54 protein-coding genes and 1 other RNA gene (2 of these 55 cut by a window edge) are annotated in these 53,945 nt (G+C 70.4%); 38 read left to right on the forward strand and 17 right to left on the reverse strand.

Annotated features, from left to right (window positions below):
• The 5 genes in view from cobN to cobJ are tightly spaced (each overlapping or abutting the next) and all read left to right on the forward strand, a layout consistent with a single transcriptional unit that may run on beyond the window.
• Nucleotides 1–2,938, forward strand: the 3' portion of a protein-coding gene (gene cobN / locus MCBMB27_RS12170; RefSeq protein ID WP_075380516.1) for a cobaltochelatase subunit CobN. The gene continues 455 nt to the left of window position 1, outside the view; the window shows 2,938 of its 3,393 coding nt (coding positions 456–3,393); its start codon lies off the left edge, out of view; it ends in the stop codon at nucleotides 2,936–2,938.
• Nucleotides 2,935–4,275: a precorrin-3B synthase gene (gene cobG / locus MCBMB27_RS12175; protein WP_075380517.1), complete on the forward strand. Its 1,341-nt coding sequence runs from the start codon at nucleotides 2,935–2,937 to the stop codon at nucleotides 4,273–4,275. Before cobN ends, cobG begins: the two co-directional genes overlap by 4 nt.
• Nucleotides 4,272–4,964 carry a precorrin-8X methylmutase gene (locus MCBMB27_RS12180; RefSeq protein WP_257787421.1) on the forward strand — a complete coding sequence of 231 codons (693 nt, stop codon included), beginning with the start codon at nucleotides 4,272–4,274 and terminating at the stop codon, nucleotides 4,962–4,964. Before cobG ends, MCBMB27_RS12180 begins: the two co-directional genes overlap by 4 nt.
• Nucleotides 4,964–5,743 (forward strand): precorrin-2 C(20)-methyltransferase, encoded by a 780-nt coding sequence (locus tag MCBMB27_RS12185; RefSeq protein WP_075380518.1) that lies wholly within the window; start codon nucleotides 4,964–4,966, stop codon nucleotides 5,741–5,743. Before MCBMB27_RS12180 ends, MCBMB27_RS12185 begins: the two co-directional genes overlap by 1 nt.
• The gene (cobJ, locus tag MCBMB27_RS12190) at nucleotides 5,740–6,501 is read left to right on the forward strand and encodes a precorrin-3B C(17)-methyltransferase (RefSeq protein WP_043345289.1); all 762 of its coding nucleotides are present in this window, start codon (nucleotides 5,740–5,742) and stop codon (nucleotides 6,499–6,501) included. The genes MCBMB27_RS12185 and cobJ overlap by 4 nt, the downstream gene beginning before the upstream one ends.
• On the opposite strand, the gene MCBMB27_RS12195 is transcribed toward cobJ, so the two are convergent.
• A complete protein-coding gene (locus MCBMB27_RS12195) occupies nucleotides 6,468–7,265 on the reverse strand; it encodes a cobalt-precorrin-6A reductase (protein WP_075380519.1) in 798 nt (265 codons plus the stop codon). The two genes, cobJ and MCBMB27_RS12195, sit on opposite strands and share 34 nt — an antisense overlap.
• On the opposite strand from MCBMB27_RS12195, the gene MCBMB27_RS12200 reads away from it, so the two are divergent.
• The 4 genes from MCBMB27_RS12200 to MCBMB27_RS12215 are packed head-to-tail and all read left to right on the forward strand — an operon-like array spanning nucleotide 7,264 to nucleotide 10,989.
• Complete coding sequence (locus MCBMB27_RS12200) at nucleotides 7,264–8,499, forward strand: bifunctional cobalt-precorrin-7 (C(5))-methyltransferase/cobalt-precorrin-6B (C(15))-methyltransferase (protein ID WP_043758387.1); 1,236 nt, start codon at nucleotides 7,264–7,266, stop codon at nucleotides 8,497–8,499. The two genes, MCBMB27_RS12195 and MCBMB27_RS12200, sit on opposite strands and share 2 nt — an antisense overlap.
• Nucleotides 8,478–8,900: a cobalamin biosynthesis protein gene (locus MCBMB27_RS12205; RefSeq protein WP_043345283.1), complete on the forward strand. Its 423-nt coding sequence runs from the start codon at nucleotides 8,478–8,480 to the stop codon at nucleotides 8,898–8,900. Before MCBMB27_RS12200 ends, MCBMB27_RS12205 begins: the two co-directional genes overlap by 22 nt.
• Nucleotides 8,897–9,673 (forward strand): precorrin-4 C(11)-methyltransferase, encoded by a 777-nt coding sequence (cobM, locus tag MCBMB27_RS12210; RefSeq protein ID WP_043758388.1) that lies wholly within the window; start codon nucleotides 8,897–8,899, stop codon nucleotides 9,671–9,673. The genes MCBMB27_RS12205 and cobM overlap by 4 nt, the downstream gene beginning before the upstream one ends.
• Entirely contained in the window at nucleotides 9,670–10,989 is a 1,320-nt protein-coding gene (locus tag MCBMB27_RS12215; RefSeq protein WP_043758391.1) for a cobyrinate a,c-diamide synthase, read from the forward strand. Before cobM ends, MCBMB27_RS12215 begins: the two co-directional genes overlap by 4 nt.
• A 59-nt stretch (nucleotides 10,990–11,048) precedes the next feature.
• Here MCBMB27_RS12215 and MCBMB27_RS12220 read toward each other — a convergent pair whose 3' ends face one another.
• Nucleotides 11,049–11,483: a helix-turn-helix domain-containing protein gene (locus MCBMB27_RS12220; protein WP_078947404.1), complete on the reverse strand. Its 435-nt coding sequence runs from the start codon at nucleotides 11,481–11,483 to the stop codon at nucleotides 11,049–11,051.
• Nucleotides 11,484–11,839: 356 nt separating this feature from the next.
• Here MCBMB27_RS12220 and hmuQ point away from each other — a divergent pair, with 356 nt between their 5' ends.
• Nucleotides 11,840–12,178: a heme-degrading protein HmuQ gene (gene hmuQ, locus MCBMB27_RS12225; protein ID WP_043758394.1), complete on the forward strand. Its 339-nt coding sequence runs from the start codon at nucleotides 11,840–11,842 to the stop codon at nucleotides 12,176–12,178.
• A 334-nt stretch (nucleotides 12,179–12,512) separates the two neighbouring features.
• On the forward strand, nucleotides 12,513–14,018 hold the full coding sequence (locus tag MCBMB27_RS12230; RefSeq protein ID WP_043378576.1) for an undecaprenyl-phosphate glucose phosphotransferase: 1,506 nt from the start codon (nucleotides 12,513–12,515) through the stop codon (nucleotides 14,016–14,018).
• A 112-nt stretch (nucleotides 14,019–14,130) separates the two neighbouring features.
• Here the strand turns inward: MCBMB27_RS12230 and MCBMB27_RS12235 are convergent, their stop codons facing one another.
• The gene (locus MCBMB27_RS12235; RefSeq protein WP_043347562.1) at nucleotides 14,131–14,616 is read right to left on the reverse strand and encodes a Fur family transcriptional regulator; all 486 of its coding nucleotides are present in this window, start codon (nucleotides 14,614–14,616) and stop codon (nucleotides 14,131–14,133) included.
• A gap of 124 nt (nucleotides 14,617–14,740) precedes the next feature.
• On the opposite strand from MCBMB27_RS12235, the gene MCBMB27_RS30825 reads away from it, so the two are divergent.
• The 3 genes from MCBMB27_RS30825 to MCBMB27_RS12245 are packed head-to-tail and all read left to right on the forward strand — an operon-like array spanning nucleotide 14,741 to nucleotide 16,544.
• A complete protein-coding gene (locus MCBMB27_RS30825; RefSeq protein ID WP_257787422.1) occupies nucleotides 14,741–14,875 on the forward strand; it encodes a hypothetical protein in 135 nt (44 codons plus the stop codon).
• Nucleotides 14,872–15,672, forward strand: a complete 801-nt coding sequence (locus tag MCBMB27_RS12240; RefSeq protein WP_043378579.1) for a metal ABC transporter ATP-binding protein — start codon at nucleotides 14,872–14,874, stop codon at nucleotides 15,670–15,672. The genes MCBMB27_RS30825 and MCBMB27_RS12240 overlap by 4 nt, the downstream gene beginning before the upstream one ends.
• Before the next feature lie 47 nt (nucleotides 15,673–15,719).
• Entirely contained in the window at nucleotides 15,720–16,544 is an 825-nt protein-coding gene (locus MCBMB27_RS12245; RefSeq protein ID WP_051044682.1) for a metal ABC transporter permease, read from the forward strand.
• Here the strand turns inward: MCBMB27_RS12245 and MCBMB27_RS12250 are convergent, their stop codons facing one another.
• Genes MCBMB27_RS12250 through MCBMB27_RS12260 form a run of 3 tightly spaced genes read right to left on the reverse strand, consistent with a single transcriptional unit; the run spans nucleotide 16,545 to nucleotide 19,272 of the window.
• Nucleotides 16,545–17,408 (reverse strand): SDR family oxidoreductase, encoded by an 864-nt coding sequence (locus MCBMB27_RS12250; protein WP_075380520.1) that lies wholly within the window; start codon nucleotides 17,406–17,408, stop codon nucleotides 16,545–16,547. It abuts the gene before it with no gap.
• On the reverse strand, nucleotides 17,405–18,583 hold the full coding sequence (gene queG, locus MCBMB27_RS12255; protein WP_075381948.1) for a tRNA epoxyqueuosine(34) reductase QueG: 1,179 nt from the start codon (nucleotides 18,581–18,583) through the stop codon (nucleotides 17,405–17,407). The genes MCBMB27_RS12250 and queG overlap by 4 nt, the downstream gene beginning before the upstream one ends.
• Nucleotides 18,580–19,272: a glutathione S-transferase family protein gene (locus tag MCBMB27_RS12260; protein WP_043347569.1), complete on the reverse strand. Its 693-nt coding sequence runs from the start codon at nucleotides 19,270–19,272 to the stop codon at nucleotides 18,580–18,582. Before MCBMB27_RS12260 ends, queG begins: the two co-directional genes overlap by 4 nt.
• Before the next feature lie 253 nt (nucleotides 19,273–19,525).
• Here MCBMB27_RS12260 and MCBMB27_RS12265 point away from each other — a divergent pair, with 253 nt between their 5' ends.
• The 5 genes from MCBMB27_RS12265 to MCBMB27_RS12285 all read left to right on the forward strand — a co-directional run bounded on the left by MCBMB27_RS12265 (nucleotide 19,526) and on the right by MCBMB27_RS12285 (nucleotide 24,289).
• Nucleotides 19,526–20,329 (forward strand): undecaprenyl-diphosphate phosphatase, encoded by an 804-nt coding sequence (locus MCBMB27_RS12265; protein ID WP_043347572.1) that lies wholly within the window; start codon nucleotides 19,526–19,528, stop codon nucleotides 20,327–20,329.
• 303 nt (nucleotides 20,330–20,632) lie between these two features.
• A complete protein-coding gene (locus MCBMB27_RS12270) occupies nucleotides 20,633–22,522 on the forward strand; it encodes a methylmalonyl-CoA mutase subunit beta (protein ID WP_075380521.1) in 1,890 nt (629 codons plus the stop codon).
• A gap of 40 nt (nucleotides 22,523–22,562) precedes the next feature.
• Nucleotides 22,563–22,937 carry a hypothetical protein gene (locus MCBMB27_RS12275; protein ID WP_043347575.1) on the forward strand — a complete coding sequence of 125 codons (375 nt, stop codon included), beginning with the start codon at nucleotides 22,563–22,565 and terminating at the stop codon, nucleotides 22,935–22,937.
• Between the two features lie 135 nt (nucleotides 22,938–23,072).
• The gene (locus tag MCBMB27_RS12280; protein WP_075380522.1) at nucleotides 23,073–23,522 is read left to right on the forward strand and encodes a hypothetical protein; all 450 of its coding nucleotides are present in this window, start codon (nucleotides 23,073–23,075) and stop codon (nucleotides 23,520–23,522) included.
• A 47-nt stretch (nucleotides 23,523–23,569) separates the two neighbouring features.
• Complete coding sequence (locus tag MCBMB27_RS12285) at nucleotides 23,570–24,289, forward strand: glutathione S-transferase (RefSeq protein ID WP_075380523.1); 720 nt, start codon at nucleotides 23,570–23,572, stop codon at nucleotides 24,287–24,289.
• Between the two features lie 10 nt (nucleotides 24,290–24,299).
• Here MCBMB27_RS12285 and MCBMB27_RS12290 read toward each other — a convergent pair whose 3' ends face one another.
• Together MCBMB27_RS12290 and MCBMB27_RS12295 are read right to left on the reverse strand one after the other, a co-directional pair.
• Nucleotides 24,300–26,057, reverse strand: coding sequence for a bifunctional protein-serine/threonine kinase/phosphatase (locus MCBMB27_RS12290; RefSeq protein ID WP_075380524.1), 1,758 nt, complete (start codon nucleotides 26,055–26,057; stop codon nucleotides 24,300–24,302).
• The gene (locus MCBMB27_RS12295) at nucleotides 26,054–27,592 is read right to left on the reverse strand and encodes a YifB family Mg chelatase-like AAA ATPase (protein WP_075380525.1); all 1,539 of its coding nucleotides are present in this window, start codon (nucleotides 27,590–27,592) and stop codon (nucleotides 26,054–26,056) included. Before MCBMB27_RS12295 ends, MCBMB27_RS12290 begins: the two co-directional genes overlap by 4 nt.
• 146 nt (nucleotides 27,593–27,738) lie before the next feature.
• On the opposite strand from MCBMB27_RS12295, the gene MCBMB27_RS12300 reads away from it, so the two are divergent.
• From MCBMB27_RS12300 to MCBMB27_RS12315, 4 genes are all read left to right on the forward strand, one after another.
• On the forward strand, nucleotides 27,739–27,999 hold the full coding sequence (locus tag MCBMB27_RS12300) for a PepSY domain-containing protein (protein WP_043347585.1): 261 nt from the start codon (nucleotides 27,739–27,741) through the stop codon (nucleotides 27,997–27,999).
• Nucleotides 28,000–28,040: 41 nt separating this feature from the next.
• Nucleotides 28,041–28,139, forward strand: an RNA gene (gene ffs / locus MCBMB27_RS12305) — signal recognition particle sRNA small type.
• 35 nt (nucleotides 28,140–28,174) lie between these two features.
• Complete coding sequence (locus MCBMB27_RS12310; RefSeq protein WP_075380526.1) at nucleotides 28,175–30,040, forward strand: DNA polymerase III subunit gamma/tau; 1,866 nt, start codon at nucleotides 28,175–28,177, stop codon at nucleotides 30,038–30,040.
• A gap of 73 nt (nucleotides 30,041–30,113) precedes the next feature.
• On the forward strand, nucleotides 30,114–30,437 hold the full coding sequence (locus MCBMB27_RS12315) for a YbaB/EbfC family nucleoid-associated protein (RefSeq protein WP_043347589.1): 324 nt from the start codon (nucleotides 30,114–30,116) through the stop codon (nucleotides 30,435–30,437).
• A gap of 214 nt (nucleotides 30,438–30,651) precedes the next feature.
• Here the strand turns inward: MCBMB27_RS12315 and MCBMB27_RS12320 are convergent, their stop codons facing one another.
• Nucleotides 30,652–32,271 carry a phosphoenolpyruvate carboxykinase gene (locus tag MCBMB27_RS12320; RefSeq protein ID WP_043378606.1) on the reverse strand — a complete coding sequence of 540 codons (1,620 nt, stop codon included), beginning with the start codon at nucleotides 32,269–32,271 and terminating at the stop codon, nucleotides 30,652–30,654.
• Nucleotides 32,272–32,674: 403 nt separating this feature from the next.
• Between MCBMB27_RS12320 and recR the strand changes: the two genes are divergently transcribed.
• The 4 genes from recR (at nucleotide 32,675) to truA (ending at nucleotide 35,598) form a co-directional block, all read left to right on the forward strand.
• A complete protein-coding gene (recR, locus tag MCBMB27_RS12325; protein ID WP_053611458.1) occupies nucleotides 32,675–33,280 on the forward strand; it encodes a recombination mediator RecR in 606 nt (201 codons plus the stop codon).
• Nucleotides 33,281–33,384: 104 nt separating this feature from the next.
• A complete protein-coding gene (gene def, locus MCBMB27_RS12330) occupies nucleotides 33,385–33,900 on the forward strand; it encodes a peptide deformylase (protein ID WP_043378612.1) in 516 nt (171 codons plus the stop codon).
• Between the two features lie 7 nt (nucleotides 33,901–33,907).
• Nucleotides 33,908–34,837, forward strand: a complete 930-nt coding sequence (gene fmt, locus MCBMB27_RS12335) for a methionyl-tRNA formyltransferase (RefSeq protein ID WP_075380527.1) — start codon at nucleotides 33,908–33,910, stop codon at nucleotides 34,835–34,837.
• Nucleotides 34,837–35,598 (forward strand): tRNA pseudouridine(38-40) synthase TruA, encoded by a 762-nt coding sequence (truA, locus tag MCBMB27_RS12340; protein WP_075380528.1) that lies wholly within the window; start codon nucleotides 34,837–34,839, stop codon nucleotides 35,596–35,598. The genes fmt and truA overlap by 1 nt, the downstream gene beginning before the upstream one ends.
• Here the strand turns inward: truA and dapE are convergent.
• From dapE to MCBMB27_RS12355, 3 genes are all read right to left on the reverse strand, one after another.
• Entirely contained in the window at nucleotides 35,580–36,758 is a 1,179-nt protein-coding gene (dapE, locus tag MCBMB27_RS12345; RefSeq protein WP_043378621.1) for a succinyl-diaminopimelate desuccinylase, read from the reverse strand. The two genes, truA and dapE, sit on opposite strands and share 19 nt — an antisense overlap.
• A gap of 82 nt (nucleotides 36,759–36,840) precedes the next feature.
• The gene (locus MCBMB27_RS12350) at nucleotides 36,841–39,186 is read right to left on the reverse strand and encodes an amylo-alpha-1,6-glucosidase (RefSeq protein WP_043378625.1); all 2,346 of its coding nucleotides are present in this window, start codon (nucleotides 39,184–39,186) and stop codon (nucleotides 36,841–36,843) included.
• 148 nt (nucleotides 39,187–39,334) lie between these two features.
• Nucleotides 39,335–40,465: a glycosyltransferase family 4 protein gene (locus MCBMB27_RS12355; RefSeq protein WP_043378628.1), complete on the reverse strand. Its 1,131-nt coding sequence runs from the start codon at nucleotides 40,463–40,465 to the stop codon at nucleotides 39,335–39,337.
• 647 nt (nucleotides 40,466–41,112) lie between these two features.
• On the opposite strand from MCBMB27_RS12355, the gene rpmI reads away from it, so the two are divergent.
• The 5 genes from rpmI to MCBMB27_RS12380 all read left to right on the forward strand — a co-directional run bounded on the left by rpmI (nucleotide 41,113) and on the right by MCBMB27_RS12380 (nucleotide 46,394).
• Nucleotides 41,113–41,316: a 50S ribosomal protein L35 gene (gene rpmI, locus MCBMB27_RS12360; RefSeq protein ID WP_007561407.1), complete on the forward strand. Its 204-nt coding sequence runs from the start codon at nucleotides 41,113–41,115 to the stop codon at nucleotides 41,314–41,316.
• A gap of 51 nt (nucleotides 41,317–41,367) precedes the next feature.
• Nucleotides 41,368–41,745, forward strand: coding sequence for a 50S ribosomal protein L20 (gene rplT / locus MCBMB27_RS12365; RefSeq protein ID WP_043355811.1), 378 nt, complete (start codon nucleotides 41,368–41,370; stop codon nucleotides 41,743–41,745).
• 156 nt (nucleotides 41,746–41,901) lie between these two features.
• Complete coding sequence (gene pheS / locus MCBMB27_RS12370; protein WP_075380529.1) at nucleotides 41,902–42,984, forward strand: phenylalanine--tRNA ligase subunit alpha; 1,083 nt, start codon at nucleotides 41,902–41,904, stop codon at nucleotides 42,982–42,984.
• Nucleotides 42,985–43,082: 98 nt separating this feature from the next.
• On the forward strand, nucleotides 43,083–45,503 hold the full coding sequence (gene pheT, locus MCBMB27_RS12375; protein WP_075380530.1) for a phenylalanine--tRNA ligase subunit beta: 2,421 nt from the start codon (nucleotides 43,083–43,085) through the stop codon (nucleotides 45,501–45,503).
• A 9-nt stretch (nucleotides 45,504–45,512) separates the two neighbouring features.
• On the forward strand, nucleotides 45,513–46,394 hold the full coding sequence (locus MCBMB27_RS12380) for a DUF1186 domain-containing protein (protein WP_075380531.1): 882 nt from the start codon (nucleotides 45,513–45,515) through the stop codon (nucleotides 46,392–46,394).
• On the opposite strand, the gene MCBMB27_RS12385 is transcribed toward MCBMB27_RS12380, so the two are convergent.
• From MCBMB27_RS12385 to MCBMB27_RS12395, 3 genes are all read right to left on the reverse strand, one after another.
• Nucleotides 46,383–47,168, reverse strand: a complete 786-nt coding sequence (locus MCBMB27_RS12385) for a HesA/MoeB/ThiF family protein (protein ID WP_075380532.1) — start codon at nucleotides 47,166–47,168, stop codon at nucleotides 46,383–46,385. The genes MCBMB27_RS12380 and MCBMB27_RS12385 overlap by 12 nt on opposite strands.
• A 103-nt stretch (nucleotides 47,169–47,271) precedes the next feature.
• Nucleotides 47,272–47,793: a translation initiation factor IF-3 gene (gene infC / locus MCBMB27_RS12390; protein WP_020092802.1), complete on the reverse strand. Its 522-nt coding sequence runs from the start codon at nucleotides 47,791–47,793 to the stop codon at nucleotides 47,272–47,274.
• A gap of 208 nt (nucleotides 47,794–48,001) precedes the next feature.
• Entirely contained in the window at nucleotides 48,002–49,288 is a 1,287-nt protein-coding gene (locus MCBMB27_RS12395) for a glycosyltransferase family 4 protein (RefSeq protein WP_236952958.1), read from the reverse strand.
• A gap of 107 nt (nucleotides 49,289–49,395) precedes the next feature.
• Between MCBMB27_RS12395 and MCBMB27_RS12400 the strand changes: the two genes are divergently transcribed.
• Nucleotides 49,396–50,163 carry an alpha/beta hydrolase gene (locus MCBMB27_RS12400; RefSeq protein ID WP_075380533.1) on the forward strand — a complete coding sequence of 256 codons (768 nt, stop codon included), beginning with the start codon at nucleotides 49,396–49,398 and terminating at the stop codon, nucleotides 50,161–50,163.
• Between the two features lie 21 nt (nucleotides 50,164–50,184).
• Here the strand turns inward: MCBMB27_RS12400 and MCBMB27_RS12405 are convergent, their stop codons facing one another.
• Both MCBMB27_RS12405 and MCBMB27_RS12410 read right to left on the reverse strand, forming a co-directional pair.
• Entirely contained in the window at nucleotides 50,185–50,469 is a 285-nt protein-coding gene (locus MCBMB27_RS12405) for a BQ00720 family protein (RefSeq protein WP_043354930.1), read from the reverse strand.
• A gap of 98 nt (nucleotides 50,470–50,567) precedes the next feature.
• Complete coding sequence (locus MCBMB27_RS12410; RefSeq protein WP_012320108.1) at nucleotides 50,568–50,996, reverse strand: Hsp20 family protein; 429 nt, start codon at nucleotides 50,994–50,996, stop codon at nucleotides 50,568–50,570.
• A gap of 407 nt (nucleotides 50,997–51,403) precedes the next feature.
• On the opposite strand from MCBMB27_RS12410, the gene MCBMB27_RS12415 reads away from it, so the two are divergent.
• The 5 genes from MCBMB27_RS12415 to MCBMB27_RS12435 form a co-directional block, all read left to right on the forward strand.
• Nucleotides 51,404–51,895, forward strand: coding sequence for a hypothetical protein (locus MCBMB27_RS12415; protein ID WP_170861845.1), 492 nt, complete (start codon nucleotides 51,404–51,406; stop codon nucleotides 51,893–51,895).
• Between the two features lie 74 nt (nucleotides 51,896–51,969).
• Nucleotides 51,970–52,443 (forward strand): hypothetical protein, encoded by a 474-nt coding sequence (locus MCBMB27_RS12420; protein ID WP_043354914.1) that lies wholly within the window; start codon nucleotides 51,970–51,972, stop codon nucleotides 52,441–52,443.
• Nucleotides 52,444–52,575: 132 nt separating this feature from the next.
• The gene (locus MCBMB27_RS12425; RefSeq protein ID WP_043354911.1) at nucleotides 52,576–53,265 is read left to right on the forward strand and encodes a MotA/TolQ/ExbB proton channel family protein; all 690 of its coding nucleotides are present in this window, start codon (nucleotides 52,576–52,578) and stop codon (nucleotides 53,263–53,265) included.
• A 53-nt stretch (nucleotides 53,266–53,318) separates the two neighbouring features.
• On the forward strand, nucleotides 53,319–53,801 hold the full coding sequence (locus tag MCBMB27_RS12430) for an ExbD/TolR family protein (protein ID WP_043354910.1): 483 nt from the start codon (nucleotides 53,319–53,321) through the stop codon (nucleotides 53,799–53,801).
• A 4-nt stretch (nucleotides 53,802–53,805) separates the two neighbouring features.
• Nucleotides 53,806–53,945 carry the start of an energy transducer TonB family protein gene (locus MCBMB27_RS12435; RefSeq protein ID WP_043354908.1) on the forward strand. 856 nt of this gene lie beyond the right edge of the window, so the window shows 140 of its 996 coding nt (coding positions 1–140); it begins with the start codon at nucleotides 53,806–53,808; its stop codon lies off the right edge, out of view.

Raw genomic sequence — 53,945 nt, forward strand, 5'->3', positions numbered from 1 at the left:
GCGATCCCTGGCCATCCGGCTAGGCGCCGAGGGGGCGGTCGAGCCTCCGCAGCCCCTGCCCCGCGGCTTTCCCTGGTGTCCGGGTTGCGGCGCTCTCCCCCTCGAAACAGCCATTGCCGCGGCTGAAACGGCGACCCCGCTCGACGGCGCGCCGTCGCCCGCCCATCCGCTGGCCCTGCTGCTGATCTATCGCTCCGCCGTGCTCGGCGGCGACACCGAGCCGTTCGTCGCACTCTCAGCCGCCCTGCGCGCCCGCGGGATCGGGGCGCTGCCGATGGTCGTGTCGAGCCTGAAGGAGCCCGAGGCCGCCGCGGCGGTCGCCGATGCGGTGCGGGCGCGCAGACCCGACCTCGTCATCGCAGCCACGGCGTTCTCCGCGCGTGAGGACGGCACCGACTTCGTTCTCGACGGCGCCGGCTGCCCGGTCATTCAGGCCTTCACGGTAGGGTCACCGCGCGCGGCCTGGGAGGCGTCGGCCCGCGGCCTCGGCGCGTCCGATCTCGCCATGCAGATCGCGCTGCCGGAATTCGACGGCCGGCTCTCGGGCTTTCCGATCTCCTTCAAGGAGGAAAGCCCGGAGGTCGCCGGCTTCACCCAGCGGCGGGCGGTGCCCTACCCCGCAGGCATTGCCGCCCTGGCAGACCGGGCCGCGGGATGGCTGCGGCTGGCCGCCCTGCCCCGGCCGGCGCGCCGCGTGGCCCTGGTCCTGTCCGACTATCCGGCCCGGGGCGGCCGGGCCGGTTTCGCCGTCGGTCTCGACACGCCCGAGAGCGCCCGCGCCATCGCCGCCGACCTCGCCGCCGCGGGCTACGCGACGGGGGCGCTTCCGGAAGCCGGCACGCTGATGGCGGATCTCACGGAGGGTCCGGCCGCGTTCCGCGTGCCCCTCCCCGCCTACCAGGCCTGGTGGAACACCCTTCCCGAAGAGACCCGCGCCTCGATCACCGCCGTCTGGGGCGAGGCCGAATCGGATCCGGCCTGCGTCGACGGCGCCTTCCGGTTCCGGATGCTGACGGGCACGACCGCATCCGATCGGAGCGCCGCTCCGGATCGAACCGGGGACGGGGCGATCCGTGACCGCGGTCGGCTCGCCGTCTTCCTTCAACCGGACCGCGGGCGCGATCCCGATCGCAAGGCCGGCTACCACGATCTCGACCGGGCTCCGACCCATGCCTATCTGGCGTTCCATCTCGGCCTGCAGCAGCACTTCGACGTTCTGGTGCAGCTCGGTACGCACGGGACAACCGAGTGGCTGCCCGGCAAAGCCGTGGCCCTGTCCCCCACCTGCTTGCCGACGCTGTGCGTCGGCGGCCTGCCGGTGGTCTATCCCTTCATCGTCGATGATCCGGGCGAGGCCGCGCCGGTCAAGCGGCGCCTCGGCGGCGTCGCGCTCGGTCACCTGACGCCGGACGTCGCCGTCCACGCGCTGAAGCCGGAGGCCGCACGCCTGCGCGAGTTGGTGGAGGAATACGCCGCCGCGAGCGTGCTCGATCCCCGCCGCGCCGAACTGGTGGCCCGCGCCATCCTCGAGGAGGCCGAGGCCGCCGGATTGCTCGACGGCGCCGGCATCGGCGCGGACACGCCGATGGACGAGGCGCTGACCCGGCTGGACGCGCATCTCTGCGACCTCGGCGAGACCGTCTTCCGCGACGGTCTCCACGTTTTCGCCCGAGCCCCGGGCGAGGCCGCGGAGGCGGTGCTGGCAAGCGCCGCCGCCGAGCGGACCGGGCTGCTCGCGGCCCTCGACGCCCGATTCGTCCGACCGGGGCCCTCCGGCTCGCCGTCCCGCGGGCGCAGCGACGTGCTCCCCACCGGACGCAACCTCGCGACCCTGGACCCACGGGCCATCCCGAGCCGCGCCGCCGCGCTCCTCGGTGAGAGGGCCGCCGCCGCCGTGGTGACCCGCTACCTTCAGGACGAGGGTGCCTATCCGGCCCGGATCGTCATGGATCTCTGGGCCTCGCCGACCTTGCGCACCGGAGGCGAGGATGTGGCGCATGCCCTCGCCCTCATGGGCGTGCGGCCGGTCTGGGACCATGCCAGCACTCGCGTCACCGGTTTCGAGATCCTTCCGCTGGCGATGCTCGACCGGCCCCGGATCGACGTCACCGTGCGGGTCTCCGGGGCGTTCCGCGACACGTTCCCGGAGACCCTGGCGCTGCTCGACCGGGCGACCCGCGCCGTGGCCGACAGGGACGAGGCCGACGACGAGAACCCGCTGGCGGCGGCCCGCCGACGGGGCGAGACGGCCGTTCGGGTCTACGGCGCCGCGCCGGGCCGCTACGGCGCCGGTACCGCCGCAACGGCCCTCGACGGCACGTGGGATGGCCGCGCCGATCTCGGTCGCGCCTATCTTGCGGCCAGTACGCACGCCTATGGCGACCGCGAGGCGCCGGATGCGGACTTCTCCGCCCGGGTGGCGGGAGCCGACGCCTATCTCCACGCCTTCGACGTGGCCGAGCGCGATCTGTTCGACGGGGATGCCGCTGTGGACGCGATGGGCGGCTTCGCGGCCGCCGCTGCCCTGGAGGGGGCGAGCCCCGCGCTCTACAGCCTCGATGTCTCGCAGCCGGAGCGACCGAAAGCCCGAACCGCCCGGGAGGACGCGGCCCGCCTGATCCGAGGCCGCCTCGCCGATCCCCGCTGGATCGCCGCACAGCTCCGTCACGGCTATCGCGGCGCGCAGGAGCTGGCTCAGGGGCTCGACGCGGTTTTCGTCCTCGCCGCCGCCAGCGATGCGGTGTCCGATGCCGGCTTCGAGACGCTGTACGCCGCCTGGATCGCCGATACCGAGGTGTTCGAGCGCCTGCGGGCCGCCAACCCCGCGGCCACCCGGGCGATCCTGGAACGGTTCGACGCCGCCCGGGACCGGGGACTCTGGCACAGCCGGCGCAACGCTCTTCCGGCCGACGCCTTGCTGCACGAGGCCGCCGAATGAGCGTCGCTCCGCGCCCGCATGGACGTGCGCTGCCCGAGGCGGCCAGCCGTCGGGGCTGGTGCCCCGGCCTGACCCGGCCGATGCCCACGGGCGACGGCTTGCTGGCGCGGGTACACCCGCCCCTGGGCGTCCTGACCCTCGGTCAGGCCCGCGCCGTGGCGGAGGGCGCGCGGCGCTTCGGGAACGGGCACCTGGATCTCACCGCGCGGGCGAATCTCCAGATCCGGGGCGTCACCGAGGCGACGCAGGCTTCCCTTGCCGCGTGGCTCTCGGCCCAGGGCCTCGGCGACGTGCGGGCCGATGGCGGGCCTCAGCGCTTGACGCTCACGAGCCCGCTGGCGGGCCGCGATCCGGAGGAGGCCATCGACGTGCCGGGACTGGCCCGTGCCATCGAAGCGGCGGGGCTGACGATTCCCGGCTTGCCGGCCAAGACCCTGGTCGTGATCGAGGGACGCGTCGATCGGGCGACCGCGGAGGCCGATTGCGCCGTGATCGCTAACGCACCCGGCCGCGTTGCGATCACGATCGCTTGCGGCGAGGGGCGGCAGGATCTTCTGACCTGCGGGGAACGGGAAGCGCCCGACGTGGTGGCCGCCGTGCTCACCGCCTTCGCGCGGACCGGCCGGCGCCGGATGCGCGATCTGTCGGAAGACGAAAGGGCGACGCTGACGGAGGCGCTGCGGACCGGAGAGCGACCACGCGTCGCAGCGCGGGGAGGCGAAAGCGTATGGCCCGGCCAAGCCCGGCAGCCACGAGGCGGACAGGACCTTCAGATCCTCGCCATCGATGCGCCCTTCGGTCGCTGTACGGCCGACGCCCTCGACCGGCTCGCGGATGCCGCGGTCACGCTCGGCGCGGACGAGCTTCGACTGTCGCCGACCCGCGGCTTCATGCTCCTGGCCCCCCCGGACGTCCCGGCAGCGGCGGTGCGAGAGGCCCTGTCGGTGGACTTCATCGTTGCCGCCGACGACCCGCGGCGGGCGATCGATGCCTGCACGGGTGCCCCGGGCTGCGCCTCCGGGTCGACCCGGACCCTCACCGATGCGGCGCGCCTCGCGGCGGCGTTCGCTCCCCTGGCGGCCTTGGGCCGCGCCGCGCATGTCTCGGGATGCGCCAAGGGATGCGCCCGACCGGGCCCGGCCGACCTGACCCTCGTCGGTCGCGATGGTCTGTACGGCGTGGTGATCGGCGGTGCCCCCGCCGATGAGCCGGCGATGCATCTCCCTATCGAGGCCGTGCTGGAGCGGTTAGGAAGAGCCAAGATCGTCGGGCTGTCCGCCGCCTTCGCGCCGGAGACGACCTGGACGGACAGCGGGAGGACCAGGAGACCGGCATGAGCGCGAGCCAGAACGCCCTGCGCCAGACAGGATCGGAGCCGGCCGCGGCCCACGAATCCCCGTCCCGCTATGAGTATATCCGCGACGGCGGCGCGATCTACGCGCGCTCCTTCGCGATGATCCGCGCCGAGGCGGATCTCGGACGCTGGTCGGGCGCCGCCGAGCGCGTCGTCGTGCGCATGATCCACGCCTGCGGGATGACCGACCTGCCGACCGACGTGGAGATGTCGCCGGGCTTCGCCGAAGCGGGCGTCGCGGCCCTGAAGGCCGGCGCGCCGATCCTGTGCGATGTCCGCATGGTCGCCGACGGCGTCACCCGGGCACGGCTGCCCGCGGATAACGACGTGGTCTGCACGCTCGGCGATCCGCGCGTGCCGGAGCTCGCCAGGAGCCTCGGCACAACGCGGTCCGCAGCCGCCATGGAGCTGTGGCGCGAACGCCTGCCGGGCAGCGTCGTGGCGGTGGGCAACGCGCCGACCGCCCTGTTCCGCCTTCTGGAGCTGCTCGACGCCGGCGTCGCGCCTCCGGCCGCGGTGATCGGCATCCCGGTGGGTTTCGTCGGCGCGGCCGAATCGAAGGAGGCGCTGGCCCGGGACGGCCGCGTGCCGTTCGTGGTCGTGCACGGGCGGCGCGGCGGCAGCGCCATGACGGCCGCCGCTATCAACGCGCTCGCCAGCGAGGTCGAGTGATGGACGGTTTCGAACGCCTCGACGGCCCGACCGAGGAGCTGTCCGCGGCGGCGATGACGGGAACGCTCTACGGGGTCGGCATGGGCCCGGGCGATCCGGATCTGCTGACCGTGAAGGCGCAGCGCATCCTGATGCGCGCGCCGGTGCTGGTGCATTTCTGCAAGCGCGGCCGGCGGGGCAACGCCCGCACCATCGCGGACGCGATCCTGCGCGATCCGGCCCGCGAGATGGCACTGGCCTATCCCTACACCACCGAGATTCACCCCGAGCATCCGGAATACGTCACCGCGCTGGCGGGCTTCTACGACGAGGCGGCCGGTAAACTCGCCGACCACCTCGGCGCCGGGCGCGACGTCGCGATCCTGTCGGAGGGCGACCCGTTCTTCTACGGCTCGTTCATGCACCTGTGGCGGCGCCTAAGGGACCGCTTCCCCGTGGAGGTGATTCCGGGCGTCACCGGGATGTCGGGTTGCTGGACTCGGGCCGGCACGCCGATCACCTGGGGCGACGACGTCCTCACCGTCCTGCCGGCGACCCTCTCGCTCGAGGCCCTGGCGGAGCGCCTGCGCGGCACCGACGCCGCCGTCGTGATGAAGCTTGGGCGCCATCTGCCGAAGGTGCGCGCCGCTCTGTCGGCCGCCGGGCTGCTCGCCCGTGCGGTCTATGTGGAGCGCGGCACCATGGCGGGCGAGCGGGTGGTGATGCTGGCCGACAAGGCCGACGACGACGCACCCTACTTCTCCATGGTCCTTCTGCCCGGAGAGGGACGGCGGCCGTGAGCGGAAGCCTTGCCGTCGTCGGCCTCGGCCCGGGCGACGCCGCGTTGCTGACCGAGTCCGCCCGCCGGGCGCTGGATGCGGCGGAGGATGTCGTCGGCTACTTCCCCTATGTCGCCCGTGTGCCCGAGCGACCCGGCCTGGTCCGGCATGCCAGCGACAATCGGGTGGAGGTCGACCGGGCGCGCCACGCGCTGCAGCTCGCCGCCTCCGGACGACGGGTCGCGGTCGTCTCCGGCGGCGATCCGGGGGTCTTCGCCATGGCGGCGGCGGTGTTCGAGGCGGTGGAGCAGGGCGAGCCTGACTGGCGCGACCTCGCGATCACCGTGGAGCCGGGCGTCACCGCCATGCTGGCCGCCGCTGCCCGGCTCGGCGCGCCCCTCGGCGGCGATTTCTGCGCGCTGTCGCTCTCGGACAACCTGAAGCCCTGGCCGGTGGTGACCGCGCGGCTGGAGGCGGTGCTGCGCGCCGACTTCGTGATCGCGCTCTACAATCCGATCTCCGCCGCCAGGCCCTGGCAGCTCGGGGCGGCTCTGGAGATCGCGTCCGGGATCCGCGCGCCCCACACGCCGGTGATGTTCGCCCGCGCCATCAGCCGGCCGGACGAGGCGATCCGGGTCGCGACCCTCGCCGAGGCGCGCGACGTGCCGGCCGACATGGCCACGATGGTCATCCTGGGCGCCTCGACGACGCGGCTGATCCCGCGCGCCGGCCGGACGCCCTTCGTCTACACGGCCCGCAAGGTTGAGGAACCGGCGTGATCGCCCGCCTCCAGCCAGCTGAGGGCGCCCGCAGCGTCCGGGACGCTCGGCACGTCGGGCTTGCCCGGCCGGCGCACCATGACGACGGGGATTCCGAGGGTGCGCGCCGCCGCGATCTTGCCGTAGGTCGCCGCCCCGCCGGCATTCTTGCTGACGAGAATCTCGATGCCGTTCGTGCGCATGAGCGCAGCCTCCGACGCGACATCGAAGGGCCCGCGGGCTTCCAGGGCGGTGAGGTGCGGCACCGGCAGGATCCCGCCCAACGGCTCGACCGTCCGCGCCAGATAGGTGTGTTGGGGGGCCGCCGCGAAGACCCCGGCCTCCTGCCGGCCGATCGTCAGGAACACGCGCCGCGGCGCGGATCCGAGGGCGGCGACCGCCTCATCCATCCGGTCGACCTCGATCCAGAGATCGCCGGGCTCGCGCGTCCAGGCGGATCTGCGGATCGCGAGGATCGGCACCGCCGTCAGGGCGGCTGCGCACGCCGCATGGTGCGACATCGTCGCGGCGAAGGGATGGGTCGCGTCGATCAGGCAATCGATCGCGTCGGCTTTCAGGTAGTCGGCGAGGCCCTCGATCCCGCCGAATCCGCCGATCCGGGTCGGCACGGGCTCGGGCTTCGGCGCGGCCGTCCGGCCGGCCAGCGAGAGCGTCACGGACAGATCCGCCCGACCAGCGAGCGACCGGACCAGGGTGCTCGCCTCGCCGGTCCCGCCGAGGATCAGAATCCGCATCGTGCCGCTCGTCAGGAACGCCGTGTCCATGGACGCCTTGTCCATGAGCCCTGAGGCGCTGTCGAGCTTACCCTGGCTGTCGATCGTCGGCATCGGCGAGGACGGGCGGGCCGGATTGACGCCGGCCGCCGCCGCCGCGCTCGATGCCGCCCGCGTGGTCTATGGCGGCCGACGCCATCTCGCCCTCGCGGGTCCGCTCGTCGCGGAGACGCGGCCCTGGCCGAGCCCGATCCACGAGGCCTATCCGGAGATTCTCGCGCGGCGGGGGCAGCCGACCTGCCTCCTCGCCACCGGCGACCCCTTCCACTATGGCATCGGCGCCGAGATCGCCCGGATGGTGCCGGCGGCCGAGATCCGCGCCTTCCCGCAGCCCTCGGCCTTCAGCCTCGCCTGTGCGCGGCTCGGCTGGCCGCTGGCCGAATGCGCGCTGGTCACGCTCCATGGCCGCGCGCTGACCCGGATCGTGCCGTATCTCCAGCCGGGGGCGCGGGTGCTCGTCCTGTCCTGGGACGGCACGACCCCCGGCGCGCTCGCCGCATTGCTTTGCGCGCGGGGCTTCGGCGCGTCGACGCTGACGGTGCTGGAAGCGATGGGCGGCCCGAATGAACGGGTCGGTACGACCCGCGCGGACGCGTTCGACCGCGCCGACATCGACGCGCTGAACACGGTGGCGATCGCGGTGGCGGGGCCCGGTCACGCCCTTCCCCTCGCCCCGGGCCTCGACGACGGCCTGTTCGAGAATGACGGCCAGCTCACCAAGGCCGAGATCCGGGCTCTGACCCTATCGGCGCTCCGTCCGCATCCGGGCCTGCATCTCTGGGATGTCGGCGCCGGCGCAGGCTCGATCGCGATCGAATGGATGCTCCGTCACTGGAGCCTGCGCGCCACGGCGATCGAGGGACGCCCGGACCGGGCCGAGCGCATCCGTCGCAACGCCGTCGCACTGGGGACGCCGGACCTCTCCGTCGTCGTCGGCACCGCCCCCGGGGCACTCGAGGGCCTGCCGACGCCGGATGCGGTCTTCATCGGTGGCGGCGTCTCCGAGCCCGGGGTCCTGCCAGCGGTGCTTGCGGCCCTCCGGAGCGGTGGTCGCTGCGTGGCCAATGCCGTCACCCTCGAAGGCGAGGCCGCGCTGCTTGCGGCCTTCGCGGCGCAGGGCGGAAGCCTGCGTCGCTACGGTGTCGAGCGGGCGAGCCCGGTCGGCGGGATGCATGGCTGGCGCACCGCCATGCCGGTGACCCAATGGGCCTGGACCAAGCCGTGACCGGATTGCTGGTCGCCGGGATCGGCTTCCGTCGGGGGACCGACGCCGACGAAATCGCGGCGCTGATCGAGCGCGCGCTCGCGGCGCTCGGCGCCGACCGGTCGAGCCTGACGGCCGTCGCCACGGCGGCCGACCGGGCCGCAGAGCCGGCGATCCGCGCGGCGACGGCACGGTTCGGCCTGTCGCCCCAGCCCGTGGCAGCCGCCGCGCTGCAGGCGCGCGACGCCGAGATCGTCACCCGCTCGGCGCGGATCGAACAGCTGCGCGGCGTCGGCTCGCTGGCCGAGGCGACGGCCCTGGCCGGCGCCGGGCCGCAGAGCCGCCTCGCCCTGCCGCGGATCACGAGCGCCGGCGCCACTTGCGCCCTGGCCGTCCGATGCGACACGACACGGGACACATGACCGTTCATTTCATCGGCGCCGGACCCGGCGCGGCCGACCTGATCACGGTGCGCGGGCGCGACCGCATCGCGGCCTGTCCCGTCTGCCTCTACGCCGGATCGCTCGTGGCCCCCGAGATCCTGGGCTGGTGTCCGCCCGGCGCCCGGATCGTCGACACGGCCCCCCTCGACCTCGACGCCATCATGGCGGAGATCCGGACGGCGCACACGGCCGGACAGGACGTGGCACGCCTCCATTCCGGGGACCTGTCGATCTGGAGCGCGCTGGCCGAGCAGATGCGCCGCCTCGACGCGCTGGCGATTCCCTATACGGTTACGCCGGGCGTCCCGGCCTTCGCCGCCGCAGCCGCCCTGCTGCGCCGCGAATTGACGGTCCCCGGCGTGGCGCAGACCGTGGTCCTGACCCGGACCTCAGGCCGCGCGAGTGCAATGCCCGAGGGGGAAACCCTGTCGGCCTATGCGGCCACCGGGGCGACCCTGGCGATCCACCTGTCGATTCATGTGGTCGAGGCGGTCGCCGCGGAACTGATCCCGTTCTACGGACCGTCCTGCCCGGCGGCGGCTGTGTTCCGGGCCTCCTGGCCCGACGAGCGGGCGCTGGTCGGCGATCTCGCTACGCTGCCCGGCCTCGTCGCGGCGGCCGGCCTGGAGCGCACCGCCCTGATCCTGGTTGGGCCCGCCCTCGGCGCCGAGGGCTTCCGCGAGAGCGCGCTCTACGCGCCCGATTACGACCGGCGATACCGGCCCGGCGGCACCGTGGGCCAGCCGTCGTGAGCGCCCCCGGCCTCCTCGTCGCGGCGCCGCGCTCCAGCTCCGGCAAGACGACCGTGACCCTCGCCCTGATGCGCGCCCTCACCCGGCGCGGCCTGCGGGTCCGCGGCGCGAAATGCGGTCCAGACTACATCGACCCGGCCTTTCACCAAGCCGCCACCGGCCATCCGAGCTTCAATCTCGACAGCTTCGCCATGGCGACGCCCCTCCTCGACACGCTCGCGGGCGAGACGGCGGCGGCGGCGGATCTGGTGATCGCCGAGGGCTCCATGGGCCTGTTCGACGGCGTCCGGGCAGCCGAGAACCGGACCGGGGCGAATGCCGACATCGCGGCGCGCTACGGCTGGCCGGTCGTGCTCGTGGTGGACGTGTCGGGCGCGGCGCAATCGGCGGCTGCAGTAGCGCTGGGCTGCACGCTCTACGATCCCCGCGTGCGGATCGCCGGGGTCATCCTCAACAAGGTGGCGAGCGACCGCCATCGCCGGCTCGTCGAAGCCGGCATGGAACGCGCTGGATTGCCGGTGCTCGGCGCCCTGATGCGCGACGCGCAGCTGGTCCTGCCCGAACGCCATCTCGGGCTCGTCCAGGCCGGCGAGACCGCGGATCTTACCGCCCGCCTCGACCGGCTGGCCGACCTCGCGGAAGCCGGTATCGACCTCGACGCCGTCACGGCCAGTGCGGGCGGCACCGTGCCGGCCTCCGGCGGCCGGCTACCGCGGCCGCCCGGACAACGCGTGGCGGTCGCTCGGGACGCGGCGTTCAGCTTCCTCTATCCACACCTTGCGACCGGGTGGCGGTTGGCCGGTGCCGAACTCGTCCCCTTCTCACCCCTCGCCGACGAAGGCCCACCGGAGGATTGCGACGTCTGCTGGCTGCCGGGGGGCTATCCCGAACTGCATGCGGGCCGGATCGCCGGCGCCGTCCGTTTCCTGGACGGGCTGCGCGACTTCGCCAGGACACGCCCCGTCCACGGAGAGTGCGGCGGCTACATGGTCCTCGGGCAGACGCTTCAGGACGCCGACGGCACCACCCATCCCATGGCGGGCCTCCTCCCGGTGGCGACATCCTATCACCGCCGCAAGTTGCATCTCGGCTATCGCGTCGCGCGGCTCTGCGGATCCGGCATGCTCGGAGAAGACGGGGCGCGCCTCATCGGCCACGAGTTCCACTACGCCACCGAGCTCTCGCCGATCGCACCGGAGGCATCAGCGCTCGCTCGCGTTTCGGATGCGGAGGGTGTGGACCTGGGGTTTGCCGGACATCGGGTCGGCCCCGTCACCGGCAGCTTCTTCCACCTGATCGCGTCTGACGCACCCTGAAACCGTCCCGGATGCAGCCGCCTCCGGGGCGCGCCGGGCGAGGCCCGCCAGCCCGCCTGTCAGGCCGGATCCGCCGCCGGCGCCGCCGTGCGGTTCTGCGCGAGGCGCGCGGCGCTGCGGACCAGCGCCAGCACATCGCGGCGCATCTGCTCATCCTCGATCTGGGCGTAGGCGCGCAGAAGCTCGATGGCACCGTGGGCGCTGAGGAAGCCGAACACGTCCTCCTGGGCGTTCTCGCGGGGCTCGGTCTCCTCGAAGAACGCGGAAACCGGAACTTCGAGAAGGCGCGCGATCTCCCGCAACCGGCCGGCGCCGACCCGGTTCTGACCCTTCTCGTATTTCTGGACCTGCTGAAAGGTCACCCCAACCGCATTGCCGAGAGCGGTCTGGCTCATGCCCCGCGCCTTGCGCAGGGCTGTGATGCGAATCCCGACGAGACGATCGACGTCGGTGGTCTGCTTCGGCATCGTTTGCCCAGGGGAATCCTTCTCCATGGAGTGGGATGCATCCTCCTGCGAATGCGGTGTTTTCGCCTCGCTATCGCGCCGCTTCACCGCCCGCCCCTAAGTCGCATGTCGTGCACGCCGTGTGGCCGGTCATCCCTGCCGCTCATGCGGCTATAGCCCTGATCCCGACACAGGTGGCGTGCACCGCAGTTGGACACCAAGTTGTCAAGCTTCGCAAGTCAAAGGTTACAGCTTCTAGTTTAAGTACACACATCTTTGCAACATTGTTGCGGAAATGTCGATGGCGATGATTGGGCAGCTTAAGTGGTGCGCCTTGTCGCCGCGCAGGTGTTCCCCTTAGGACCGCCGATGCTTGTAGGATTGGTAGCGCGCAGGAGAGACGCATGTTCATCGCGATGAATCGCTTCAAGGTCGTCAAGGACGCGACGGCCGACTTCGAGGCCGTCTGGCTCGGCCGCGACAGCCATCTCGGCGAGATGCCCGGCTTCGTGGAATTCCACCTCCTGCGCGGCCCCGAGCACGAAGACCACGTCCTGTACGCCTCGCACACGATCTGGCGGTCGCACGCGGATTTCGAAGCTTGGACCCGATCCGAGCAGTTCCGCAAGGCGCACGGTCGCGTGCCTTCGACCAAACCCCTGTATCTCGGTCATCCCCAGTTCGAGGGTTTCGAGACGATCCAGACCGTCGCCAGACCCGCCGACGCCGAGGCGACGTCTTAAAGCTCAACCGAGAGTCCTCGCCCGTTCCGCATGCGGGGCGGGCGCAGGGCCGGTTGAAACTTCGGACGAAGAAACGCGCTTGAATTGAAACGACGCGTTCGATGACGGCCGAACTCCAACATTGGCGGCCGCCGCATGCGTCATGCCGGCGCTCAGCATTAATCATGTATTGCAACGCCTGGGCGCGCGCTCTAGGTCGCAGCCTCCCTCCGTGACAGCGAATGCGAACCTGCCGGGCCCGCGGCTTGCTCCGTCACCGTCACCAGGCGGCGCCGAAACCTTTCGTGTCTCAGACTGGTACAGAGTCCGACTAAGACGGGACGTTGCGGGTCAGATGTTTCACGATCGGCTTCCGGAGACGTTTCAGGCGCTGCCCACCTCGGCGGAGCGCCGACGCAACGTATGGTCGGCGCTGCTGCCCCGGCGCGGTCGTGCCCTGGCGCGGATCGCCCTGTCGACGACGCTCGCCGCGACCGATCTCGTGGCGATCGTGATGGTGGCCCTGGGCGTCGAGTTCGCCTACCACGCCCTCGCCCAGGACAGCGCATTCTGGGCGAGCAGCGTTCGCGGCCTGCGCCTGTCGGCGCTGCTGGGACTGGTGATCATCGCCGCGAACGTCCTGCGCGAGGAGTACAGCCTCGAGAACGTCATGGCGCAGAAGCCGGGCGTTCAACGCGTGGCCTCCCTCTGGCTGGTCGCCTGGGCCGCCGTGCTGGTCGTGAGCTTCATGACCAAGACGACCAACGATTATTCGCGCCTGATCTCGTTCGGGACGTTCGCCGTGGGCCTTCCGGTCCTGATCGCGGCCCGGGCATCGGTGCGGCGCCTCGTGCGGGCGCGGCTCAGTGCTGGCTCGGCCACGGCCAGCCGGATCCACCTCGTCGGCTACGAGGAGGACATCGCGCGCTTCTACGCCGGCAAGGAAGCCGATCATCTCGGCTCGCGGATCATCGGGACCAGCTACCTGCGACGGGTCGATCCCGGCGCCGACGTGGCCACCCGATACGACCAGCTGCAGGAGGATCTCGACCTCGCGGTCTCGGTGGTGCGATTCCTCCGGCCGGACGACGTCTTCGTGCTCGTGCCGTGGGCCGACACCGCGGAGGTCGAGCGGTGCATCGACGCGTTCCTGCGGGTGCCCTCGGCCCTGCATCTGCGCCCCGGCGCCGTCCTCGATCGCTTTCCCGATCTGCAGGTCGCCCGGGTCGGCGGAGTCTCGGGGATCAATATCGGTCGTCGGCCGCTCAATCTGGGCGAGGTGATGCTGAAGCGCCTCCTCGATCTGACCTTGGCGACCATCGCCCTGGTTTCACTGTCCCCGTTGCTGGCGGCCATCGCCGTTGCGATCAAGCTCGACAGCCCCGGCCCGGTCTTCTTCCGGCAGAAGCGCTACGGTTTCAATCAGCAGCCGTTCGGCGTCTTCAAGTTCCGGTCGATGCGCACGGATGCGAATGCCGCCTTCCGGCAGGCGACCCGCAACGACAGTCGGATCACCCGGGTCGGCGCGATCCTGCGCCGGACCAATCTCGACGAGCTGCCCCAGCTGATCAACGTCCTGCGCGGGGAGATGTCGCTGGTCGGTCCCCGCCCGCATGCGCTGGCCCACGACCGGAGCTTCGAGCGGCGGATCGCCCTCTATGCACGCCGCCACAACGTGAAGCCTGGGATCACGGGTTGGGCTCAGGTCAACGGCTACCGGGGGGAGACCCAGACCGACCTCGCCATGGAGCAGCGCGTCGCCTGCGACCTGCACTACATCGACAACTGGTCGATCTGGTTCGATATCCAGATCATGATCCAGACGGTGATTTCGCGCCGCGCATACCAGAACGCGTTCTAAGGCGCGGGCGCGAGGCGGTCGGGAGGCGCCATGCCCGCAGGCGTGGCACGCCCCTGGATTGCTCCCCTCCGTCAGCGCGGACGGGATGGATCAGGCAACCTGGTCTCGCGGCTCAGGGTGCCAGCTTCCGCTGACGACAGGTGCCGCAATCGCCCTCGACCTCCAGGATACTGTGGGTCGGCGTGAATCCGGCCCGCTCCAGAGTGCGCCCGAGGCTGCCCTCGACCTCCTCCGACGAGGCCTCGTCGACGCCACCGCAGGTCCGGCAGATCAGAAAAATCACCCCCTCCCCGGGCGCGTGGCCGTGCGCGCAGGGGATGAAGGCGTTGCGGCTCGCGATCCGATGGACCAGCCCCTGATCCATCAGGAAATCGAGGGCGCGGTAGACCGAGACCGGGGCCACACGCTTGCCCGGCGCGCTCAGCCGCTCGGCGATGTCGTAGGCGCCCTGAGCCTTCCCGGCCTCGGCCACGGCCTCCAGCACCTCGCGGCGCAGGGGCGTGAACTGCAGACCGCGCTCGCGACAGAGGGCCTCGGCCCGCGCGAGAATGTCACCGGTGCCGGCGTGGCACGCGTCGTGACCCTCGTGACGGTGCATGATTGCTCCAAACATGATCCGCAGGTTGTCCCGCGGGTTTGTTACAGTGTATCACCGCGGCCCAGGACCGCACCAGTAGCTCTGCGTGGTGCCCGCGCCGGTGTCAGTGCGCGACGAGGATTCCTTGCCGACTATTCCCAGCCCGAGACGCGCGGCCCGACGATCGCTGTTCCAGAGCGGGATCGGCCTGCGGCTGGCGCTCGCCGCGACGCTCGCGGCGCTGGTCTGGCTGACCATCGCCTGGGCGCTTTCGGCATGAGCGGCCGGAATCCGGATCCGATCCGCCTCGTCGGCCTCACCCTCGGTTACGACCGGCATCCAGCGGTCCACCACCTCGACGGGACCGTGCGAGCGGGCGACCTGCTCGCGCTGGTCGGACCGAACGGCGCCGGCAAGTCGACGCTGCTGAAGGGCATGGCCGGAGAGATACGCTGCCTCGACGGCCGCATCGAACGTGCGGGCGCCCTGGCCTACATGCCGCAGGCGGACGAGATCGACCGGAGCTTTCCGCTCACCGTCATGGATCTCGCCGGGATGGGTCTCTGGCGGCAGGCGGGAGCGTGGCGCAGCCTCGTCCGGCGGCGGCCGGCCATCGAGGCCGCGCTGGCGGCGGTCGGTCTCGAGGGCTTCGCGGCGCGGCCGATTGGCACCCTGTCGGGTGGTCAGTTCCGGCGCGCGCTGTTCGCCCGGCTGATCCTGCAGGATTGCCCCGTCGTGCTCCTCGACGAGCCGTTCACCGGGATCGATGCGCGGACGGTCGACGATCTGCTGGTGCTGATTGCGACCTGGCACAAGGAGGGGCGGACCGTGATCGCCGCCCTGCACGACCTCGCGCAGGTCCGCGCGCATTTCCCGACGACGCTGCTGCTCGCCCGGGAGCCCGTGGCCTGGGGGCCGACCGCGCGGGTCCTGACCGCCGAGAATTTGGCCCGCGCCCGCAACCTGTCCGAGGCCTGGGATGAGGGCGCGGCGATCTGTGAAGGACCGCGGAAGCCCGCGGAGCCGGCGCACGATCACGGCCGGGCTGCGCATCACCATCACGAGGACGCCGCGTGACCGATCCGTTCGGGTCTCTGTTTGCGCCGTTCGTCGAATTCGGCTTCATGCGCCGGGCGCTGGCGGGTTGCCTCGCCCTGTCGGTGTCGGCACCGCCCATCGGCGTCTTCCTGACGCTGCGCCGCATGAGCCTCATGAGCGACGCGATGAGCCACGCGATCCTGCCGGGGGCTGCGGTCGGCTTCCTGGTCGCCGGCCTGTCCCTGCCGGCGATGACGCTGGGCGGCCTCGTCGCCGGCCTCGCGGTGGCCCTGCTCGCGGGCGCCGTCACCCGGGCGACCACGATCCGGGAGGACGCCAACCTCGCGGCCTTCTACCTCATCTCGCTCGCCGCCGGCGTGCTGCTGGTCTCCCTGCGCGGATCGCAGATCGACCTCATGCACTTCCTGTTCGGCTCGGTCCTGGCCCTGGACGATTCCGCCCTCTGGCTGCTCGGCGGCATCAGCACGCTGACCCTGCTGGCGCTCGCCGTGATCTACCGGCCGCTCGTGATGGAATGCGTCGACCCGCTGTTCCTGCGGAGTGTCAGCCGCAGCGGGGGTCCCGTGCACCTCGCGTTCCTGGCGCTCGTGGTGGTCAACCTCGTCGGCGGGTTCCAGGCCCTCGGGACCCTGCTGGCGGTCGGCCTGATGCTGCTGCCCGCAGTGGCGGCCCGGTTCTGGGCCCGCGACCTGGCCGGACTGATCCCGGTCTCGATGCTGATCGCCGCCCTCGCGAGCGTCTCGGGGCTCAGCCTGTCGTACCAGTACGACCTGCCGAGCGGCCCGGCCATCGTTCTGGCGGCCGGGGCACTCTATGTCGCCTCGATGATGGTGGGGCCGCGCGGCGGCCTGCTGCGCCGCCTCGTGCGGCCGCGTCACCTCGAAGCCTGATCAGGGCTGGTCCTTCAGGGCCGCGAGACCTTCGCGGTAGGTCGGATAAGCGAGGGCCACGCCGAGCTCCTCGCGGATCAGCCGGTTCCGCACGCGCTTGTTCTCGCCGTAGAAGCTGCGCGCCATCGGCGACAGGTCGGCGGTCTCGAAATCGATCTCGGGCGGCAGCGGCAGACCGGTGAGGGAGGCGGCGTGCTCGGTCACCGTCTGGGGCGCGGTCGGCTCGTCGTCCGCGACGTTGTAGATCGCCCCCGGCCGCGGGCGGTCGATGGAGGCCAGCAGCGTCGTGGCGATGTCGTCGACATGGATGCGGTTGAAGACCTGCCCGGCCTTCACGATCCGCTGCGAACGACCCTCGCGCAATTTCACGATCGGGTTGCGCCCGGGTCCGTAGATGCCTGAGAGCCGGAAGACCTGCACGGCCTTCCCGGTCTCGGCGCCGAGCGCGAGCCACGCCGCCTCGGCCTCGAGGCGCACCTTCGACCGGGCGCTGCGTGGCGCCGCAGGTGTCGCCTCGTCGATCCACGCGCCGCCCTGGTCTCCGTAGACGCCGATCGTCGAGAGATAGCCGATCCAGCCGATCCGGCTCGCCGCGATGGCGTCCCCGTAGCGGGCGAGAACCGGGTCGCCGGCCTCGCCGGGGGGGGCCGAGGCGAGCAGCACGTCCGTGTCGGCGAGATCCGCGGCGATCCGGGGATCGTCGGCCTCCGGCCCGAAGGCGCGCATGGCGAACCCGGTCTCCGCCGCGACGCGGTCGGCGGCCGCGGGATCCGTGACGCTGGCGCGGACGGTCCCGAAACGCGCTCGCGCCCGTTCGGCGAAACGGCGGCCGGTGAAACCGAGCCCGAAGACGAAGAGATTCATGGGGCGGATGTCTCGCCCACGGGCGATTCCGTCAAGGCGGCGGCGGCCGTCCACTCGTCGCGGACATGGGTGTCGGTCTCGTGGTCGCCATGAAGGCGGCAGAGCGCGTGCACGGCATCCGGCGCGAGCAGCCGGCCGCAGGCCCAGACCGCCATGCCGCGCACCAGGGGAGACGCGTCATCGAGCGCCGCGACAGCCGCGCCCGCCAGATCGGGATCGCCGGAATTGCCGATCGCGATCATGACGTTGCGCAGGAAGCGGTCGCGCCCCGTGCGCTTCACCGGCGTGCCGGCGAAGAACGACCGGAACGCCGCATCGTCGAGACCGGCGAGATCCGCCAGCGCCGGGGCCGCCAGATCCGCGCGCGCGGCGAGCCGGTTCTCCGCCGCCGTACGGGCGAACTTGTTCCAGGGACAGACGGCGAGGCAGTCGTCGCAACCGAAGACCCGGTTTCCGATCGCCGGCCGGAACGCGGCAGGGATCGGACCGGCATGCTCGATCGTCAGATACGAAATGCAGCGGCGGGCATCGAGCCTGTAGGGGGCCGGAAAGGCGTCGGTCGGGCAGATGTCCAGGCAGGCGCGGCAGGAGCCGCAATGGTCGCGCTCCGGCGGGTCGGGCTCGAATTCCGCGCTCGTGTAGATCGCCCCGAGGAGCAGCCAGTTGCCGTGCCCGCGGGAGATCAGCACCGTGTGCTTGCCCTGCCAGCCGAGGCCGGCCGCCTCGGCGAGTGTCTTTTCCATGACGGGGGCGGTGTCGCAGAAAACCTTCACCCGCACGTCGCCCTTGGCGGAAAGATACCCCCCCAATTCTTTCAGACGACCCTTCAAAACCTCGTGATAATCCCGCCGCTGTGCATAAGCGGCGATGGCCCCGCGATCCGGCCGGGCCACGAGGTCCAGGGGATCGTGCTCGGGCCGGTAGCTCATCGCGAGCACCAGGATGCTGCGCAGGCCGGGCCACAAGTCCACCGGGCTCGCCCGTTGGTCGGCCCGCTCCGCCATCCACTCCATGGTGCCGTGCGCGCCCTCGGCGAGCCAGGTCGACAGGCGGCCCGGCAGGTCCGGGAGCCGGTCGGGACGGGTGACGCGCAGGCCACAGAAGCCGAGCGTCCGGGCGCGGGTCTCGACGAGGCGGCGGAGATCGGCGCCGAAATAGGTTCGTCGGGCGGTCAGAAATCCAGGTCCGCGTAATGGGCGGCCGGTGCCATGCCGGGCACGCGGTCGGCGAGCAAAGCGCGGAACGAGGGCCGCGACTTGACCCGTGCGTACCAGTTCCGGGCCATCTCGTCCTCGTCCCAGGGCACGTCGCCCAGGTAGTCGACGCAGGAGAGATGGGCGGCCGCCGCCAGATCGGCATAGGTCAGGTTGTCGCCGGCGATCCATCGCCGCCTGGCGATCAGGTAGCCGATGTACTTGAGGTGGTAGCGCACGTTGGAGCGCGCGGCGCGGATCGCGTTCATGTCGGGCGGGCCGCCGCCCTCATGGGCCGACATGAAGCGCTTCGAGATCTTCTCGTTCACGAGGTAGGCCGTCACCTCGGACTCGAACTTGACCAGGAACCAGTCGAGCAGGCGCCGGACCTCGACGCGCTCGACGGTGTCCTCCGGCAGCATCCGCCGCCCCGAGAGCCCGAGGCCGCGGGTCTCGTCGAGATACTCGGCGATGACGCCGGCGCCGGGGACGACGAGCCCGTTCTGCTCCAGCAGCACGGGTGTGACGCCCGCCGGATTGATCAGCAGGAAGTCGTCGCGCCGTTCCCAGGGCCGTTCCTCGAACAGCGTCGGCTCCATGCCCATCTCGGCGAGTACGAGACGGATGAACCGGGAATTCGCGCAGAAGGGGAAGTGGTAGAGGGTTGCCATCGAGGCCGTGGAGGACGTTCGGTCTGCCAACGCGGCCTGTCCCGCGCTCGTCGAGGGCCCTGATGCGCAGGTGTTCGGCGCGCAGGACTTCGGACCGAGCGTTATTGCCCGACCGTTTCCGAGCCCTTAACACGCCCGGCCCGGCCCGGTAACCGCTCGTCAACCCTAATGGGCGAAGCCTCGGGCTCAACCATTTCGCGTGGCAGGCGGCGGCTCGACGGGGGCCGCAGCGCCCACGGCACAAGGCGTCACGATGGATCCGGCAAGCATCGGCAAGGCAGTGCTGCTCGCCCTTGTGGAGGGGGCGACCGAATTCATTCCGGTCTCGTCGACCGGCCACCAGTTGCTGGTCGGCCACTTCATCGGCTTCCACTCGCCCAACAACACCTTCGAGGTGCTGATCCAGCTCGGCGCGATCCTGGCGATCCTGCTGGTGTATTTCCGCCGCCTGCTGGCGATCGCCACGGCGGTGCCGTCCGATCCGAGGGCGCGCCGGTTCGTGCTCGGCATCCTGGTGGCGTTCCTGCCGGCGGCGATCATCGGCGGCCTCTTCTCCAAGCTGATCAAAGCCTACCTTTTCAATCCGTGGATCGTGTGCGCGACCCTGGTGGCCGGCGGCCTGGTGCTGCTCGTCATCGACGACACCGACCTCGAGGTGAAGAAGAAGGACGTCTACGACTTCACCCTGCCGATGGACCTGAAGATCGGCATCTTCCAGTGCCTCGCCATGATCCCCGGCGTGTCGCGCTCGGGCGCCACCATCGTGGGCGCGATGCTGATGGGCGCCGACAAGCGCTCGGCCACCGAGTTCTCGTTCTACCTGGCGATGCCGACGATGGCGGGCGCCTTCGCCAAGGACCTGCTCGACAATTACAAGTACCTTTCGAGCAACGATGTCGGCCTGATCGTGATCGGCTTCGTCGTGTCGTTCGTCTCGGCGCTGTTCGTGGTGCGGGTGCTTCTCGACTATGTCTCCCGCCACGGCTTCTGGCTGTTCGCGTGGTGGCGGATCATCGTCGGCGCCCTCGGCTTCGCCGGCCTGATCATCCTGGGCTAACGGGCCGGTCCCTCTCGGGCCCGGACGACCGGATCGGCGGATCCGCCTCGGCGGCTTGATCCGTCCGGTCGTCGGTCCGGGCGCCGTAGACGGGCCCGCAATCCGGAAATGCTGGCTTTGCCGAAGCCTGCCGGGTCGGCATGTCCGGTTTCCGGGCTCCCCGTCGCGCCGCCGGGACCGTCAAAAATCGGTGATGGGCGGCTTCAGCTTTCCTCAACCATCGGGCGATTGCCAGCGGCGGAGCGGCGTGCGAGGCAAACGCATGGAAGCGGTGCAGAAGACGCCGCGCTCTGGGACGTTCCGATGGAAGACACACCGCTCGCCGACCTCTTCGAGCCCGCAGACCGGGCGCGCTGGCTCGGCCTCGTCGAAGGCGTCCTCAAGGGCGCCGATTTCGAGAAGCGGCTGGTGTCGCACACGGCCGACGGCCTGCGGATCGAACCCCTCTACGGACCCGCCGCCCCGGCGGCCCAGCCGGTGCGTGAGCCGGGCCCCTGGCGCATCGCGCAACGGGTCGATCACCCCGATCTCGCCGCCGCCAACGCACAGGCGCTCATCGACCTCGAAGGCGGGGCCGACGCCCTCGTCCTGGCCTTTGCGGGCGCGGCGGGCGCCCGCGGCTACGGCCTGACCGCCGCGAGCGTCGAAGATCTCGACGCGGCGCTGAAGGGCGTGATGCTGCCCCTGATCGCCCTGCGGATCGACGCCGGCGGGCGCGGCCTGGAAGTGGCCCGGCTGGTGAGCGCGCTGGCGCAGCGCCGGGGCGAGGATCTCTCGACCTACGACCTCGATCTCGGCATCGATCCGGTCGGCGTTCTGGCGGCGACTGGAAGCCTCGGAGCGGTCTGGAAGGACATCGCCCCCCGTCTCGCCGAGACCGTCGCGGAGCTGGAAGCGGCGGGTTTCACCGGCCGAGCCTTCCTGGCCGACGGACGGCCCTATCACGAGGGCGGTGCAGGAGAGGCGGCGGAACTCGGTGCTGTGCTCGCCACCGCCGTTGCCTATCTGCGCGCCCTGGAGGATGCCGGTCACGACCTCTCCACAGCGCGTGACCGCGTCGCGATGCTTCTGACGGCCGATGCCGACGAGTTCGTCACGGTCGCGAAATTCCGCGCGATGCGACGCCTCTGGGCCCGGGTCGAGCAGGCCTGCGGGCTCGATCCCAAGCCGCTGCGGCTCCATGCCGAGACCGCGTGGCGGATGATGACCAAGCGCGATCCCTTCGTGAACATCCTCCGCACCGGCATGGCGGCCGCCTCGGCCGGCATGGGCGGCGCGGACAGCGTCGCGGTGCTGCCCTACACCCAGGCCCTCGGATTGCCCGACGCCTTCGCCCGGCGCGTCGCACGCAACAGCCAGATCGTGCTCATCGAGGAATCGCATCTCGCGCGCGTCAGCGACCCCGCGGCCGGCGCCGGGGGATTCGAGGCCCTGACCGCCGAACTCGCCGAGGCGGGCTGGGCGGCATTCCAGGCGATCGAGGCGGAGGGCGGCATCGTCGCCTCGCTCAGCGTCGGCAAGCTGCAGCGGCGGATCGAGCTGACCCGCGAGGCCCGGGCCAAGGCCGTGGCGAACCGCCGTGAACCGCTCACGGGCGCGAGCGAGTTCCCCAACCTCTCCGAGAAGCCCGCGGCCGTCCTCGACGTGCCGCCCGTGGCCGGGCCGCGCGGGTCCAATTTCGGCGCGGGTTCGGCCGTCGCCTGCGACGCGCTGCCGTCCCTGCGCCTCGCGGAGCCCTACGAAGCCCTGCGGGACGCCTCGGATGCCTGTCTCGCCAAGGCGGGCCGCCGGCCAGCGGTGTTCCTCGCAAATCTCGGCCCTGTAGCGTCGTTCAACGCCCGTGCGACCTTCGCGGCCAACGCCTTCGCGGCGGGCGGGATCGAGGCGCTGTCGAACGAGGGCTTTTCCGACGCCGAGGCGGCGGCGGCGGCGTTCCGGGATTCCGGTGCCAGCTTGGCCTGCATCTGCTCCACCGACGCGATCTACGCCGAGCACGCCGTCGCGACGGCGGAAGCCCTGGCGAAGGCCGGCGCCGGTCAGATCTACCTCGCGGGCAAGCCGACGGACCTCGCCGAGCCGCTGAAGCAGGCGGGCGTGGCCGCCTTCCTGCATGTCGGCTGCGACCTGCTCGCCCTCCTCAACGCGGCCTTGCGCGCGGCTATGCGGGGTCCTGCGCCGCAGACCCCACGCTGAAAGGCGCCAATCCTCGCGAACCCGCCTCGTCCCAGATCCGATGACGTCTCGCTTCGCTCTCGCCCTGTTCCTCGTCGGCATGAGTCCCGCCGCCGCCGCGCCGCGCCAAGCGGCCCCGCCCGACCGGTTCGACGGCACCTGGAGCGTCGAGATCATCACCGAGACCGGGAGCTGCGACCGCGCCTATCGCTATCCGGTGCGGATCGAGAACGGACGGGCGCGCTTCATCGGGACCGCCTTCGTGGTCGAGGGCGGGGTGACCCGGAACGGGGCGATCCGGGGATCCATCTCGAACGGGGCCGCCACCGCCGACGTGCGGGGACGGCTTGACCGGAACGGATTCGGGGCCGGCACCTGGGTCGCGTCCGGCGCCCTCTCCTGCCGCGGTCACTGGAACGCCGAGCGGCGCGGCTGAGGCCGCGTGTGGCCGTCGCGAAACAGTCCGGATCTCGCCCTGAATCGGGCAGCTCGACCGTGCCGAAAGCCCCGATCCCGACGCAATCATGAGCGAGACCTGAACACCGTTCGGACACCCGACGAGGCCGCCTGCATGAAGACTTCGATCCTCGCCACCTTCGCTGTCCTCGCTCTCGTCTCGGGGGCCGAGGCGCGTCCTCACCGGCTTCCGGCTGCGTCGAAAGTGAACACGGCGGAGGCCGAGAAGGTGTTGGCGCCGCTGCGGCAGGCCGCCACCGAATGCTTCGCCGACACGGTGCTGTCGAACCCGAAGGCCACCGCCGAGGCGCGGGCGGGCCGCTGGTACGAGGCCGTCGGCATCACCGGCTTCCTCTGCCGTCCGGAAGTCGCCGCAATGATCCAGGCTCATGACCGCCTGTACGGCGCGAAGACGGGCGAGCGTTATTTCAAGGGCGCCTACGTCAAGCATCTCGACCAGCAACTCGCCGAGCGGCTCCAGCCGATGTTCGCCCGCAAGGCCGTCGCCAGCGCCGAGCCGCCGCTGGAGAAGGCCTCGGCAGAGGACTCGGCCGAGGGCAACTGAGCGGGAACCGTCCGGGCGTCCGTGTCTTCCCCGAGGCGGAGACGGCGATGCCTTACGAACTGCATTACTGGCCGATGATCCAGGGGCGCGGCGAGTTCGTCCGCCTCGCCCTCGAGGAAGCCGGCGCCGACTACATCGACGTCACCCGCCAGGATGACGAGGCTGGCGGGATCGGCCCCATGCTCGACCGCCTGTCCGATCCCGGCAACCCGCGGCCGCCCCTGGCGCCGCCCTTCCTGCGCGATGGTGACACCGTCATCGGGCAGAGTGCCGCGATCCTGCTCTATCTCGGGCCGCGGCTCGGCCTCGTCGGCGCGTCGGAGCGCGACCGGATCTGGACCCATCAGCTCCAGCTCACCATCGCGGACGCGGTCGACGAGGCGCACGACACGCACCATCCCTTAGGTGTCGGCCTGTATTACGCGGATCAGAAGCCCGAGGCCCTGCGCCGGGCCGCGGAATTCCGCACCGAGCGCATCCCGAAATTCTTCGGCTATTTCGAGCGCGTTCTGGCGGGGAATGGCGGCGGTCGGCTCGTCGGCGCGGATCTGTCCTACGCGGACCTGTCGCTGTTCCAGCTCGTCGACGGGCTGCGCTACGCCTTTCCCAAAGCCACCGCCGCAGCCCTGCGCCCCAACGCGAACGTGGCGCGGCTCCACGAGACCGTGGCCCGGCGACCGCGGATTGCCGCCTATCTCGCCAGCGACCGCCGGATCCCGTTCAACGAGGACGGCATCTTCCGCCGCTATCCCGAACTCGATCCCTGAGGCGCAGGCCTCACCGCCGCGGCCCGGCGATCAGGATCGCCGCGAGCGTCAGCGCGACGAGCCCCAGCACCAGCGACAGCAGGCGCCAGAACAGCAGCGGATCGCGCTCCAGCAGAGACGCCCGCCGTCCGTCCGTGAAGGCCGGATTGGGATGCCGCAGGTCGTGGACGAAGGCGGACAAGGCCGTGTAGCGCCGCAGCGGATCGGGATGAACGGCCTTGCGAAGCGCCCCGTCGACCCAGACGGGAAGCAGCGGACGCACCGTGAGAGCCGACGTGTAGCGAAGCCGCCGTTGCGCCGCGCGCGTGCGCGCCCGCGGAACGGCGTCTCCGTACGGCAGCCGTCCCGTCAACATCTGGTAGGTGATGACGCCGACCGCGAAGATGTCGGACCCGGCATTGGCCGGCGCGCCGAGGAAGCATTCGGGCGCCGTGTACTGGACCGTGCCGAGGATCTCCGCAGGATCGATCCGCGGATCGCCCTCGACGACGCCCGCGACCGTCGTGGCCCCGAAATCGATGATCTGGACGGTCCCTGCGGTATCGATCAGGACGTTGTCGGGCCGCAGATCCTGATGGACCATCTCCCGCCGGTGAAACGCCTGTACGCCCCGGGCGAGCTGCTCGACGAGGCCGCGCACCGTTTCCAGATCGGGGGTCGCGTGGTCTCGCATCCACTGGGTCAGGTTCTGGCCCTCGACGTAGCGCATGACCGTGTAGAGGTGGCTGCGGCGGCCGGCCCGGGGATGCGCCTTGAGCACGTGAGGATTGTCGATCCGCCGCGCGATCCACTCCTCCATCACGAACCGCTTCCGCTGGGCCGGGTCGTCCCGCAGGTCCAGGGACAGCACCTTCAGGGCGGCCTGGGCACCCGTCTCCGCCTCGACGGCGAGATAGACGCGGCTGCGGGGTCCGGAATGGAGGATCCGCACGAGACGGAAGCCGTCGAGTTCGGCGGGCGGGTCGAGGAGGGGCGCGGGGTCCAGCCCCTCGGCCTCCCCGAGGAGATCCGCCGGCGCGCCGGCCGGTACGCTCTCGACCCGCACGATCTGGATCGTCAGGTTGTCTTGACTGCCGGCGGCCAGAGCTGCCTCGACGATCGCCCGCGCCGCCGCGTCGAGGGTCGCGGCTTGCGCGATCGCCGCAACCACGTCGCGGGGCCGGACATGCTCGTGGACGCCATCCGTCGTCAGCACGAAGGTGTCGCCGGCCTCGATGCCGACGACGTGGTAATCGATCTCCACACGGGCATTCGCCCCGAGGGCGCGGCCGAGATAGGATTCCGCCGCGGAGACGACGACGCGGTGGTCCTCGGTGAGCTGTTCGAGGGACCAGCCGGACACGCGCCAGATCCGGGCATCGCCCACGTGGAAGAGGTGGGCCATGCGCGATTTCAGGACGAGGGCGTCGAAGGTGGTGACGTAGCCCCGGTCGGCGTCGTTCGGATCGGCGCCGCGCCGGGTCTGGGCGTAGAGCCAGGAATTCGCCGCCGCGATCACGCGCTGGGCCGAGGTTTTCACCGACCACGTGTCCGGCGTGGCGTAATAGTCGCTCAGGAAGCTCTTGACCGCGGTCTCGCTCGCCGCCGCGCCCACCGCGCTGCTGCTGATCCCGTCGGCGAGCGCCACCGCGATCCCCTTCAGACCCAGAGCGGGTTGAACCGGCACCAATATGCCGTTGAAGTCCTGGTTGGCCGCCTTGCGGCCGGCGCTGCTGTACTGGCCGATCGTGACCGTCAGATCGCCGGAGACGTCCGATCCGGTGCTCAAGCGGCGGCTGCCGCGCCCGCGCCGCGCCCGCGGTACGAGAGGGCCTCCGCTAGATGGAGCCGGCGCACCTGTGTCTCGCCGTCGAGATCGGCCAGGGTCCGGGCTACCCGCAGCGTGCGGTGAAAGCCGCGTGCGGAGAGGCGCATGGTCTCGGCCGCCTGCCGGATCAGCGCCGTGCCGTCCGCGTCGGGGCTCGCGACCTCTTCGATGAGGTTGGCCGGACAGGTCGCGTTGGTGGTGGAATCCGGCAGGCCCCGCGCGGCATAGCGGCTCCCCTGCAGCGCGCGGGCCGCCGAGACCCGGGCCGCGGCCTCGCGGGAGCCCTCGGCCGGGGCCGGCAGGATCAAGTCGGCGGCCGTGACCGCCGACACTTCGATGCGCAGGTCGATGCGGTCCAGCAACGGGCCGGAGATCCGCGCCTGATACTGCGCCATGCAGCGCTCGTTCGGGCCGCGGCGGCAGGCGTAGCCCGGCTCGAGGCCCTGGCCGCAGCGACAGGGATTCATCGCGGCGACGAGTTGGAAGCGCGCCGGGTATGTGACCCTGTGGTTGGCCCGGGCGATCATGACCGCGCCGGATTCCATCGGCTGACGCAGGCTGTCGAGAACCTGGGGCGAGAATTCGGGCAGCTCGTCCAGGAACAGGACTCCCCCATGGGCGAGGGATACCTCCCCCGGCCGCGCCCCGAGCCCGCCGCCCACCAGCGCCGCCATCGAGGCGGAATGGTGCGGCTGCCGGAACGGCCGGCGATTCGACAGGGCCCCATCCTTGAGTTCGCCCGCCACCGACTGAATCATGGAGATGTCGAGGAGTTCGCGTGGACTGAGCGGCGGCAGAATCGAGGGCAGGCGCGCCGCCAGCATGGATTTGCCCGAGCCGGGGGGCCCGTTCATCAAGAGGTTGTGGCCGCCGGCCGCCGCGATCTCCAGGGCACGCTTGGCGCCCTCCTGGCCCTTGATGTCGGCGAGATCCGGGAGCGGTCCCGCCAGCGCGGCGACGGCAGGCTCCGGCCGGGCCATGACCTGGCTGCCCTTGAAGTGATTGGCGAGCTGGATGAGCGAGCGCGGCGCGAGCACATCCAGCTCGCCTCCGGCCCAGGCCGCCTCCGGACCGGTGGAGGCCGGGCAGATCAGCCCGAGCCCCCGCTCCCCCGCCGCCATGGCGGCCGGCAGCACGCCGCTGACCGCCGTGATGCTGCCGTCGAGGGCGAGTTCGCCGAGCACGCAGTAGCCGGCGAGCGCGTCGGCCGGGATCGCGCCGATCGCCGCCATGACGCCGAGCGCGATCGGCAGGTCGTAGTGCGAGCCCTCTTTGGGCAGGTCGGCGGGCGCGAGATTGACGGTGATGCGCTTGGCGGGCAGCGCCAGTCCGGAGGCGATGAGCGCGCCGCGAACCCGCTCGCGGGACTCCGCCACCGCCTTGTCGGGCAGGCCCACGATGGTGAACACCACCGAGCCCGGGATGATCTGGATCTGCACGTCCACCGCCCGCACCTCGATGCCCTCGAAGGCGACGGTGGCGACGCGGGTGACCATCGATGCACTGCCCTCGCCGCCATATTCCGGTGCGGCCAAGATGTGCGGCAGATTCGGGAGCGGCTCAAGGGGACCGCTGCCGCGACGGAACTCCGGTGCCGCATTCCTGTTCAAAGCCGGAAACCCTCGACGGACTGGAGAAAGCCATGCGTCTGACCACGCCCCTCCTCGCCCTGACCCTGATCGCCGGCACCGGCCTCGCAGCCCATGCCGACGAGAAGCTTCCTCCCGACCAGCAGGCCAAGGTCGAGGCGATGCTGAAGCAGGAGGGCTTCACCAAGTGGAAGGAGATCGAGCTCGACGACGGCATGATCGAGGTCGACGATGCGATTGACGCGAACGGCAAGCAGTTCGATCTGCATCTCGATCCGAAGACCCTGGCCATCGTGAAGCGCAAGGCCGAGTAGGCGGCGCTTGCGTTCGGCGAACGGCACGGCCATATAGCCGTCGGGGGGTTGGCGAGGGACGTTTCACTCGCCAACCGGGTCAGGTCCGGAAGGAAGCAGCCCTAACGAGACCGAGCGGGTCTTCGTCCAGCCTCCCACCTCATTCCCGCGCGCGGAAGCTCGATCCCGACACGGCATGGACGCTACGACCGGCACGCCTGACGACGAGCCGGGCCTGCCCGGGTTTCCAGCGCCCGCCGTCGCGGCGACGCCCTACCGGGTGCTCGCGCGCAAGTACCGCCCCACCAATTTCGGCGACCTGATCGGCCAGGATGCCATGGTGCGCACCCTCGCCAACGGGTTCGCGGCCAACCGCATCCCGCAGGCCTGGATGCTTACCGGCGTCCGCGGCGTCGGCAAGACCACCACGGCCCGCATCTTGGCCCGCGGCCTCAACTACGCCCGCGCCGGCCAGCCCGACACCGGCCCGACCGTGTCGATGCCGGAACTCGGCCTCCACTGCGCGGCGATCATGGAATCCCGGCACATGGACGTGCTGGAGATGGATGCCGCCTCGCATACCGGCATCGACGACGTCCGGGCGATCATCGACGGCATCCGCTACGGGCCGGTCTCGGCGCGCTACAAGGTCTACATCGTCGACGAGGTCCACATGCTCTCCGAGAAGGCGTTCAACGCCTTCCTGAAGACGCTGGAGGAGCCGCCGCCCCACGCCAAGTTCGTGTTCGCCACCACGGAGATCCGCAAGGTCCCGGTGACGATCCTGTCCCGCTGCCAGCGGTTCGACCTCCGCCGGGTCGAGGCGCCGACCCTGCATGCGCATCTCGCGAAGGTCTGCGCGGCCGAGGGCGTCTCCGTCGAGGACGAGGCCCTGGGCGCCATCGTCCGCGCCGCGGAAGGCTCCGTGCGCGACGCGCTCTCGCTCCTCGACCAGGCGATCGCCCACGGCGCCGGCACGATCACCGCGCAGAGCGTGCGCGACATGCTGGGACTCGCCGATCGCGCCCGGATCCTCGACCTGTTCGAGGCGGTGATGCGCGGCTCGGTCCCGGCCGCCTTCGCGGAATTGCGGGCGCAGTACGATTCCGGCGCAGACCCGTCGGTGGTCCTCTCCGATCTCGCGGCGTTCACGCATCTCGTCACCCGGCTCAAGGTGGTTCCGGAGACGGCCGCCGACCCCACGCTCAGCGAGACGGAGCGCGTCCGCGGGGCGGAATTCGCCGAGAAGCTCTCGATCCGCGCCCTGTCGCGGGCGTGGCAGATCCTGCTGAAGGCGATCCCCGAGGTTCAGGCCGCACCCCGGCCCCTCGCGGCGGCCGAGATGGCGATCGTGCGCCTCGCCTACGCGGCCGACCTGCCCACCCCCGACGAGGCCTTGCGCCAGCTCAAGGCCGAGGCGGCCGCTCCGCCCGCGCACGAGCCCCCTCCCGTGCCGGCGCGGCCACCGCTGCCGCCGATCCCCGACCTGCGTGGCGGCGGCTCCGCTGCGCTGGCCGCCGCACCCCGGACGGCGACGGCGGAGCCGGCGCCTATGACAGCGCCCACCGCCATGAGCGTGCCGTCTCCGAGACCGGTGCCCGCAGCCCCCCCGGCGCCGCGCCTTGGGCGATTCGAAGACCTGATCGCTCTGGCCGACGCCAATCGGGATATCCTGCTGCGCACCGCGCTGGAGCGCGACGTGCATCTGGTGCGCTTCGAGGAAGGTCGGATCGAGTTCCGCCTCGCCCCGGGCGGCCGCCCGAGCCTCGCCACCGATATCGCCGCCGCCATCGACCGATGGACCGGGCGGCGCTGGTCGGTGGCCCTGTCGAAGGAAGAGGGTGCGCCGACCCTCGATGCAGCCGCTCGGGCGGCGACCGAGACGCGCCGCGAGAACGCCGCGGCCGACCCCTTCGTGCGCGAGGTGCTGACACGCTTCCCCGGGGCTGAGATCGTCGATGTGCGCGAGACCGCGCCCGAGGCCCTGCCCTCCGCCGAGCCGGACGTTCTCGCGGACGGCGATGCCGCGCCGGTCGGCGAGGCCGAGGACGACGACGCCTGAGGCGCGCCCGACCGACGGTGGCGCCGGAGCCGCATCGTACCCAGATCAGACGAGGAAACGGAAAGAGAGCCGCATGCGCGACCTGATGGGCATCATGAAGCAGGCTCAGGCCATGCAGGAGAAGATGGCCAACCTGCAGTCCGAGATGGACGGGATCGAGGTCACCGGCGCCTCCGGCGGGGGATCTGTCCGGGTGACGATGACGGCCAAGGGCCAGATGACGGGCGTCAGCATCGACCCATCCCTGATGGTGGCGGACGAGCGCGAGATTCTCGAGGATCTGATCGTGGCGGCCTGCAACGACGCCCGCGGCAAGGCCGAGGCGACCATGCAGCAGCGCATGGCGGAACTGACCAAGGATCTGCCCCTGCCGCCCGGGATGAAGCTGCCGTTCTAGGTCGGTCTATTGCCGTTCATCCCGTCCCCGATCCGCATCCCGCGGTGCGGCCGCGCCATCGCGGAGACTTTCGGGGCTCGCGCGGCCGGCTGAAGGTCTCTTCGGCGGCCTCCGCGACCTTGCGGCACCTCGCGAGGCCGGCGCGGTTCGGACATGCGTGGGTCGCTCCGGCCCGATGAAGGCGGGCGGCCCCTCGGGCCGCCCGATCGCGTTTTCAGGCCGCGATCGCCTGAGCGGACGGCCCGGCGGCACGCACGTCGGCATCGACATGGGTCTCGAACCGCTTGAAGTTGTCGTCGAACATCTTCACCAGACGCGCCGCCGTCTCGACGAAGGCCCCCTTGTTGGCCCAGGTCTTCACCGGGGTCAGGATGTGCGGCTCGACGCCCGGCACGGAGACCGGCACCGCGAAGCCGAAATACGGGTCGCGGCGGAACTCGGCCTGGGCCAGGGAGCCGTCCAGCGCCGCACTCAGCAGACGGCGCGTGACCCGGATCGGCATGCGCCGGCCGGTACCGACGCCGCCACCGGTCCAGCCCGTGTTGACGAGCCAGCAATCGACACTGTGCTTGGCGATCAGGTCGCGCAGCAGGTTGCCGTAGGTGCTCGGGTGCCGCGGCATGAACGGCGCACCGAAGCAGGTCGAGAAGGTCGCCTCCGGCCCGGTCAGGCCGCGCTCGGTGCCGGCCACCTTGGCGGTGTAGCCCGAGAGGAAGTGGTACATCGCCTCGGCGCCGGTGAGCTTGGCGATCGGCGGCATCACCCCGAAGGCGTCGCAGGTCAGCATCACGATGTTCTTGGGATGCCCGGCCCGGCCGGTGGCGCTGGCATTCGCGATGAAATCGAGCGGATAGGCGCAGCGGGTGTTCTCGGTGAGCGAGGAATCGTCGAAATCCGGCGCGCGGGTGGCAGGATCGATCACGACGTTCTCCATCACCGTGCCGAAGCGTTCGGTGGTGGCGTAGATCTCCGGCTCGGCGTTGCGCGAGAGGCGGATGGTCTTGGCGTAGCAGCCGCCTTCGAAGTTGAAGATGCCGGAATTCGACCAGCCGTGCTCGTCGTCACCCAGGAGCTGGCGGGAGGAATCGTTCGACAGCGTCGTCTTGCCGGTGCCCGAGAGGCCGAAGAAGATCGCCGAGCCGCCCTCCGCGTCGAGGGCCGCGTTGGCCGAGCAATGCATCGGCATCACGCCCTGACCGGGCAGGATGTAGTTCAGATAGGTGAAGACCGACTTCTTCATCTCGCCCGCGTAGGCGGAGCCGCCGATCAGGACGAGCTTCTTCGAGAAGTCGATGGCGATCACGGTCTTCGACCGGCAGCCGTGCCGGGCGGGATCCGCCTGGAAGCTCGGCAGGTCGATGATCGTCATGTCGGGCACGTAGGACGCGATCTCGGAGCGGTCCGGCCGGATCAACAGGTTACGGATGAACAGCGAGTGCCACGCGAACTCGGTGAACACCCGGGCCTTGACCCGGTAGGCCGGATCGGCGCCGCCGTAGAGGTCCTGGGCGAACAGCTCCTTGCCCTCGGCGTGCTTCAGGAAATCCTGGCGCAGGGTCTCGAACTGCTCGGGCGTGATGGCGCCGTTGTTGTCCCACCAGACTTCGCTCTCGGTCCCGGCATCCCGGACCACGAACTTGTCCTTGGGCGAGCGGCCGGTGTGGCTGCCGGTGGTCGCCACGAGGGCGCCGCCGCGGGCAAGCTGGGCCTCCTTGCGGGCCAGCGCCTCCTCGTAGAGACGCGGCGCCTCGAAATTCCAGTGGACGGCCTTGAGGTCGCGGAAGCCGGTCGCCTCGGCGCCGTGGGCCGCGTTGTGATCACCGATGTTGGTCAAGATCGTATCTCCCGGGCCCCTGTTCGACCGTCGACGCGATTGTGCCGGACGGCTCCGCCGTCCGGGTTTGCCCGGGAGACGTCCGTGCGGTCGTACAGGACCGCCGCACGCAGGATCTCCGTTCCCGGCTGCTTCCCGTCTCTCCATCGAGTAGGCGGCGAAGCTTCGCTGTCATTATGGGCTCCGCCAGGGGCCCGCAACGTGGACAAACAGATTAGAGCACAGTTGTGGACTCAGGAACCCAAGTCTGTAAGCAGTTCCGTTCATCGCACAGCGTAACGCTATCGGCGGAGCGGCTCTGGAATACCCATATGCCGGACACGCACGCGTACACCCTTGCGCGCTGCCCGGCGGCGTCTATGCCCATCCGGACCTGACCGCCCCTTCCTCATCAAGAGGCACGATGCCCCAAGCCGTCGCCGGCCCCGAGATCGAACGCCTGATCCAGCTGCTGGCCCGCATGCCTGGCCTCGGACCGCGCTCGGCGCGGCGGGCCGCCCTCCAGCTCATCAAGAAGCGCGACACGCTGCTCGGCCCCCTCGCCGACGCCATGCGGGTGGCGGCCGACCGCATCATCGTGTGCTCGAGCTGCGGCAACGTCGATACATCCGACCCCTGCACGATCTGCCGCGACGCGGAGCGCGACCCGACGACGCTCGTGGTGGTGGAAGATGTCTCCGATCTCTGGGCCCTGGAGCGCTCGGGCGCCGTGAAGGCGCGCTACCACGTGCTCGGCGGCGTCCTCTCGGCGCTGGACGGCGTGCGGCCGGAGCACCTGAACCTCGCGAGCCTCGTGGAGCGCGTGGCCCGGCCCGAGGTGACGGAGGTCATCCTGGCTCTCAACGCCACCGTCGACGGCCAGACCACCGCCCACTACGTCACCGAGTCGATCCGGCACTGCGACGTGAAGGTCACGCGCCTCGCGCACGGCGTACCGGTCGGCGGCGAACTCGACTATCTCGACGAGGGCACCCTGTCGGCGGCGATCCGCAGCCGCACGGCCTTCTGACGGGCGATCACGCGGATCGAGCCGGTATTTGACCGGTCTTCGGCCGCATCCTATTCGACGCTGAGCCTGGACCCGTCCCGGCGCCTTCCCTGCCGGTTTCCGCCATGACCATCCGCCCGCTCGTCATCCTCCCCGATCCCGTCCTGCGCCTGGGTTCCGAACCGGTCGGCCCGATCACCGGCGAGATCCGCACCCTCGTCGCCGACATGTTCGAGACGATGTACGATGCCCCCGGCGTCGGGCTGGCCGCGATCCAGATCGGCGTGGCCAAGCGCGTGGTCACGATCGACACGTCGAAGGAGGAGGGCGTCCGCGACGCCCGGGTCTTCATCAACCCCGAGATCGTCTGGTCCTCGGAGGAAAGGCGGGTCTACGACGAGGGCTGCCTGTCGATCCCGGACTATTACGCCGAAGTCGAGCGTCCGGACCGGGTGCGCGTGAGGTTCCGCGACATCGACGGCAACGAGCAGGAGATCGAGGCCGACGGCCTGCTCTCGACCTGCATCCAGCACGAGATCGACCATCTGAACGGCGTGCTGTTCATCGACCATCTGTCGAAGCTGAAGCGCGACCGGGTGATCAAGAAGTTCACCAAGGCGGCCAAGCGCGACGCGGCCTGAGCCGGCCATGCGCGTCGTCTTCATGGGCACGCCGGACTTCGCTGTGCCGACGCTCGCGCGGCTCGCGCAGGACGGGCACGACATCGTGGCGGTCTATACCCGTGCGCCGGCGAAGGCGGGCCGCGGCATGAGCCTGCGCCCCTCCCCGGTCCACGCCCTCGCCGACACCCTCGGCGTGCCGGTCCTGACGCCCGCGACGCTGCGCACGCCCGAAGCGGCCGAGACCTTCGCGGCGCACCGGGCCGACGTCGCCGTCGTGGTGGCCTACGGGATGCTCCTGCCGCAGGCGATCCTCGACGCACCGAAGCACGGCTGCCTGAATCTGCACGGCTCCCTGCTGCCGCGCTGGCGCGGCGCGGCGCCGATCCAGCGCGCCGTGATGGCGGGCGATGCCGAGAGCGGCGTCGGCGTGATGCGGATGGAGGCGGGCCTCGACACCGGCCCCGTGGCCCTGGAGGCGAGAATACCCATCGCGCCAGGTATGATTGCGGGCGAGCTGCACGACGCGTTGATGCCCCTCGGCGCCGACCTGATGGCGCAGGCCCTCGTCCGGCTCGATGCGGGCACGCTGACGTTCACACCCCAGCCGGAGGACGGCGTCGTCTACGCGCACAAGATCACCAACGACGAGGCGCGGATCGACTGGTCCCGGTCGGCCGGTGAAATCGCCAATCGGATCAACGGGCTGTCGCCCTTCCCCGGCGCCTTCTTCGAGGTCGATCTCGGCAAGGGACCCGAGCGCGTGAAGGTGCTACGAGCCGCCCCGGCAGAGGATGCGGGCACACCCGGCACGCTGTGCGACACCGATTGCACCGTCGCGTGCGGCGACGGCGCCGTGCGGCTCATGGAGCTGCGACGCGCCGGGAAGGGCGGCAGCGCGAGCGGGGCCGAGTTCGTCCGCGGCGCCCGCCTGACGCCCGGCGCCCGCCTCGGCTGATGCCCCGCTACAAGCTCGTCATCGAGTACGACGGCAGCCCGTTCTGCGGCTGGCAGCGGCAGGCCGACGACCTCACTGTCCAGGGCGCGATCGAGACGGCGGTCACGCGCTTCTCGGGAGAGCATGTCCGGCTCACCTGCGCGGGCCGGACCGATGCCGGCGTGCATGCCATTCATCAAGTCGCCCATCTCGACCTCGCCAAGGACTGGCGGACCGACACGGTACGGGACGCGCTGAACGCGCATCTCCGGCCGCAGCCGGTGGCGGTCCTGTCCGCGGAGATCGTGCCGGAGAGCTTCGATGCCCGCCACTCGGCGATCCGCCGGCACTACCGCTACCGCATCCTCAACCGGCGCAGCCCCGCGGCGCTGACGCGGGCCCATGTCTGGCACGTGCCGTGGCCCCTCGATGTCGGTCTCATGCACGCCGCCGCCCAGCGCCTCGTCGGCCGCCACGACTTCTCGGCCTTCCGGGCCGCCGAGTGCCAGGCGAACAGCCCGATCCGCACGCTGGAGCAGCTCGACGTCGCCCGGGCTCCGATGGCGTTGCACGACGAGATCGTGGTGGCGACCGCGGCGCGCTCCTTCCTGCACCATCAGGTGCGGGCGATGGTGGGCACGCTGATGCTCGCCGGCTGTGGACGCCTCTCGGCGGAAGACGTGGCCGAGATCCTCGCTTCGGGCGAGAAGCGCCGGTGCGGACCGCTCGCTCCAGCCGCGGGGCTGACCTTCGTGGGCGTCGACTACGCGCTCGGGAAATAAGCCTCGAGCACCCGCTCGTAGATCGCCGTGAGCCGCTCCAGATCGGCGACGGCCACGCATTCGTCGATCTGGTGCATGGTCTCACCGACGAGCCCGAACTCGATCACCGGGCAGGCATCCTTGATGAAGCGCGCATCCGACGTGCCGCCGGTGGTCGAGAGCGTGGGCGTCAAGCCGGTCTCCGCCCGGATCGCCTCGGAGACGAGATCCACGAAGGCGTCCGGCCGGGTGAGGAAGGCCGGGGCGTTCGAAGGCTGAAGGTCGAGGCTGAAGCGCACCGCGTTCCCGGCCGCCTGCTCCAGGCGCCTGCGGATCTCGGCCCCGAGAGTCTCGGCCGTCCAGTCGTCGTTGAAGCGGACGTTGAAGGTCGCCCGCGCGGTCGCCGGGATCACGTTGCTGGCCGGGTTGCCCACGTCGATCGTGGTGAATTCCAGGTTCGAAGCATCGAAATGCGCGGTCCCACGATCCAGCGGCTCGCCGACCAGCGCCGAGGCGAGGCGCAGCAGGCCCGGGATCGGGTTCTCGGCCTTGTGGGGGTAGGCGACGTGTCCCTGCCGCCCCATCACGGTGAGCTTGCCGGTCAGCGACCCGCGCCGGCCGATCTTCATCATTTCTCCGAGCCGGCCAGGATTGGTCGGTTCCCCGAGCACGCAATGGTCGAACCGCTCGCCCCGCGCGCGCGCCCAGTCGAGCAGCTTCACGGTGCCGTTGACCGCAGGCCCCTCCTCGTCGCCGGTGATCAGGAAGGCGATGGAGCCGGCGAAGCCGTCGCCCCGCCGCTCCAGGAAGGCGAGCGTCGCCGCCAGCATGCAGGCGACGCCGCCCTTCATGTCGGCGGCGCCCCGGCCGTACAGCATCCCGTCGGCCACCTCGCCCGCGTAGGGTCCGTGGCGCCAGGCGCCCTCGCCTTCCGGAACGACATCGGTATGGCCGGCAAAGACGAGGCAGGGACCGTCCCGTCCGATGCGCGCGTAGAGATTCGGCGTGTCGGGATAGCCGGGCTCCGAGAAGACCGGCCGCTCGACGGCGAAGCCGGCAGGCCGGAGCGCGTCGGCGACAACGTCGAGGGCGCCCCGGTCCTCCGGCGTCACGGACGGGCACCGGATCAGGGCCTGTGCAAGGCGCAGGGCCGCGTCGGGGGCGTGATGATCAGCCGGCATGAACCCGTCCTCGGCGGCGTGACGTGCCGCGCGGCCCGCTTACCCCGAAGCGGGCCGCCCCGGAACTCCCGTGTGCCCGGCCCTACTTGGTCACCACCACCTGCACGTCGCCGTGGCGACGCTGCACCGAGACGGTGACATCGTCGTCGTAGCGCTGAAAGCGGAGATCCAGGCGCGAACCGCCGAGCTTGACGTTGTAGAGCGTCACACCGTCGAGGAACGCCGGGAGGATCGGGTTCTTGAGCCGGACGCGGTTGCGCTCGTGGTCGAGTTCGAGACCGAGGCAGGCCGCCAGGAAGGCGAAGGGCGCCGCCGCCGCCCAGGCCTGCGGGCTGCAGGCCACCGGATAGGAGACCGGCCCGCGCTGCTTGCGGCGCATGAAGCCGCAGAACAGTTCCGGCAGGCGCTTCTGGTCCTGGTAGAGCGAGGTGTCGAACATGCCCTGGAAGATGCGGGCGGCCTCGTGCTTGCGGTCGTAGCGCGCCAGACCCATTGCGATCAGCGCGTTGTCGTGCGGCCAGATCGAGCCATTGTGGTAGGACATCGGATTGTAGCGCGCCTCGCCCTTGGCGATGGTGCGCACCCCCCAGCCGTTGAAGCCGTCCTTGCCGAGCAGGGTCTCGGCGACCCGTGACGCCCTCTCGGGCTTGGCGATGCCGGTGAACAGGGCGTGGCCCGCGTTGGACGAGCGCACCGCGCATTGCTTCTTCGCGCCGTCCAGGGCCAGGGCGTAGGTGCCGATCTCCTCGTTCCAGAACGCCGCGTCGAAGTTCTCGCGAAGCGCCACGGCTTCCTGCGTGAGACGCTCGGCCATCGGGTCGTGCCCCAGCAGAGCCGAGAGCTTCGCCATTCCGTTCTTGGCCGCGTAGACGTAGCCCTGCACCTCGCAAAGGGCGATCGGGCCCTTGGCCAGGTGACCGTCGGTGTGGAAGATCGAATCGTGGCTGTCCTTCCAGCCCTGATTCTCCAGGCCCTTGTCGGTGTCGCGGGCGTACTCGACGAAGCCGTCGCCGTCCCGGTCGCCGTAACGGTCCATCCATTCCAGGGCGAGTTCCAGCGCGGGCCAGATCGCCCGAACGGTGTCGAGATCGCCTGTGACGGCGTAGTACTCCCAGGCCAGCATCACGAAGAGCGGGGTGCCGTCGATGGTGCCGTAATAGTGCCGGAACGGCACCTCGCCGAGCATCGCCATCTCGCCGCGCCGGGTCTCGTGCAGCACCTTGCCGGGCTGGGCGTCGGCCGCCGGATCGACCGCCTTGGCTTGCGTCGAGGCGAGGTAGCGCAGCACGCCCCGGGCGAATTTCGGGTCGATCCAGAGCGCCATCATCGCCGTGATGATGCCGTCGCGGCCGAACACCGTGGAGTACCAGGGGATGCCGGCGAAGGGGTAGATGCCCTCCGGGGTGCGGCTCGCCAGCATGTAGAGGTCGGCCGTGGCCCGGCACAGGCCCTCGTTGAACTGGTCGTTCGACGAGATGATCGTGGTGATCCCAGCTGTGAGGCTCCGGAGATCGCGCCGCGAGTCGCGATAGGCGCGGGCGAAGATCGTGCCCTCGGCGAGGTCCTTCGGCTCGCGCCGGGCGCCTCCGGCATTGGCCGCGAGCGTCAGTTTGGCGGCCGCGTCCTCCCCGACCATCGTGTCGGTCGGCGGCTTGGTGAAGGCCCGGTGCGCCTCGAAGGTCACGCGGATGAACAGCGAGGCCCGGCCCTCCGGCGGGAGCGAGACATCGAAAACCACCTTGCCGGGTTCGATCGAGTTGGGCTTCGGGCCGAAATGCAGCGCCGTCGTCCGGACGATCTCGTCCAGGCCGACATAGCGGAACTGCACCTCCCGATCGCTTGCCACCAGGACGCCGCGCTTGCCGCGCTCCTGGCGGTCGGTCCCGCGGACTTCGAACAGGTCGCGGAAATCCGCGTCGAACGTCACGACGATGCGCAGGCGGCGGTGCTTCGAATCGTAGGAGCGCAGACCGATCCGGTCGTAGCAGGCCCCACGGAACAGGAACTTGGTGCGCTCGATGGCGATCGTCTCGCGCGGGATCGAGGTCTCGTCATGGGCATCGAGACGGATGTCAGGCGTCGTCATGTCGACGCTGAGCGCGCCGTTGTCGTCCTGCATCACCGAGGAGAGCATCAGCGGGCGCTGACCCTCCACCGTCACTTCCAGACGCGACAGGTAACGCGTGTCCTGGAAATACAGGCCCTCCGGGCCGGGCTGGACGCCGATATCGCCGTAGGAATCGAGAACGCCGAAGGCCTCGCCGAACTTCAGCGAGCGGAGGGGCCGCTCCACAAGCGAGGTGTGCGCCTCAATGTGATAGGTCGGCAGGACGTCGTCCGCGTCCTGGAAACCGTGCGCCACGCTTCCGGCGCTCTCCGCGGTCCGGGCCTTCGCATCGTGGGCCGCTGCCGTGTTGTCCGCCGCCATGCAGGGCATCTCCGGGTGCAAGTGAGAGGTGCGAATCGAGAGGGCTGCCGCATCCATTCGATGCGGCAGCCCCTGTTCATCCTACGGATGAGTCGCCTTTAAGACGCTAGGCCGAGCCGGACCTGCCTCGCAAGCCCGGGGCCGGATTTCAGGCCGGCATGGCGGCGACCGGGATCGCCGGCCGTGCGGAGCCGTTCACCTCGCCGTATTGCGCCTTGTAGCCGGACTTCGGCAGCTTGATCACGTCGGCGCCACGGCCGAGCAGGTCCTCGTAGGCAGCGACGTATTTCTTCACCATGCACTCGGCGGTGAAGGCGCTCTCGAAGTGGCGGCGCACGCCGGCGCGGCTCATGGTCTTGACCTTGGCGACGGCCGCGACGGCATCGTCCATGTTCTCGCAGAGAACGCCGCCGACGCCGTCCTTGATCACCTCCGGCACGGAGCCGTTGCGGAAGGCGATCACCGGGGTGCCGGCCGACATGGCCTCGATCATCACGAGACCGAAGGGCTCCGGCCAGTCGATCGGGAAGGCGAGCGCCAGGGCGTTACCGAGGAAGTCCTTCTTCTGCTCCTCGTTGATCTCGCCGATATACTCCACGAGCGGGTGATGGATCATCGGCTCGATGACCTCGTCCCAGTAATCTTGGTCCGCCTTGTCGACCTTCGCGGCGATCTTGAGGGGCGTGCCGGAGCGAATCGCCATCTCGATCGCGCGGTCGGGGCGCTTCTCGGGCGAGATGCGGCCGAGGAAGGCGAGGTAACCGCCCTTGGCGTCCGGGTAATACGGGCAGTTCTCGGCCGGCAGGCCGTGATGGATCGTCGCCAGCCAGTTGGAGGTCGGCGGCATGGGCAGGCGCTGGTTGTCGGAGATTGAGACCAGCGGCATGCCCGTGAAGGTGCGGTAGACCGGCATGAAGTCCGGCACGTCGAGGCGACCGTGCATCGTGGTGATGCACTTGTGGTTCAGATCCTCGAACATCGGATACTGAAGCAGGTCAATGTGGAAGTGCAGGATGTCAAATTCGTGCGCGCGGCGGTGCACCTGATGCAGCATCGCCAGGTGACTGGCGGTGTGATCCCGGTAGCCAAGCAGGCGCAGGCCCTCGGGCGTGCAGGCTGCGAGCTTGGCAGACGTCTCGGAGTCCCCGCTGGCGAACAGCGTGACTTCGTGACCCTGGCGGACCAGTTCTTCTGTAATCCAGCTGACGACGCGCTCGGTGCCGCCGTAGAACTTCGGAGGGACGGCCTCCGACAACGGAGCGATCTGGGCAATGCGCACGAAGTGTCTCCTGGTTGGCCGAATTTGACGGGGGGTCTAACCCTGCCGGCCTGAGCGGGACATGAATGAAACGGACGGCCAAGGTTATGGTTCCTGGCGACCCCCGTTGTCGCTCACCGTTTTGTGCAGCGCGCTCGCTGTCCCCGAATTCCTCCGAATCAGCGGCCGCGACATGGTCACCGGCGCCCAATCCGCTGCTCGCGGGGCAGTCGCGCGGAGCCGGCCCGTCTCCGGTCCGGACACGCGCATCGCCTCCATGCGCCTCAGGATCACGAACGCCGGCTATCGGGATCAGGTTGCGCCCGAACCCGACAAACCCGTACTCCGGGACGGCGCAGCAGATCCCGGACCTGGATACGGACCGGGCGCCCGAAACGGCGGTGTCGGCGCTTCTGGATCCCGGGCTCGCCCGCTGCGCCCCGGACCGGCGACGCGGATGTGCAGGGCCCTCCGCCCCCTCGGCCCGCGTCCCGCCTCACGGGCGTTGCCGCCGCGTCAGCTTTCTGTCATAAGCCGCACCGCGTCGAACCGCCCGGCCGATAGGGCTGCCGTGGCGGCTCGTGCTGCTCCACCAGAAGCATCAGCGCGCGAACCCCATCCGACCCTTGCGGGGCGGTCCGGGATCATTTCGCGCAACGGAGAGCCAAATGCCCAAGTTGAAGACGAAATCGGGCGCGAAGAAGCGCTTCAAGATCACCGGCACCGGCAAGGTGATGTACGCCCAGGCCGGCAAGCGCCACGGGATGATCAAGCGGACGACCAAGCAGATCCGCAACCTGCGCGGCACCACGACCCTGTTCGAGGGCGATGCCGCCAACGTGAAGAAGTACTTCCTGCCGAACGCGCGGTAAGTCCTTCAACACCCGTTGCCACTGTCTTTCGTCGAATCCAGGAGATAACCGATGGCCCGCGTCAAGCGCGGCGTGACCAGTCACGCGAAGCACAAGAAAGTTCTGAAGGCCGCCAAGGGCTATTACGGCCGGCGCAAGAATACGATCCGGATCGCCAAGCAGGCGGTCGAGAAGGGCATGCAGTATGCCTACCGCGACCGCAAGAACAAGAAGCGCACGTTCCGCGCCCTCTGGATCCAGCGTCTCAACGCGGCGGTCCGCGAGCACGGCCTGACCTACTCGCGCTTCATCGACGGTCTGGCGAAGTCCGGCATCGTCGTCGACCGCAAGGCCCTGTCGGAGCTCGCGATCCACGAGCCGGCGAGCTTCGCCGCCGTCGTCGAGAAGGCGAAGGCCGCACTGCCGCAGACCACCGCCAAGGCCGCCTGATCCAGGCCTGAGGCGAGACGTACGGAAGGCGCGGTTCCCCGGGGAGCCGCGCCTTCGTCGTTTACGAGGTCCCCTGCCCCGCGCTTGCGTGCGGGCGCACAACGCGCGAGAGCACGGCCCGACGGCCGACTCCGCCAACCCTGCTCGAAGACAGCGATGACCGATCTCGATACCCTCGAACGCGATCTCCTGGCCCAGGTGAGCGCGGCGTCCGACGAGGCTGCCCTCGACGCGGTCCGCGTCGCCGCGCTCGGCAAGAAGGGCAGTGTCTCGGATCTGCTGAAGACCCTCGGTGCGATGACGCCGGAGGAGCGCAAGGAGCGCGGTCCGCTCATCAATGGCCTGCGCGACCGGGTCCAGGGCGCCGTCACCGCGCGCAAGACCGCCCTCGCCGAGGCCGCCCTGGAGGCCCGCCTCGCTTCCGAGCGAGTCGACGTGACCTTGCCGGTCCGCGAGGCCCCCGAGGTGTGCGGTCGGATCCATCCGATCTCCCAGGTGATCGACGAGATCACCGCGATCTTCGCCGATATGGGCTTCGCGGTGGCCGAGGGTCCGGACATCGAGACGGACGAGCTGAACTTCACTGCGCTCAACTTCCCGCCCGGGCACCCGGCCCGCGAGATGCACGACACCTTCTTCCTGGCGCCGGACCGCGACGGGAAGCGCAAGGTGCTGCGCACCCACACCTCGCCGGTCCAGATCCGCACCATGCGGGCGCAAACCCCGCCGATCCGGGTGATCATCCCGGGCCGGACCTACCGGCACGATTCCGATCAGACCCACACGCCGATGTTCCATCAGGTCGAAGGGCTGGTGATCGACAAGGCGGCCAACATCGCCAACCTGAAATGGGTGCTGGAGGAGTTCTGCAAGGCGTTCTTCGAGGTGGAGGGCGTGAAGATGCGCTTCCGCCCGTCCTTCTTCCCCTTCACCGAGCCCTCCGCGGAGGTCGACATCCAGTGCTCGCGCAAGGGCGGCGAAATCCGCTTCGGCGAGGGCGACGACTGGCTGGAGATCCTGGGCTGTGGGATGGTGCATCCGAACGTGCTGCGCAATTGCGGGCTCGACCCGGATGCCGTGCAGGGCTTCGCCTTCGGTGTCGGCATCGACCGAATCGCCATGCTGAAATACGGCATGCCGGACCTGCGGCCGTTCTTCGAGGCCGACGTCCGCTGGCTCGACCATTACGGCTTCCGCCCGCTCGACGTTCCGAGCCTCGTGGGCGGCCTCACGGGCTGAGCCGCACCGGCCTCACCGGGGCCCTCCGGCTCCGGTGACGGCCCCGCCATCCTGTTCCTCCGACGGTCGAGCCGATATCGGGCTCTCGAAGGTCCATCATGAAATTCACTCTCTCCTGGCTCAAGGACCACCTCGACACCGAGGCCACCCTCGACACCGTCGCCGAGACGCTGACGCGGATCGGCCTGGAGGTGGAGGGAATCGAGGACAAGGCCGCCGCGCTGAAGCCCTACGTGATCGCGAAGATCCTGACGGCCGAGCAGCACCCGAACGCCGACCGGCTGCGGGTCTGCTCCGTCGAGACGGGCGCGGGCGCACCCGTGCAGGTGGTCTGCGGAGCGCCGAACGCCCGGGCCGGTCTCGTCTCGGTCTTCGCGCCGCCGGGCACCTACGTCCCGGGCAAGAACATCACCCTGTCGGTGGGCACGATCCGCGGTGTGGAGAGCCGCGGCATGCTGTGCTCGGGCGCCGAGCTCGGCCTCGGCGACGACCATGACGGCATCATGGAGCTCCCGACCGACGCACCGATCGGCCAGGCCTACGCCCTCTATGCCGGGCTCGACGATCCGGTCATCGAGATCAACCTGACGCCGAACCGGCCGGACTGCACCTCGGTCCACGGTATCGCCCGCGATCTCGCGGCCGCCGGCCTCGGCACGCTCAAGCGCGAGACGCTGCCGGGCGTGCGCGGCGAGGGCCCCTGCCCGGTCGCGGTGGAGCTGGCCTTCGAGCCGGCCGACCGACACCTCGCCCCGCTCTTCGCCCTGCGGCTCGTCCGCGGGGTCACGAACGGGCCGTCGCCGGGCTGGATGCAGGCCCGGCTGCGGGCCATCGGCCTGCGCCCGATCAATGCGCTCGTCGACATCACCAACTACGTGACCTTCGATCGCGGTCGCCCGCTCCACGTCTTCGACGCCGCCAAGGTCGCCGGGCCGCTCACCGTGCGCCGTGCGCGCGAGGGCGAGAGCCTGCTCGCCCTCGACGGTCGGACCCACGCGCTCACCGACGACATGGTGGTGATCGCAGACCGAAACGGCGTCGAATCCATCGCCGGCATCATGGGCGGCCAGGACTCCGGCTGCGACGCCGGCACCACGGATGTGCTGATCGAATCGGCGCTCTGGGACCCGGCCAACATCGCCCAGACGGGCCGCCGCCTCGGCCTCATCACCGACGCGCGCTACCGGTTCGAGCGGGGTGTCGATCCAGCCTTCACGCTGCCGGGCCTCGATCTCGCGACGCGCTTGGTGGTGGACCTGTGCGGCGGTACGCCGACCGAGGCGCATATCGTCGGCGAGCCTCCCGAATCCGAGCGGATCATCGACTTCCCGTGGACCGAGGTCCGCCGCCTGGCCGGCCTCGACGTGCCGCGTGTCGAGATGAAGGTGATCCTGGAGACTTTGGGCTTCCACATCTCGGGGACCGGCGACCGGGTGAAGGTGCTGACGCCGTCCTGGCGGCCCGATGTCGAAGGCAAGGCCGACCTCGTCGAGGAGGTCGTGCGCATCGCCGGGCTGGACCGGATCGAGGCCAAGCCGCTGCCCCCGCTCGAAGGGATCGGCCGTCCGCTGCTGACGGTGATGCAGAAGCGGACCCGCACCGCGAAGCGGGCCCTGGCGAGCCGGGGCCTCATGGAGGCGGTCACGTGGTCGTTCGTCCCGCATGGCGATGCCGAACTGTTCGGCGGCGGCGGTGCCGATCTGGTCCTGGCCAATCCCATTGCCGCGGAACTGTCGGACATGCGGCCGAGCCTGCTGCCGGGGCTCCTGCGGGCTGCGCAGCGAAATGCCGACCGGGGTTATCCGGACGCGGCCCTGTTCGAGGTCGGCCAGTGCTTCGCCTCCGATGCGCCGGAGGGCCAGACGATCCGGGCGGCGGCGGTCCGGCGCGGCAGTGCCGGTCTGTCGGGCGCCGGGCGCCACTGGCACGGCACGGCCGGGCCCGTCGACGCCTTCGACGCCAAGGCCGACGCCCTGGCCCTGCTGGGCAGCCTCGGCGTTCCGACCGGCGGCCTTCAGATCACCGCCGGCGGCCCGTCCTGGCTTCATCCCGGCCGCTCGGGCACCCTGCGCTTCGGTCCGAAGACCGAGATCGGCTGGTTCGGCGAGGTGCATCCGCGGACGCTCCAGGCCCTCGACCTGAAGGGCACCCTCGTGGCCTTCGAGATCGTCCTCGACGCCCTGCCCCTGCCCAAGCACAAGCCGACCAAGGCCAAGGCCGCCCTGGTGCTGTCGGAGCTCCAGCCGCTGTCGCGGGACTTCGCCTTCGTGGTCGGCCGCGACGTGCCGGCGGGTGACCTCGTGAAGGCCGCACAGAACGCCGAGCGCAAGCTCGTCACCGGCGTCGACGTGTTCGATCTGTACGAGGGACCCGGCGTGCCGGACGGCGCGAAGTCGGTGGCGATCGCGGTGCGCCTGCAGCCCGTCGAGCGGACCCTCACCGACGCGGAGATCGAGGCGGTGAGCGCCAGGATCGTCGCCGAGGTGTCCCGCAAAACCGGCGCGACCCTTCGGACCTGAGGCGCCGCCATGGACCGGATCGCCCTGCTGATCGAAGACCTCGCGGCGGCCGAATACCGGCCGAAGGCAGCGTTGCGGGAAGCGCTCAAGCACCCGTCCGCCGTCGCGGAGGCGACGCTGCCGCTGCTGGAGGGCGCGGCCGACGGACGTGAGCTGACGCCGGAGGAGACGAACCTTCTCTTCTGGGGCCTGCACGTCCTGGCCCATGCCCGGGATACGCGCGCCCTGGCACCGCTGCTGAGGCTGCTCCGGCACGACGAGGAAACCCTCGACGCCATCCTCGGCGATGCCGTCACGGCGACCCTTGCCAAGGTGTTGGCGAGCCTGTTCGACGGCGATCCGCAGCCGCTGTTCCGCCTGATCCTGGACAGCACGGTGGACGATTACGTGCGCATGGCGCTGCTCAGCGCCTGCACCTTCCTGACCCTGGAGGGCCGGATCGACCGGGCCGCGATGCACGACCTGCTGATCCGGTTCGACGACGCCCAGGCGGCCGTGGAAGAGGCGCCGGCCTGGGTCGGCTGGGAGGAGACGATCGCCCATCTCGGCTTCCGGGACCTCGCGCCCCGGGCGGCTGCGGCCCGTGCCGACGGACGCCTCACCGACGAGATCAGCGACGCCGGGTGGTTCAAGGACGCTCTGCGCAAGGCCGAGGCCAATCCGGACGACCGCGACCGGCTCGGCCCCTACCAGTACGGCTACCTCGACGAGCCGGTGGAAGCCCTCGACTGGGCCGAGGAGGGCGCGGGGGAGCCGCAGCGCAATCCGCTTAAGGACGTCGGCCGCAACGATCCGTGTCCCTGCGGCTCCGGGAAGAAGTTCAAGAAGTGCTGCCTCGGCGCCGAGACCGTCGAGGGCCCGTGGATGCCGCCGGGTTCCCTAGGTCGCTGAGGCGCCGGTGCCGCTGAGCGGGTTGTCGGGATCCCAGCCGTAGCTCAGCGTCTCGAACCGCATGGCGCGGGCATCGACCATCAGGAGGCGCCCGACCAGGGGGTCTCCGAAGCCCGCCACCGCGCGGAGCAGCTCCATGGCCATCAACGAGCCCATCACTCCGGCCAGGGCTCCCAGCACGCCGGCCTCCGCGCAGGCCGGCACGCTGCCGGGCGGCGGCGGGTTCGGGAAGAGGCAGCGATAGGTCGGGTTCGGCGTCCCGTCCGGCCCGGTCTCGTGGGCGCGGATCGTGGTCAGCGTCCCGTCGAAGCGGCCGAGCGCCGCCGTCACCAGCGGGCGGCGCGCGCGGAAACAGGCATCCGACACCGCGTAGCGCGTGGCGAAATTGTCGGATCCGTCGGCCACGAGGTCGTAGCCGGCGATCAGGTCGACGGCGTTGTCCGGATCGATCCGGACCGGATGCGGGACGACGGTCACGTGCGGGTTGAGCCGCGCCACCGCGTCGGCGGCGCTCTCGACCTTCGGCCGGCCGAGATCCGGCGTGCCGTGGATCACCTGCCGCTGGAGGTTCGAGAGGGAAACCGCGTCGTCGTCGACGATTCCGATCGTCCCGATTCCGGCGGCGGCGAGATACTGGATCAGCGGCGCGCCGAGCCCCCCGGCCCCGACGACCAGGATCCGGGCGGCCTTGATCCGGGCCTGGCCGGGGCCGCCGACCTCGGCGAGGACGAGGTGGCGGGCGTAGCGTTCGATCTCATCGGGAGCGAGGGCCATGGCTGCCCCTTAATCCGCGGCGCCGCCAATCGGAAGCGCTGAAAAGACAACGCCGCCCCGGTGAGGAGGCGGCGCGGGTCTCGCGTCTCGGGATCGGTGCCGCTCAGCGCGGCGCCAGGATCATGATCATCTGGCGTCCTTCGAGCATCGGCTCGCTCTCGACCTTGGCGATCTCCGCCGTCTCGCTCTTCACGCGCTCCAGGAGGCGCAGACCGATATCTTGGTGAGCCATCTCACGACCGCGGAAGCGCAGGGTCACCTTGACCTTGTCGCCTTCCTCGAAGAAGCGGTGCACCGACTTCATCTTGGTGTCGTAGTCGTGCTTGTCGATGCCGGGGCGGAGCTTGATCTCCTTCACCTCGACGGTCTTCTGGCGCTTGCGGGCCTCGTTCTGCTTCTTCTGCTCGTTGAAGCGGAAGCGCCCGTAATCGAGCAGCTTGCAGACGGGCGGCACGGAGTTCGGCGCGATCTCCACGAGATCGAGACCGGCTTCCTCAGCCAGGTTGAGGGCGTCGAAGAAGGGGACGACGCCGCGGTTCTGCCCGGTATCGTCGATCAGCTGCACTTCCCGCACACCGCGAATGTCGCGGTTGGCGCGCGGCCCGTCCTTCTGCGGGGCCGGCATGGCTCTCATCGGTCTACGAATGGCTTAGGTCTCCTGCTGCAACGGCGAAACGGCGGTTCCCAGAAAGATCTCCTGGCCGCCTGCCGCCCCGGTCTCTTCCGGACGTACAACGTTGGTGGAACCGCGACCAGAGTCAACCGCCTGAAGCCGCGGTGCCGAAAATAATCGGCCGCGGCGTCTCGGTCCGCTTTCCGGGTCAGCCGGCCGCTCAGGGCAAGCGGCCGAGCAGCCCCGCATAGACCGCCAACGTGTCGCCGACCATGCGCTCGAGGGAGAAATGCGCCGCGACATGCGCACGGCTCCGCCGCCCAAGGGCGTCGCGGGCGCTGGCGCCGAGGGAAAGGGCCTCGGTCAGGGATGTGGCGAGCGCGGCCGCGTCGCCGGCCGGGACGCGCCATCCGGTACGCTGGCCCGCTGGCGTCTCCGGCGGCGCCAGTACGGTTTCCGGTACGGCCCCGAGATCGGACACCACCACCGGTGTACCGAGCGCCTGCGCCTCCACGGCCGAACGGCCGAAGGCCTCCGGCTCGACGGACGGCACCGCCACCACCGAGGCGGCCCGGAAGGCGGCCGGCATGTCGGTGCAGTGACCGACCCGCCGGACGATGCCTTCGAGCCCGCGCGCGGCGATCAGCGCATCGAGTTCGCGCTCGTAGGAGGCGCGTCCCTGAGGGTCTCCCGCCAGGACCACCGCCAGATCGGGAACGCCGCGGTCGCGCATCTGCGCGGCCGCCTCGATCAGCACCCGATGGCCCTTCCAGGCCGTGAGGCGGGCGGCCAGCAGGATCACGCGCTCGTGCGGCGCGACGTTCCAGCTCCGGCGCAGCGCCTCGACCCGCACGGCGCCGACGGCGACCGGGTTGAACACGCCGAGATCCGTGCCGCGATGGATGACCCGCACGCGGTCGCCAGCCTGCTCGGCATGCAGCCGGTGGATCAGGTCTGCGGTGTAGTGCGAGTTGGCGATGACCACGTCGCCGCGGGCCATCACCGAATTGTACAGCACCTTGACGTTGGTCCGGCCGGAATAGCTGCCGTGATAGGTGGTGACGAACGGCAGGCCGAGCCGGCGCGCCGCTCCGAGGGCGACCCAAGCGGGCGCACGGGAGCGGGCATGGATGATCTGCACCTGCTCGCGGCGGCAGAGGGCCATGAGCCGCAGGACGTTCACGGCCATCAGCGCCGGATTCTTCGCGGCGGCCGGGAAGCGAAGCCAGTGGCCGCCCTTGGCCTGCAATTCCCCGACGAGCCGCCCCCCCTCCGTCGCCACCAGCGCGCGGGCGCCCACGGCCGCGAGGCCGCCCGCGACATCGACGGTGGTGCGCTCGGCGCCCCCGGCGTCGAGTTCGGGAATGATCTGCAGGACGCGAGCGCCCGCAAGGGCCCCGACTTCCGCGGGAAAACCCGACAAGGCGTGTGTACCTTCGCCCGTCCGCGGTCCATCGGCGAGGACGCGCAGGCCCCCGACCGGTATCTGCCAAATGCTCGCTACCATTGATCCAGCATCGCCGCCGGGCTTTACGGTCCGGTAAACGAGAGTTGAAGCCGAACCGTTCAGGTCCGGACTTCTTCCACGTCGAGACAGGGATATCGGAGAGAACGATGTCGGATATGGGCCCCGAGTTCCTCACCGTCGGCACGGGCGAGGCCGCCCGGCGCATCGCCGTGCGGGTGCGTCAGGGGGGCGGGCCACCGGTGGTCTGGCTCGGCGGATTCCGCTCCGACATGACGGCAACCAAGGCGACGGCGCTGGATGCCTGGGCCTCGCAGAGGGGCCGCACGCTCATCCGCTTCGATTATGCCGCGCATGGGGCCTCGAGCGGCACCTTCACGGAATGCACGATCTCTTCGTGGCTCGAGGACGCGCAGGCCGTCCTGGCCGCCTACGCCACGGAGGCGCCGATTCTCGTCGGCTCGTCGATGGGGGGATGGATCGCCTGCCTGGCCGCCCGCGACCGGGCGAACGGAGGTCAGGCGACCGCCGGTCTCGTGCTCATCGCCCCGGCCCTGGATTTCACCGAAGAGCTGATCTGGAACCGCCTCGGCGAGGCGGCCCGCGCCATGCTGATCCGAGACGGCATCCTGCGGAGGCCCAGCGACTACGGGTCGGAACCGGACCCGATCACCCTGAACCTCATCGACGACGGGCGGCGCCATTGCATGCTCGGCGACACGGTCGATCCGGCCTGCCCGGTCCACATCCTCCAGGGCATGCGGGACACCGATGTGCCTTACACCCACGCCCTGAAGATCCTCGGCCGGCTGCCGGCCGAGGGCACCGTGCTGACGCTCATCGCCGACGGGGATCACCGCCTGTCGCGGCCGCAGGACATCGCGCGCCTGGTCGCGGCAGTGGACGAGATCGCCTGACCGGTTCCTCGGCCGGAGCGGTCAGTGGAGGCTGACCGGCTGCAGGTCCTGCGCGACCGCATTCGCCAGGACGACGTCCCGCGAATCGGCGAGCATGATCGGAGCGCCACTCGCCGAGAGGAGGGCAAACAGATCGAGGCCGGGCAGCAGCTCGGGCGCCTGTGGGAAGAAACGGCGGACCTCGTCGGACCGGATGGGCCGGACATAGGCGATGTGACCCTCGCCCAAGGCCGCGAGATCGGCGGGCGCAAAATCGGCCGGGTCGAGATCGGCCGGGGTCAACGGAGACGGGTTCAGATTGGTCATCAAAGCCCTCCTGGGGTGGCAGAGCGTGCGCCGCCGATCCTGAAGGCTTCGGCGGCTCCCCACTGATGTGGGGATCCGCGCCGTCCAATCAATCGGTCTCAGCCGCGGGCGCCGATATCGATCTTGCGCACGATGCGATCCGGTTCCGGACGGACCAGATCGATCGACAGCAGGCCGTTGGCGAGGTCGGCCCCGAGGACCTCCATGCCGTCGGCGAGGAGGAAGGCCCGCTGGAACTGGCGCGCCGCAATGCCGCGGTGAAGAAAGTGCCTCTCGCGCTCGTCGACCTGGCGACCGCGCACGACGAGCTGGCTCTCCTCCAGCATGACGTCCAACTGGTCGCGGGTGAAGCCGGCGACCGCCAGCGTGATGCGCAGGCGCTCGGGCTCGCTCTCGGTGCGGGGCAGCCGCTCGATGTTGTAGGGTGGATAGCCGTCATTGGCGGCCTTTGAGACCCGGTCGAGAGCCTGTTCGATCTCGTCGAAGCCGAGCAGGAACGGGTGCCCGAAGGGCGAGGATCGGGTCATCGCGGCCATCATCCAGAAAGCGAGGCCTCCGACCCCGGGATCCGCCGCAATCCCGGGATGCCTGAGCACCTCGTCGACAGGGAGCCCACCGAAGTAGCGCTCCGCCGGACGAGACGTCGCCGGCAACAACGAGATATGGCCAAGGCCGTCCGGGCCATCAAGGGAGGCCGCGGGTTTCGTCCGGACGGCGTGGTCCGATCCAATCCAGGATAATTAGGCAAAAATTACCGGGACGCATAGGCAAAGACGTGAACGGCCACGCTTTCCTCTAACAGTTTGGAACTGCTCTGATTTTCTCGCTGGGCCTTGATCCGGGCGGCCGGCCTGGATACTGCCGCGAAAGAAGATGATCCGACCATGACGGTCGGTCTATGCAAGTTGTCCTGCGACGCGAGGCACCGCAGTCCATGAGCGCGCCCCTGACCCGGACTGATCATGCGGCGATGCGGCGCGTCGCCGATATCTGCGGCGATGAGGCTGATATCCTGGCCCTGTCGGTGGCCCGTTTCGTGGCCGCCGGCTACATGACCAGCGACGTCGCCTGCTGGAACGCGGCCTTCGACGGCGCCGAGCAGCTGCTTGGGCCGACCGAAGGCTGCCGCTTCGTCGCCTGTGTGGTCGCGATCATCCGGGCACTGCGGGCGGAGCGCGACGGCGACTGGTCGTTCATGCCGGCGAGTTGCTGCCGCGTGACCGGTCACGAATGCGCCCTGGTGACGCTGATCAACCGGGGGCGTCAGCGCCTCTGGACGGATCTGGAGGCGGCCGCCGCCGAGATCACCGGACGGGAGGCGGCGCCCCGCCTCGTGGCGGCGGTCCGCGCGGCCGTCGGGCCGCTGGATGCGGCGGCCCAACGCCTCGCCCCGGCCTCCTGCCCCGCCGGCGCGGTGCTTCACTGATCCGGCCCCCAACCCGCCCGGCCGGCGCGGCGCGAAACGCCGGCCGGCAGACACTTGAAAAGGACTTGGTCACGGTGATTGCCCTGCGCGCCCCCCTGTACCGTCGGCGGATCGGGCGTATCGCCCTCGACACGGCGGCCTGCTTCGCGCTCTCGGCGCTCCTCGTGGTATCGGCCCTGGCGCAGGATGCCGCGGAGAAGTCCGCGCCGATCAAGCTGCAGCTCAACAAGGTCGAGACTGCGGGCGAGGCCTGCCGGATCACCATGGTGATCGACAACAAGGGGCCCGGCCTGAAATCCTACAAGGTGGATCTCTTCGCCTTCGACCCGGAGGGCGTCGCGCAGAAGCGTGTCGCGGTGGAGCTCGGTCCGCTGCCGCCGAAGAAGACCACCGTCAAGATCTTCGACTTCCCCGGCATCGCCTGCAACAAGGTCGGGCGCGTCCTGTTGAACGACGTCCTGGCCTGCGACGGCGGTGATTCCGCGCGCGAGGCCTGCCTCGAGCGGACCGAGACCGACAGCAAGGCCGGCCTCCCGTTCGACCGCTGATGCGGATGGTTTGACGGTCGATCAGACCAAACCGCCCGGCGGCGAGGGTCGCCGGGCGGCCTGCGGCTTTCGCCGCACCCCGAGATGACGGCGGCGCAAGGCCGCGTGAGACCAAGACGCCAGGAGCCCGCGATGGACCCGACACAAGCGCCGATCGAGGCGGCCCACGACTTCTCCTTCCTCGGTCTGTTCCTGCAGGCCGACCCGATCGTGAAGGGCGTGATGATCCTGCTGGTGATCGCCTCGATCGCCTGCTGGACGGTGGTGTTCGAGAAGATCATCCGGCTGGCCGCCGCCCGGCGTCAGGCCAAGGCCTTCGCCACGCTGGTCCGCTCCGGCGGCAGCCTCGACGGCGAGCATCGCGGCATCGCCGGCCACGTGGTGAAGGCGGCCATCGACGCGTGGCGCGATCAGGATTCCTCCGAGACCCGGGCCGAGCGCCGCGACCGGATCGAGCGGGCGATGAAGGGCGCCCTCACCCTCGAGGTGAAGCGCCTGCGCACCGGCCTGTCGCTGCTGGCGACTTCGGGCTCGACGGCCCCGTTCGTCGGGCTGTTCGGCACCGTCTGGGGCATCATGAACTCGTTCTCGTCGATCGCCCGGAGCCAGGACACGTCGCTGGCCGTGGTGGCCCCGGGCATCGCGGAGGCGCTGTTCGCCACGGCGATCGGTCTCGTCGTCGCGATCCCGGCGGTGATGGCCTACAACAAGCTGTCGAGCGACGTGAGCGGCATCCAGAGCACCTTCTCGTCCTACATTTCGGTTCTGGGCAACCGTCTCGCGCGCGACCGCGCCGGCGCCCATCGGGCGGCTGCCGAATAGAGCCGCCGCGCCCGCCCGCACAGAACCGAACGTAACGGTACCGGAGACGCCCCATGGCGATGGGATCCCTTCGCGCGAACGACGACGACGACCTCGACGACATGCCGATGTCCGACATCAACGTCACGCCGATGGTCGACGTGATGCTCGTGCTTCTGATCATCTTCATGGTCGCCGCACCGCTGATGACCACCGGCGTGCCGGTCCAGCTGCCGAAGACGGCGGCCCCCAAAGTCGCGCAGTCGAAGAAGCCCGCGGAGGTGACGGTTGACAAGGACGGCAACCCGTCCATCGCCAAGGAGGTGTTCACGATGGACAGCATCGTGCCGCGCCTGCGCGAGATGGCGGCTGCCGACAAGGATCAGGTCATCCTCGTGCGCGGCGACCGTGACGTGCCCTACGGCAAGGTGATGGAGGTGATGGGCCTTGTCGGCCAGGCCGGCTTCACCAAGGTGTCGCTGATCGCGCAGTCGCCCGGCGGCGCCGCTCCGGCAGCGGCCGCCGCTCCGGCCGCCTCCGCAGGGACCGCGCGCTGAACCGATGAGCACCTTCACGTCGACGGATCTGCCGGTCGGGGCCGGCGAGCGCCGCCCGTCCGGGCTGGTCGCCGCCTTCCTGGTCGCCCTCGGGCTGCATGCGCTTGCGTTGGCCGCGATGATGTTCCTGCGGCTGGCCCCGCC

The sequence above is a fragment of the Methylobacterium phyllosphaerae genome (assembly GCF_001936175.1).
Taxonomy (GTDB): Bacteria; Pseudomonadota; Alphaproteobacteria; order Rhizobiales; family Beijerinckiaceae; genus Methylobacterium; species Methylobacterium fujisawaense.

What these genes read in the sequence shown, in the direction of transcription:
- MCBMB27_RS12315 (WP_043347589.1), top strand. Translation starts at nt 30,114, where the DNA reads ATGCGCGACCTGATGGGCATCATGAAGCAGGCTCAGGCCATGCAGGAG.
- MCBMB27_RS12415 (WP_170861845.1), top strand. Translation starts at nt 51,404, where the DNA reads ATGAGCGCGCCCCTGACCCGGACTGATCATGCGGCGATGCGGCGCGTC.
- MCBMB27_RS12280 (WP_075380522.1), top strand. Translation starts at nt 23,073, where the DNA reads ATGAAGACTTCGATCCTCGCCACCTTCGCTGTCCTCGCTCTCGTCTCG.
- MCBMB27_RS12350 (WP_043378625.1), bottom strand. Translation starts at nt 39,186, where the DNA reads ATGGCGGCGGACAACACGGCAGCGGCCCACGATGCGAAGGCCCGGACC.
- MCBMB27_RS12285 (WP_075380523.1), top strand. Translation starts at nt 23,570, where the DNA reads ATGCCTTACGAACTGCATTACTGGCCGATGATCCAGGGGCGCGGCGAG.
- rpmI (WP_007561407.1), top strand. Translation starts at nt 41,113, where the DNA reads ATGCCCAAGTTGAAGACGAAATCGGGCGCGAAGAAGCGCTTCAAGATC.
- MCBMB27_RS12395 (WP_236952958.1), bottom strand. Translation starts at nt 49,288, where the DNA reads ATGGTAGCGAGCATTTGGCAGATACCGGTCGGGGGCCTGCGCGTCCTC.
- MCBMB27_RS12245 (WP_051044682.1), top strand. Translation starts at nt 15,720, where the DNA reads ATGCGCCGGGCGCTGGCGGGTTGCCTCGCCCTGTCGGTGTCGGCACCG.
- MCBMB27_RS12240 (WP_043378579.1), top strand. Translation starts at nt 14,872, where the DNA reads ATGAGCGGCCGGAATCCGGATCCGATCCGCCTCGTCGGCCTCACCCTC.
- MCBMB27_RS12200 (WP_043758387.1), top strand. Translation starts at nt 7,264, where the DNA reads ATGGACGCCTTGTCCATGAGCCCTGAGGCGCTGTCGAGCTTACCCTGG.
- MCBMB27_RS12220 (WP_078947404.1), bottom strand. Translation starts at nt 11,483, where the DNA reads ATGGAGAAGGATTCCCCTGGGCAAACGATGCCGAAGCAGACCACCGAC.
- MCBMB27_RS12185 (WP_075380518.1), top strand. Translation starts at nt 4,964, where the DNA reads ATGGACGGTTTCGAACGCCTCGACGGCCCGACCGAGGAGCTGTCCGCG.
- cobM (WP_043758388.1), top strand. Translation starts at nt 8,897, where the DNA reads ATGACCGTTCATTTCATCGGCGCCGGACCCGGCGCGGCCGACCTGATC.
- MCBMB27_RS12410 (WP_012320108.1), bottom strand. Translation starts at nt 50,996, where the DNA reads ATGACCCGATCCTCGCCCTTCGGGCACCCGTTCCTGCTCGGCTTCGAC.
- MCBMB27_RS12400 (WP_075380533.1), top strand. Translation starts at nt 49,396, where the DNA reads ATGTCGGATATGGGCCCCGAGTTCCTCACCGTCGGCACGGGCGAGGCC.
- MCBMB27_RS12310 (WP_075380526.1), top strand. Translation starts at nt 28,175, where the DNA reads ATGGACGCTACGACCGGCACGCCTGACGACGAGCCGGGCCTGCCCGGG.
- truA (WP_075380528.1), top strand. Translation starts at nt 34,837, where the DNA reads ATGCCCCGCTACAAGCTCGTCATCGAGTACGACGGCAGCCCGTTCTGC.
- pheS (WP_075380529.1), top strand. Translation starts at nt 41,902, where the DNA reads ATGACCGATCTCGATACCCTCGAACGCGATCTCCTGGCCCAGGTGAGC.
- MCBMB27_RS12235 (WP_043347562.1), bottom strand. Translation starts at nt 14,616, where the DNA reads ATGCACCGTCACGAGGGTCACGACGCGTGCCACGCCGGCACCGGTGAC.
- pheT (WP_075380530.1), top strand. Translation starts at nt 43,083, where the DNA reads ATGAAATTCACTCTCTCCTGGCTCAAGGACCACCTCGACACCGAGGCC.
- fmt (WP_075380527.1), top strand. Translation starts at nt 33,908, where the DNA reads ATGCGCGTCGTCTTCATGGGCACGCCGGACTTCGCTGTGCCGACGCTC.
- MCBMB27_RS12300 (WP_043347585.1), top strand. Translation starts at nt 27,739, where the DNA reads ATGCGTCTGACCACGCCCCTCCTCGCCCTGACCCTGATCGCCGGCACC.
- MCBMB27_RS12265 (WP_043347572.1), top strand. Translation starts at nt 19,526, where the DNA reads ATGGATCCGGCAAGCATCGGCAAGGCAGTGCTGCTCGCCCTTGTGGAG.
- MCBMB27_RS12430 (WP_043354910.1), top strand. Translation starts at nt 53,319, where the DNA reads ATGGCGATGGGATCCCTTCGCGCGAACGACGACGACGACCTCGACGAC.
- MCBMB27_RS12385 (WP_075380532.1), bottom strand. Translation starts at nt 47,168, where the DNA reads ATGGCCCTCGCTCCCGATGAGATCGAACGCTACGCCCGCCACCTCGTC.
- recR (WP_053611458.1), top strand. Translation starts at nt 32,675, where the DNA reads ATGCCCCAAGCCGTCGCCGGCCCCGAGATCGAACGCCTGATCCAGCTG.
- hmuQ (WP_043758394.1), top strand. Translation starts at nt 11,840, where the DNA reads ATGTTCATCGCGATGAATCGCTTCAAGGTCGTCAAGGACGCGACGGCC.
- MCBMB27_RS12270 (WP_075380521.1), top strand. Translation starts at nt 20,633, where the DNA reads ATGGAAGACACACCGCTCGCCGACCTCTTCGAGCCCGCAGACCGGGCG.
- MCBMB27_RS12380 (WP_075380531.1), top strand. Translation starts at nt 45,513, where the DNA reads ATGGACCGGATCGCCCTGCTGATCGAAGACCTCGCGGCGGCCGAATAC.
- MCBMB27_RS12250 (WP_075380520.1), bottom strand. Translation starts at nt 17,408, where the DNA reads ATGAATCTCTTCGTCTTCGGGCTCGGTTTCACCGGCCGCCGTTTCGCC.
- cobG (WP_075380517.1), top strand. Translation starts at nt 2,935, where the DNA reads ATGAGCGTCGCTCCGCGCCCGCATGGACGTGCGCTGCCCGAGGCGGCC.
- MCBMB27_RS12260 (WP_043347569.1), bottom strand. Translation starts at nt 19,272, where the DNA reads ATGGCAACCCTCTACCACTTCCCCTTCTGCGCGAATTCCCGGTTCATC.
- MCBMB27_RS12230 (WP_043378576.1), top strand. Translation starts at nt 12,513, where the DNA reads ATGTTTCACGATCGGCTTCCGGAGACGTTTCAGGCGCTGCCCACCTCG.
- MCBMB27_RS12405 (WP_043354930.1), bottom strand. Translation starts at nt 50,469, where the DNA reads ATGACCAATCTGAACCCGTCTCCGTTGACCCCGGCCGATCTCGACCCG.
- infC (WP_020092802.1), bottom strand. Translation starts at nt 47,793, where the DNA reads ATGCCGGCCCCGCAGAAGGACGGGCCGCGCGCCAACCGCGACATTCGC.
- MCBMB27_RS12180 (WP_257787421.1), top strand. Translation starts at nt 4,272, where the DNA reads ATGAGCGCGAGCCAGAACGCCCTGCGCCAGACAGGATCGGAGCCGGCC.
- MCBMB27_RS12195 (WP_075380519.1), bottom strand. Translation starts at nt 7,265, where the DNA reads ATGGACACGGCGTTCCTGACGAGCGGCACGATGCGGATTCTGATCCTC.
- MCBMB27_RS12205 (WP_043345283.1), top strand. Translation starts at nt 8,478, where the DNA reads ATGGGCCTGGACCAAGCCGTGACCGGATTGCTGGTCGCCGGGATCGGC.
- MCBMB27_RS12295 (WP_075380525.1), bottom strand. Translation starts at nt 27,592, where the DNA reads ATGGTCACCCGCGTCGCCACCGTCGCCTTCGAGGGCATCGAGGTGCGG.
- def (WP_043378612.1), top strand. Translation starts at nt 33,385, where the DNA reads ATGACCATCCGCCCGCTCGTCATCCTCCCCGATCCCGTCCTGCGCCTG.
- rplT (WP_043355811.1), top strand. Translation starts at nt 41,368, where the DNA reads ATGGCCCGCGTCAAGCGCGGCGTGACCAGTCACGCGAAGCACAAGAAA.
- MCBMB27_RS12275 (WP_043347575.1), top strand. Translation starts at nt 22,563, where the DNA reads ATGACGTCTCGCTTCGCTCTCGCCCTGTTCCTCGTCGGCATGAGTCCC.
- dapE (WP_043378621.1), bottom strand. Translation starts at nt 36,758, where the DNA reads ATGCCGGCTGATCATCACGCCCCCGACGCGGCCCTGCGCCTTGCACAG.
- MCBMB27_RS12425 (WP_043354911.1), top strand. Translation starts at nt 52,576, where the DNA reads ATGGACCCGACACAAGCGCCGATCGAGGCGGCCCACGACTTCTCCTTC.